The sequence below is a fragment of the Rhizobium sp. NPDC092011 genome (genome assembly GCF_044756305.1).
GTDB lineage: Bacteria > Pseudomonadota > Alphaproteobacteria > Rhizobiales > Rhizobiaceae > Rhizobium.
In genome coordinates this window covers 57,672-114,308 of the sequence record NZ_JBIVSO010000014.1, presented here as the reverse complement: position 1 = coordinate 114,308, position 56,637 = coordinate 57,672, and the positions used below count along the sequence as shown (strand labels likewise).

Annotated in this window: 53 protein-coding genes (2 of these 53 running past the window's edge); 21 read left to right on the top strand and 32 right to left on the bottom strand. The window is 59.5% G+C overall.

Going from position 1 to position 56,637, the window contains the following annotated elements:
- The 3 genes from aat to ACIQJ2_RS32185 form a co-directional block, all read left to right on the top strand.
- Window positions 1-582: the 3' portion of a leucyl/phenylalanyl-tRNA--protein transferase gene (aat, locus tag ACIQJ2_RS32195; protein WP_400675142.1), read on the top strand. Its footprint begins 42 nt before the window's first position; 582 of the gene's 624 nt are visible here — the last part of the coding sequence; its start codon lies off the left edge, out of view; the stop codon is at window positions 580-582.
- 70 nt (window positions 583-652) lie between these two features.
- Window positions 653-1,624 (top strand): DUF2167 domain-containing protein, encoded by a 972-nt coding sequence (locus tag ACIQJ2_RS32190; protein ID WP_400675140.1) that lies wholly within the window; start codon window positions 653-655, stop codon window positions 1,622-1,624.
- 428 nt (window positions 1,625-2,052) lie between these two features.
- Window positions 2,053-2,688 (top strand): DUF1062 domain-containing protein, encoded by a 636-nt coding sequence (locus ACIQJ2_RS32185; protein WP_400675138.1) that lies wholly within the window; start codon window positions 2,053-2,055, stop codon window positions 2,686-2,688.
- 64 nt (window positions 2,689-2,752) lie between these two features.
- Here ACIQJ2_RS32185 and ACIQJ2_RS32180 read toward each other — a convergent pair whose 3' ends face one another.
- The 6 genes from ACIQJ2_RS32180 to ACIQJ2_RS32155 form a co-directional block, all read right to left on the bottom strand.
- On the bottom strand, window positions 2,753-3,193 hold the full coding sequence (locus ACIQJ2_RS32180) for a DUF2155 domain-containing protein (RefSeq protein ID WP_199144697.1): 441 nt from the start codon (window positions 3,191-3,193) through the stop codon (window positions 2,753-2,755).
- 123 nt (window positions 3,194-3,316) lie between these two features.
- Window positions 3,317-3,715 (bottom strand): NADH:ubiquinone oxidoreductase subunit NDUFA12, encoded by a 399-nt coding sequence (locus ACIQJ2_RS32175; RefSeq protein WP_199144699.1) that lies wholly within the window; start codon window positions 3,713-3,715, stop codon window positions 3,317-3,319.
- 106 nt (window positions 3,716-3,821) lie between these two features.
- A complete protein-coding gene (locus ACIQJ2_RS32170) occupies window positions 3,822-4,289 on the bottom strand; it encodes a GNAT family N-acetyltransferase (RefSeq protein WP_400675136.1) in 468 nt (155 codons plus the stop codon).
- A gap of 20 nt (window positions 4,290-4,309) precedes the next feature.
- The gene (locus ACIQJ2_RS32165; RefSeq protein WP_400675134.1) at window positions 4,310-4,813 is read right to left on the bottom strand and encodes a GNAT family N-acetyltransferase; all 504 of its coding nucleotides are present in this window, start codon (window positions 4,811-4,813) and stop codon (window positions 4,310-4,312) included.
- A gap of 3 nt (window positions 4,814-4,816) precedes the next feature.
- Complete coding sequence (gatB, locus tag ACIQJ2_RS32160; protein WP_400675132.1) at window positions 4,817-6,322, bottom strand: Asp-tRNA(Asn)/Glu-tRNA(Gln) amidotransferase subunit GatB; 1,506 nt, start codon at window positions 6,320-6,322, stop codon at window positions 4,817-4,819.
- Window positions 6,323-6,409: 87 nt separating this feature from the next.
- Window positions 6,410-6,919: a GNAT family N-acetyltransferase gene (locus ACIQJ2_RS32155; protein WP_199144707.1), complete on the bottom strand. Its 510-nt coding sequence runs from the start codon at window positions 6,917-6,919 to the stop codon at window positions 6,410-6,412.
- 303 nt (window positions 6,920-7,222) lie between these two features.
- On the opposite strand from ACIQJ2_RS32155, the gene ACIQJ2_RS32150 reads away from it, so the two are divergent.
- A complete protein-coding gene (locus tag ACIQJ2_RS32150; RefSeq protein WP_199144709.1) occupies window positions 7,223-7,480 on the top strand; it encodes a YjhX family toxin in 258 nt (85 codons plus the stop codon).
- A 72-nt stretch (window positions 7,481-7,552) separates the two neighbouring features.
- Here ACIQJ2_RS32150 and ACIQJ2_RS32145 read toward each other — a convergent pair whose 3' ends face one another.
- From ACIQJ2_RS32145 to ACIQJ2_RS32130, 4 genes are all read right to left on the bottom strand, one after another.
- Entirely contained in the window at window positions 7,553-9,562 is a 2,010-nt protein-coding gene (locus tag ACIQJ2_RS32145) for a DUF4139 domain-containing protein (protein WP_400675128.1), read from the bottom strand.
- Window positions 9,563-9,784: 222 nt separating this feature from the next.
- On the bottom strand, window positions 9,785-11,266 hold the full coding sequence (gatA, locus tag ACIQJ2_RS32140) for an Asp-tRNA(Asn)/Glu-tRNA(Gln) amidotransferase subunit GatA (RefSeq protein WP_400675125.1): 1,482 nt from the start codon (window positions 11,264-11,266) through the stop codon (window positions 9,785-9,787).
- A 59-nt stretch (window positions 11,267-11,325) separates the two neighbouring features.
- Window positions 11,326-11,613 (bottom strand): Asp-tRNA(Asn)/Glu-tRNA(Gln) amidotransferase subunit GatC, encoded by a 288-nt coding sequence (gene gatC, locus ACIQJ2_RS32135; RefSeq protein ID WP_015339557.1) that lies wholly within the window; start codon window positions 11,611-11,613, stop codon window positions 11,326-11,328.
- A 68-nt stretch (window positions 11,614-11,681) separates the two neighbouring features.
- Complete coding sequence (locus ACIQJ2_RS32130; protein WP_400675122.1) at window positions 11,682-12,392, bottom strand: metal-dependent hydrolase; 711 nt, start codon at window positions 12,390-12,392, stop codon at window positions 11,682-11,684.
- 205 nt (window positions 12,393-12,597) lie between these two features.
- Between ACIQJ2_RS32130 and ruvX the strand changes: the two genes are divergently transcribed.
- Entirely contained in the window at window positions 12,598-13,095 is a 498-nt protein-coding gene (gene ruvX / locus ACIQJ2_RS32125; protein ID WP_199144717.1) for a Holliday junction resolvase RuvX, read from the top strand.
- On the opposite strand, the gene ACIQJ2_RS32120 is transcribed toward ruvX, so the two are convergent.
- The 4 genes from ACIQJ2_RS32120 to ACIQJ2_RS32105 form a co-directional block, all read right to left on the bottom strand.
- On the bottom strand, window positions 13,029-13,364 hold the full coding sequence (locus ACIQJ2_RS32120) for a DUF6105 family protein (protein WP_199144720.1): 336 nt from the start codon (window positions 13,362-13,364) through the stop codon (window positions 13,029-13,031). The genes ruvX and ACIQJ2_RS32120 overlap by 67 nt on opposite strands.
- A gap of 300 nt (window positions 13,365-13,664) precedes the next feature.
- Window positions 13,665-14,321 (bottom strand): TetR/AcrR family transcriptional regulator, encoded by a 657-nt coding sequence (locus ACIQJ2_RS32115; protein ID WP_400675118.1) that lies wholly within the window; start codon window positions 14,319-14,321, stop codon window positions 13,665-13,667.
- A 103-nt stretch (window positions 14,322-14,424) separates the two neighbouring features.
- Window positions 14,425-15,042, bottom strand: a complete 618-nt coding sequence (locus ACIQJ2_RS32110; protein WP_400675115.1) for a GNAT family N-acetyltransferase — start codon at window positions 15,040-15,042, stop codon at window positions 14,425-14,427.
- A gap of 2 nt (window positions 15,043-15,044) precedes the next feature.
- Window positions 15,045-16,703, bottom strand: coding sequence for an acyl-CoA dehydrogenase family protein (locus ACIQJ2_RS32105; RefSeq protein WP_199144726.1), 1,659 nt, complete (start codon window positions 16,701-16,703; stop codon window positions 15,045-15,047).
- A gap of 185 nt (window positions 16,704-16,888) precedes the next feature.
- Here ACIQJ2_RS32105 and ACIQJ2_RS32100 point away from each other — a divergent pair, with 185 nt between their 5' ends.
- From ACIQJ2_RS32100 to rpmG, 9 genes are all read left to right on the top strand, one after another.
- Complete coding sequence (locus tag ACIQJ2_RS32100) at window positions 16,889-17,845, top strand: aspartate carbamoyltransferase catalytic subunit (RefSeq protein WP_400675113.1); 957 nt, start codon at window positions 16,889-16,891, stop codon at window positions 17,843-17,845.
- Window positions 17,842-19,131 carry a dihydroorotase gene (locus tag ACIQJ2_RS32095; protein ID WP_400675111.1) on the top strand — a complete coding sequence of 430 codons (1,290 nt, stop codon included), beginning with the start codon at window positions 17,842-17,844 and terminating at the stop codon, window positions 19,129-19,131. Before ACIQJ2_RS32100 ends, ACIQJ2_RS32095 begins: the two co-directional genes overlap by 4 nt.
- A 33-nt stretch (window positions 19,132-19,164) precedes the next feature.
- Window positions 19,165-19,782 (top strand): glycerol-3-phosphate 1-O-acyltransferase PlsY, encoded by a 618-nt coding sequence (gene plsY, locus ACIQJ2_RS32090; protein ID WP_210344966.1) that lies wholly within the window; start codon window positions 19,165-19,167, stop codon window positions 19,780-19,782.
- Window positions 19,782-20,930, top strand: coding sequence for a DNA-processing protein DprA (dprA, locus tag ACIQJ2_RS32085; RefSeq protein WP_400675109.1), 1,149 nt, complete (start codon window positions 19,782-19,784; stop codon window positions 20,928-20,930). Before plsY ends, dprA begins: the two co-directional genes overlap by 1 nt.
- 175 nt (window positions 20,931-21,105) lie before the next feature.
- Window positions 21,106-23,778, top strand: coding sequence for a type I DNA topoisomerase (gene topA, locus ACIQJ2_RS32080; protein WP_400675182.1), 2,673 nt, complete (start codon window positions 21,106-21,108; stop codon window positions 23,776-23,778).
- A complete protein-coding gene (gene rnr / locus ACIQJ2_RS32075; protein WP_400675106.1) occupies window positions 23,775-26,153 on the top strand; it encodes a ribonuclease R in 2,379 nt (792 codons plus the stop codon). The genes topA and rnr overlap by 4 nt, the downstream gene beginning before the upstream one ends.
- A gap of 32 nt (window positions 26,154-26,185) precedes the next feature.
- Window positions 26,186-26,641 (top strand): DUF983 domain-containing protein, encoded by a 456-nt coding sequence (locus ACIQJ2_RS32070; protein WP_400675103.1) that lies wholly within the window; start codon window positions 26,186-26,188, stop codon window positions 26,639-26,641.
- Between the two features lie 418 nt (window positions 26,642-27,059).
- The gene (locus ACIQJ2_RS32065) at window positions 27,060-28,244 is read left to right on the top strand and encodes an MFS transporter (RefSeq protein ID WP_199144742.1); all 1,185 of its coding nucleotides are present in this window, start codon (window positions 27,060-27,062) and stop codon (window positions 28,242-28,244) included.
- Window positions 28,245-28,340: 96 nt separating this feature from the next.
- Window positions 28,341-28,508: a 50S ribosomal protein L33 gene (gene rpmG, locus ACIQJ2_RS32060; RefSeq protein WP_400746684.1), complete on the top strand. Its 168-nt coding sequence runs from the start codon at window positions 28,341-28,343 to the stop codon at window positions 28,506-28,508.
- 815 nt (window positions 28,509-29,323) lie between these two features.
- Here the strand turns inward: rpmG and ACIQJ2_RS32055 are convergent.
- On the bottom strand, window positions 29,324-30,697 hold the full coding sequence (locus tag ACIQJ2_RS32055) for a PleD family two-component system response regulator (RefSeq protein ID WP_400675099.1): 1,374 nt from the start codon (window positions 30,695-30,697) through the stop codon (window positions 29,324-29,326).
- Window positions 30,698-30,713: 16 nt separating this feature from the next.
- Window positions 30,714-31,085: a response regulator gene (locus tag ACIQJ2_RS32050; RefSeq protein ID WP_028754034.1), complete on the bottom strand. Its 372-nt coding sequence runs from the start codon at window positions 31,083-31,085 to the stop codon at window positions 30,714-30,716.
- Between the two features lie 131 nt (window positions 31,086-31,216).
- Between ACIQJ2_RS32050 and ACIQJ2_RS32045 the strand changes: the two genes are divergently transcribed.
- Both ACIQJ2_RS32045 and ACIQJ2_RS32040 read left to right on the top strand, forming a co-directional pair.
- Window positions 31,217-31,525: a DUF3572 domain-containing protein gene (locus ACIQJ2_RS32045; protein ID WP_400675097.1), complete on the top strand. Its 309-nt coding sequence runs from the start codon at window positions 31,217-31,219 to the stop codon at window positions 31,523-31,525.
- Window positions 31,526-31,527: 2 nt separating this feature from the next.
- Complete coding sequence (locus ACIQJ2_RS32040) at window positions 31,528-32,175, top strand: hypothetical protein (RefSeq protein WP_400675095.1); 648 nt, start codon at window positions 31,528-31,530, stop codon at window positions 32,173-32,175.
- A gap of 14 nt (window positions 32,176-32,189) precedes the next feature.
- Here ACIQJ2_RS32040 and ACIQJ2_RS32035 read toward each other — a convergent pair whose 3' ends face one another.
- Window positions 32,190-32,768, bottom strand: coding sequence for a GNAT family N-acetyltransferase (locus ACIQJ2_RS32035; RefSeq protein WP_400675094.1), 579 nt, complete (start codon window positions 32,766-32,768; stop codon window positions 32,190-32,192).
- 83 nt (window positions 32,769-32,851) lie between these two features.
- On the opposite strand from ACIQJ2_RS32035, the gene ACIQJ2_RS32030 reads away from it, so the two are divergent.
- From ACIQJ2_RS32030 to ACIQJ2_RS32020, 3 genes are all read left to right on the top strand, one after another.
- Window positions 32,852-34,141 carry a DNA polymerase IV gene (locus ACIQJ2_RS32030; protein WP_400675091.1) on the top strand — a complete coding sequence of 430 codons (1,290 nt, stop codon included), beginning with the start codon at window positions 32,852-32,854 and terminating at the stop codon, window positions 34,139-34,141.
- Between the two features lie 190 nt (window positions 34,142-34,331).
- The gene (locus ACIQJ2_RS32025; protein WP_400675088.1) at window positions 34,332-35,372 is read left to right on the top strand and encodes a GH25 family lysozyme; all 1,041 of its coding nucleotides are present in this window, start codon (window positions 34,332-34,334) and stop codon (window positions 35,370-35,372) included.
- A 194-nt stretch (window positions 35,373-35,566) separates the two neighbouring features.
- Window positions 35,567-36,838 carry a L,D-transpeptidase family protein gene (locus ACIQJ2_RS32020; RefSeq protein ID WP_400675086.1) on the top strand — a complete coding sequence of 424 codons (1,272 nt, stop codon included), beginning with the start codon at window positions 35,567-35,569 and terminating at the stop codon, window positions 36,836-36,838.
- A gap of 21 nt (window positions 36,839-36,859) precedes the next feature.
- On the opposite strand, the gene dnaE is transcribed toward ACIQJ2_RS32020, so the two are convergent.
- The gene (gene dnaE, locus ACIQJ2_RS32015) at window positions 36,860-40,357 is read right to left on the bottom strand and encodes a DNA polymerase III subunit alpha (RefSeq protein ID WP_199144758.1); all 3,498 of its coding nucleotides are present in this window, start codon (window positions 40,355-40,357) and stop codon (window positions 36,860-36,862) included.
- 354 nt (window positions 40,358-40,711) lie between these two features.
- Here dnaE and ACIQJ2_RS32010 point away from each other — a divergent pair, with 354 nt between their 5' ends.
- Together ACIQJ2_RS32010 and ACIQJ2_RS32005 are read left to right on the top strand one after the other, a co-directional pair.
- Entirely contained in the window at window positions 40,712-41,305 is a 594-nt protein-coding gene (locus ACIQJ2_RS32010) for a hypothetical protein (protein WP_400675083.1), read from the top strand.
- 79 nt (window positions 41,306-41,384) lie between these two features.
- Window positions 41,385-41,852, top strand: coding sequence for a DUF5680 domain-containing protein (locus tag ACIQJ2_RS32005; protein ID WP_400675080.1), 468 nt, complete (start codon window positions 41,385-41,387; stop codon window positions 41,850-41,852).
- Between the two features lie 7 nt (window positions 41,853-41,859).
- Here the strand turns inward: ACIQJ2_RS32005 and ACIQJ2_RS32000 are convergent, their stop codons facing one another.
- From ACIQJ2_RS32000 to nuoH, 14 genes are all read right to left on the bottom strand, one after another.
- Window positions 41,860-42,543, bottom strand: a complete 684-nt coding sequence (locus tag ACIQJ2_RS32000; RefSeq protein WP_199094617.1) for an ABC transporter ATP-binding protein — start codon at window positions 42,541-42,543, stop codon at window positions 41,860-41,862.
- Window positions 42,544-42,557: 14 nt separating this feature from the next.
- Window positions 42,558-43,868, bottom strand: a complete 1,311-nt coding sequence (locus ACIQJ2_RS31995; RefSeq protein ID WP_199144763.1) for a lipoprotein-releasing ABC transporter permease subunit — start codon at window positions 43,866-43,868, stop codon at window positions 42,558-42,560.
- A 26-nt stretch (window positions 43,869-43,894) separates the two neighbouring features.
- A complete protein-coding gene (gene proS, locus ACIQJ2_RS31990; protein WP_199144765.1) occupies window positions 43,895-45,217 on the bottom strand; it encodes a proline--tRNA ligase in 1,323 nt (440 codons plus the stop codon).
- 623 nt (window positions 45,218-45,840) lie between these two features.
- Window positions 45,841-46,119, bottom strand: coding sequence for a DUF1467 family protein (locus ACIQJ2_RS31985; protein WP_400675076.1), 279 nt, complete (start codon window positions 46,117-46,119; stop codon window positions 45,841-45,843).
- Window positions 46,120-46,321: 202 nt separating this feature from the next.
- Window positions 46,322-46,726 carry a methylmalonyl-CoA epimerase gene (gene mce, locus ACIQJ2_RS31980; RefSeq protein WP_400675073.1) on the bottom strand — a complete coding sequence of 135 codons (405 nt, stop codon included), beginning with the start codon at window positions 46,724-46,726 and terminating at the stop codon, window positions 46,322-46,324.
- A gap of 31 nt (window positions 46,727-46,757) precedes the next feature.
- Complete coding sequence (locus tag ACIQJ2_RS31975) at window positions 46,758-48,431, bottom strand: ribonuclease J (RefSeq protein WP_199144771.1); 1,674 nt, start codon at window positions 48,429-48,431, stop codon at window positions 46,758-46,760.
- Between the two features lie 14 nt (window positions 48,432-48,445).
- Window positions 48,446-49,210, bottom strand: a complete 765-nt coding sequence (locus ACIQJ2_RS31970) for a biotin--[acetyl-CoA-carboxylase] ligase (RefSeq protein ID WP_400675070.1) — start codon at window positions 49,208-49,210, stop codon at window positions 48,446-48,448.
- Window positions 49,210-50,652, bottom strand: a complete 1,443-nt coding sequence (nuoN, locus tag ACIQJ2_RS31965; protein WP_199144775.1) for an NADH-quinone oxidoreductase subunit NuoN — start codon at window positions 50,650-50,652, stop codon at window positions 49,210-49,212. Before nuoN ends, ACIQJ2_RS31970 begins: the two co-directional genes overlap by 1 nt.
- Window positions 50,653-50,670: 18 nt before the next feature.
- Window positions 50,671-52,182: an NADH-quinone oxidoreductase subunit M gene (locus ACIQJ2_RS31960; RefSeq protein WP_199144777.1), complete on the bottom strand. Its 1,512-nt coding sequence runs from the start codon at window positions 52,180-52,182 to the stop codon at window positions 50,671-50,673.
- Complete coding sequence (nuoL, locus tag ACIQJ2_RS31955; RefSeq protein ID WP_199144779.1) at window positions 52,182-54,176, bottom strand: NADH-quinone oxidoreductase subunit L; 1,995 nt, start codon at window positions 54,174-54,176, stop codon at window positions 52,182-52,184. The genes ACIQJ2_RS31960 and nuoL overlap by 1 nt, the downstream gene beginning before the upstream one ends.
- A 7-nt stretch (window positions 54,177-54,183) precedes the next feature.
- Entirely contained in the window at window positions 54,184-54,492 is a 309-nt protein-coding gene (gene nuoK / locus ACIQJ2_RS31950; RefSeq protein WP_007689961.1) for an NADH-quinone oxidoreductase subunit NuoK, read from the bottom strand.
- Window positions 54,493-54,523: 31 nt separating this feature from the next.
- Entirely contained in the window at window positions 54,524-55,138 is a 615-nt protein-coding gene (locus tag ACIQJ2_RS31945; RefSeq protein ID WP_199144781.1) for an NADH-quinone oxidoreductase subunit J, read from the bottom strand.
- A gap of 150 nt (window positions 55,139-55,288) precedes the next feature.
- Window positions 55,289-55,780: an NADH-quinone oxidoreductase subunit NuoI gene (gene nuoI, locus ACIQJ2_RS31940; RefSeq protein ID WP_199094601.1), complete on the bottom strand. Its 492-nt coding sequence runs from the start codon at window positions 55,778-55,780 to the stop codon at window positions 55,289-55,291.
- Window positions 55,781-55,820: 40 nt separating this feature from the next.
- Window positions 55,821-56,637, bottom strand: the 3' portion of a protein-coding gene (gene nuoH, locus ACIQJ2_RS31935; protein ID WP_034507519.1) for an NADH-quinone oxidoreductase subunit NuoH. The gene runs 227 nt beyond the window's last position; the window shows 817 of its 1,044 coding nt (coding positions 228-1,044); its start codon lies beyond the right edge, outside the window — the gene reads right to left on this strand; it ends in the stop codon at window positions 55,821-55,823.

The following is a 56,637-nucleotide window of genomic DNA, read 5'->3' as shown; positions in this document are numbered from 1 at the left end:
ATATTGCTGCGCGCCTATTCCATCGGGCTTTTCCCGATGGCGGAATCAGCTGACGACCCCGAGATTTTCTGGGTCGAGCCGGAGCTGCGGGGGATCATCCCGCTCGATACGTTCCACATATCCAAAAGCCTGGCAAAGAAGATCCGTCAGAAGCCCTTCGATATCCGCTTCAATACGGACTTCGAGGGCGTGATAGCGGCATGTGCCGAACAGACGAGCGGTCGACCGAGCACCTGGATCAACGACACCATCCGCTCGCTTTACGGCGTCCTCCATCATCTCGGTCATGCGCATTCCGTCGAGGCATGGGAAGGCGACACGCTGGTTGGTGGTCTTTATGGCGTATCACTGGGTTCGGCCTTCTTCGGCGAGAGCATGTTCTCCCGCCGCACGGACGCTTCCAAGATCTGCCTCGTCTACCTGGTCGAGCGCCTGCGGCAACGCGGCTTTACGCTTCTGGACACCCAGTTCACCACCGAACACCTGAAGACGTTCGGCGCGATCGACATGCCGAAAGACGACTACGCAAGGATACTCGAAAAAGCGATGGAATCGCCCAATCTGAGCTTTTTTAGCGGTTGATATTCTCTTTAGGCGAATTGATTCCGATCAAGATCGCCCTAAGTTCGCCTCGACATCCGGAGGTAGAATATTGAAGAACCATCTTGCAATCGTCGCTCTCGCAGCTTGGGCCTTAGCAACGCAGGCTGATGCCAAATCCTTTCACGACATGTTCGGGGTCGAGCCGCCGGCCGGGCCGCAAGGCGCGGTGCTGAAGCAGCTGAACTTCCAGCAAGGCGCGATCAAGCTTTCCTCGGCAAATGCAACGCTGAATGTTTCGGATCAATTCTACTATCTCAATCCGAATGACGCGCGAAAGGTGCTGGTGCAGCTCTGGGGCAATCCCGAGAATGCCGCAAGCTCCACGCTCGGCATGATCTTTCCGGCAAAATATTCGCCGATCGATCAGCAATCCTGGGGCGCGCTGATCGACTATGAAGACAGCGGCCATGTCTCAGACGACGATGCGGCCTCGACGGACTACAATGAACTGCTGAAGCAAATCCAGGATGCTATCAAGGAGGAAAATCCAGAGCGAGAGCAGCAAGGTTACGATCCGATCACCCTGGTCGGCTGGGCTGAACCACCGCATTACGACAAGGCAAGCCATGCCCTGCACTGGGCCCGCGACCTGATCTTCGGCAAGGATGCGAACGGCGAGCATACGCTGAACTACTCCGTCCGCGTTCTCGGGCGCGAGGGCGTCACTGAGCTTGAGTTCATTGCCGGGCTTAACCAGCTGCAGCAGATCAATGCCGCTATTCCGAACGTCATCAACACAGTGCAATACGACAGTGGCAAACGCTATGCCGACTTTGTCAACGGCGACAAGATCGCGGCCTACAGCATGGCGGGCATGATCGCAGCCGGCGCCGGCGTAAAGATCGCAGCGAAGCTCGGATTCCTTGCCATCGTTCTCGGCTTCTTTAAGAGTTTTGGCGTAGCCCTCCTCGCGTTGAAGAAGGGCCTGATCGTCGTTCTGGCGGGTGTGGTCGCCGCCGGCCGCAAGATTCTCGGCCTGTTTCGTCGCAAGGAGAAGACGGACAGCGAAAACAATACCTGACGGACGCTTTGGAGCGTCCCAGCAAACGCGCGCGGCGGTTTTGCGTCCGGAATTACCGTGGAAACAAAGAGATAGAGCATTTTCACGGCTCTATTCAAAGCGGAAGCGCTCCAGAGGCTTCAAACTGCGGTTGTTATTTGCTATCGCTCGACGCGAAGAGCATTTGCGCGTCGAGGTTTCACTTTGCCTTTGTAACTACCGGTCTCATCCAGTTTCACCCAATGCGTCGGGGCGACAAGCCGTCGTCCGATGCGTATTCATGTCCATCGGGTGGTGGCCTGAGACCGGTTTGGCATTGTTCCAACGCGCCCTGCACAGCCATTGCTGTCTCAGCTCTTCAGCCGTCCCGCATACATCGCCATGCCGTGCCCTGACGGGCTAGTCTTATCGCCAGCTTGGTGGACTTCCAAACGGAAGACCAAGACGGTATGTGCAATATTCTTCGGGTCCGATGGACCATTTGTCCCCAGACTGCGCCGCAGCCATGGATCGCCTGCAGCACCTGCGGATGCTTCAAACCCTTCAAATCGAGCGGCAAGGTCAGGCTCAATGCCAATGGCCGAAAACTCGATGCCTGGCTGATCTACAAATGCTTACATTGCGATAAGACATGGAACAGAACGCTCTTCGAGCGCCGAAACCTTCGCGATCTCTCCCCCGCCACGCTGGAGGCACTGCAGCGCAGTGATCCGAATTGGGTTCGCAAACAGGAATTCGATGTCGAGGCCCTGAAACGGAAGACAAAGCGCATCGAGGAGCCGCCAGATGCGGTCGTTTCAAAAGAATGGATCAGTGAGGCGAGCACTTGGACAGCCCTCGAAATCGAGGTGGTGGCTGAATTTTCCGCCAACCTTCGCCTCGACCGCTTGCTAGCGTCGGAACTGTCGATCTCACGCTCGAGGCTTCAGGCTCTCCACGAAGGAGGCAAGCTGAAGGCTCATCCGAATCACGAGATCGTTCTGCGCAACAGGCCTAAGGACGGCACAAGGATCATTCTCGACCTATCGGATGCCGTCGATCGCCACGCGATCGGAAGTGCCGCGATCCATCGGGAAGGGTTGTAAAAATTTCGCCCGCGGGAGCAAGGCTTCCGCGGGCGGTCACTTCACGTTAAAATCTTGAAATCGATCACTTCGCGCCGGCAGTATCCGGCGCGGGGACGTCGGACTTCTGTTTGCACTCCTTCAGCCAGACGTCATAGATCGGATGCTCTACGGCGTTGAGGCCAGGGCTATCTGCAAACATCCAACCGGTGAAGATGCGGCGGATGCGGCGATCAAGGGTGATCTCATCGACCTCGACGAAGCCATCAACCTTCTGCTGTTCGGTGTCGTCTCGCGAGTAGCAAGCGCGCGGCGTTACCTGCAACGCGCCGAATTGCACGGTTTCGTTGACATACACATCGAAGGTGGTGATGCGGCCGGTGATCTTGTCGAGGCCGGAAAATACAGCAACGGGATTGGCGATACGGGCCGCCTCGGCTGAAGGGGCCAACATGATGCCGACAAGGAGAGCGACGCCTGCTCCCGATATTGCACGCAAAGAAGCGCTCCGCGTGAAAACCGTCATATCCGCCAATCTCCGCTTAGTCTCGGTCAAAGCGCCGAGCAAGAGCCGGCTTATGTCGCGCCTAAAGCCAAATTGTGGCCAAAGGACGAGCCGGGCCTTCTTGCTCAGTTACAATGGGCGTGCTCAGTTACCGGGGGTCCAGGCGTCGTAGTCGCCGGTCACGCGCGGACGCTCGCCGGCAACGGCCAGTGAGCCCGGCGGACGGTAAGCCTGCGGCGTGCCAGTCTGGTTGGCGCGATGATCCTTCTGCCATTCCTTGGCGACGTACTTGTCCTTGCTCGGCGGAACGTCGGTGCGGTGATGCATCCAGCCGTGCCAGCCCGGAGGAATAGACGAGGCTTCGGCATAACCCTTGTAGATCACCCAACGCTTGGGGAGACCGTAGGAGGACATGCCGCCTTCGTAATAGACGTTGCCAAGCTCATCCTCGCCGACACGCTTGCCAAACCGCCAGGTCGCAAAGCGCGTCCCCATGGTCTGACCATTCCACCAGGTGAAGGTTTGTACGATGAGATTCCACATGTCTTTTCCTCGATACCCGCTGAAAGGCGAGCGATACCAGAATTCAGTCGTTTGCTTATGCCGCCACCGGACCGGCTTGTCCAGTGATTCCAGCAGGCAAACTGGTTCATTTCAATGTCATCTTGAAGCCGAGATGGGTCGGCTTGAAACCCAGTCTCTCATAGAAGCGGTGTGCGTCCTTACGTACCGCATTCGAGGTTAGCTGTACCATCTTCATGCCGCGGCCTTTTGCCTCGTCGATGCAGAAATTGATCATCGCGGCGCCGATCCCCTGCCCGCGCAGTTCCGTCCGTGTTTGTACGGACTCGATTATCATGGCGGAAGATCCTCTAGCGTGCAGCGAGGTCACAACGATCGTCTGGAACGTGCCGACAATCTCACCACCAAGTTCGGCAGCATAGAGCGTCTGGTCGGAAGATGCGGCAATAGTGCGAAACGCACGCAGATAGTCGTCGTAAGCAGAGGGGTCAGTCGTGTCGCCATGGCCGCCCATGGCGTCGGCAGCAAAAAGGTCGATCAGGGAGGGAAGATCGGATTCTTTCGCTTCGCGGATTGCTAACCGGGCATCTTCCATGAATGATCTCGTCTATTCTTTCAGTGCCCTGCCAACGGCTTCTCGAATATCAGCGTCGGCAAACCCGATTGCCCCTGCCCGCTATTGTCCGAACGGCCTACTTCGACAAAGCCATGCGCCTTGTAGAAGGCGATTGCAGGCTCGTTTTGCAGGTCGACCTCGAGGCGCATGATTTCAGCGTCCGGAAAGCATGTTTCCAGTTCGGCGAAGATATCGCGACCGATACCCTGGCGCTGATGGCGGGGGCTGACATAGAGCATGTGGAGCATGACCGTCTTGGTCATCTCCTTGGACATGGCGGCATAGCCCATGCCGCCGATCGCCCGGCCGTCATCGGCAACCAGGAATTCGGAATTCTTGTTCGCCAGCCGGGCCTTCAGCGCTGCTGGCGAGTGCCAGGAAGCGTGCAGTTCGCTGACTTTCGCCGCCCCATAGATATGGTCGTAGGTCGCATGCCAGGTCTCGCCCAGCAGAGCACGGACCTTTTCCAGGTCCTGCTCGCCGGCGGTGCGCACGAAGAACACCGATTATTCCTCTTCGATGCCGAGCTTGGCCTTGACCAGCGCCTGTACGGCTTGCGGGTTGGCCTTGCCGCCTGTCGACTTCATCACCTGGCCGACGAACCAGCCGGCAAGGGTCGGCTTTGCCTTGACCTTGGCAACCTGGTCCGGGTTAGCGGCGATGATTTCGTCGACGGCCTTTTCGATGGCGCCGGTGTCGGTCACCTGCTTCATGCCGCGGGTCTCGACAATCTCGGCGGGATTGCCGCCTTCGGTCAGCACGATTTCAAACAGATCCTTGGCGATCTTGCCGGAGATGGTTTCAGCCTTGATGAGATCGATGATCGCACCGAGCTGGGCGGGAGAAACCGGAGTCTCTTCAATATCTTTGCCTGATTTGTTCAAGGCGCCAAGCAAGTCGTTGATGACCCAGTTGGCAGCCATCTTGCCATCACGGCCGGCGGCGACGGCTTCGAAATAGTCGGCAATCGCCTTTTCCGAGACCAGAACGGAAGCATCGTAGATCGAGAGGCCGAGCTCGCGGACGAACCGCTCCTTCTTGTCGTCGGGCAGCTCCGGCAGGTGCGCGGCAAGTTCCTTGACGAAAGCATCGTCGAATTCAAGCGGAAGCAGATCCGGATCGGGGAAATAGCGATAGTCATGCGCATCTTCCTTGGTGCGCAGAGAACGCGTCTCGCCCTTGTTCGGATCGAACAGGCGGGTTTCCTGATCGATCTTGCCGCCATCCTCCAGAATGCCGATCTGGCGGCGTGCTTCGTATTCGATCGCCTGACCGATGAAACGGATGGAGTTGACGTTCTTGATTTCGCAACGCGTGCCGAACTCGCCGCCCGGACGGCGCACGGAGACGTTGACGTCGGCGCGCATCGAGCCTTCGTCCATGTTGCCGTCGCAAGTGCCGAGATAGCGCACGATCGAGCGCAGCTTGGTCATATAGGCTTTCGCCTCGTCAGCCGAGCGGATGTCCGGCTTGGAGACGATTTCCATCAGCGCGACGCCGGAGCGGTTGAGATCGACATAGGACATCGTCGCATGCTGGTCATGCAAAGACTTGCCCGCATCCTGTTCCAGATGCAGACGCTCGATGCCGATCTCGATATCTTCGAACTGACCCTGACGATCCGGCCCCAGCGAGATGACGATCTTGCCTTCGCCTACAATCGGATCCTTGAACTGCGAGATCTGATAGCCCTGTGGCAGGTCGGGATAGAAATAGTTCTTGCGGTCGAAGATCGAACGATTGTTGATCTGTGCCTTCAGGCCGAGACCCGTGCGCACGGCCTGCTTGACGCATTCCTCGTTGATGACGGGCAGCATGCCGGGCATGGCGGCATCGACGAGTGAGACGTTGGAATTCTGCGGCTTGCCGAACTCGGTCGAGGCACCGGAGAAGAGCTTGGAATTGCTCAGCACCTGGGCATGGACTTCCATGCCGATAACGATTTCCCAATCGCCGGTGGCACCGGGAATGAAGCGTTTCGGATCTGGCGTACGGACGTCGACAAGGGTCATTGGAAGCTCTTGAAATGCTGTTCTTCTGAACTTTGTGAGGTAGAGCAATTGGCGTGATGGCGCAAGGCTTTCGGCGTCACTGGCACGCTATATGCCCGGTCCGTAAGCGCCGTCGCTCTCCTCGACCAGCCATTTCGAAAGTCCGACAGTCGGGACATCGCTGTCAAGCTTCGGCGAGTAGACGATCGACAACCAGTGGATCCCATAGCCACGCGCCTTGAAGAAGGCGATGGCATCGGTGTTTCCGGCATGGCTCTGCAGCGAAATTTTTTCCAGCCCCTGCTCGCGCACATCCTGCTCGATCCGCGCCAGAAGCGCGGACCCAAGGCCGCGCCTTTCAAAATCAGGGTCGATCCAGAAATCCGAGATCGCCTCGTCGAGCGCCTCGCGCGCGGCCCATCCCACCGCTTCGCCATTCAGCTCGATGACCGTGATCGTCAGCCAGAGATTGCGGGTGAAATTCGAAAAGGCCTCGCTTGCGCCTTCCAGCAGCTCGCCGGTGCCACCAATCGCGCCCATGGCCTTCTGCCAGGAGCGCAGACCTATACTCGCCAACACCTCGGTTTCACCCTCATGAGCATTGCGAATGTGGATCATCTAGCCCCCGCTATTTCAGCTAGTAAAGCACCTGGACACCGCTTTTTCCAGCGGCGAGATTCAGAGACAGGCCTCGCAGCGCCGACGATCGATGCGGTTGAAGCTTGACTGCCGAGCGCAACCTGTTTTACACACGGCGTCTCAACGGAGTTTTTATGTCCACCTTTTGTCTGTCCCGGTAAAGGCCTCGCCCGCAAGTCTCCTTGCGTGCCGGGCCTGAAAAACGAAGCCCCGACTTCCCCTAAGGGAAGCTTCGGATCGTTTTTATGCGTCCTCTCGGGCGCTTGACGGATTCAGACAACAATGGACATTTCCCGCGCTGAACAGCGCATCCTGCACTTGCTCGCTCAAGGCGGGCGCATCGAAATCGAACGCACCGAAAACAAGAAGATCGAAACCGTCTTTTGCTACACGCGCGACGGCTGGGTCTATCCCGGTTTCGACATTGAGCTTTTTCGAAGGCTGAAACGCCTCAAGGCTATCAAATCCACCGACGGCCATCCCTACCGCATCAGCGACAAGGGATTGCGGCTGGTGCGATCACAGCTGGACAACAGGTAGAAAAAGCGTGAGAGCCGCCCAATGGGCGGCTCTCACCGATTTATGTTGCTCACATGAGAAAGCGACTGGCGTTCAGAATGTCCTGATGATCTCCGTGACCCGATCGCCCCTGCGATCGCTTTCCTGTTGCACCGTATCGCGCCTTTCGTTCATCGAGGCGATCTGATCCTCACTATCCGCCAGAGCTTTCAAATAGCGCTTCTGTAGATCGCTTTTGTCCGGTACGGCGCCGAGATTGCGTCTTATCCGCTCCTGCTCATTGACGGTTTTCTCGATTTCGCTATCGAGGCTCGCCAATTCGTTCTGGACGGCGACCTGCCTTTTGCGCGCGTCGGCAAGCTCTTTCAGCTTATCCGTGAGCGCCTTGTCATTGGTCGAGGCCGACCAGCCGAGCAACATGTCCGGCTCGACATCGACAAGCGCATAGCTGTTGCTCTGAAGCTGTTCGTCGACCGCCGTCAGCACCTTTTCCGCGCCTGCCGGCACGACCGCCTTGAGCCGCTGATGCGTTGCCGTCTTGCCGAAGCTTTCAGCCGAGGAGAACGACCAGCCCTCTCTAATCGGATGCTCGATGATGACCGTCCTTTCGCCGTCAAGCGCGCCCGATACGGTGTATGTCGTCGTCTGGCGATATTTGACGGTGGCGTTCATGACGCCGTCGGCAACCTTCAGGGAGGCGATTTCCTCCTTTGGGGTCTGCTGTTCGCTGATCGAAACCTTGCGATCGGTCGCGAAACTGGCGAGGCGCGTATCGTCCTTCGGCAGCGCCGAGAGTTGGGAGTCGCCGATATAGCCGGCCTTGCTGTCGTACAATGTCAGAATTCCCGCCGGCATGCTGACGCCGGTGGTGTTCTTCAGCATGACAGCGGCGATGGGATTGCGCAGGCTGCTGCCGGCCCGATACATGTCTACCATGTCGGCTTCCACATCCGCATCCATGATCGGCACCGACAAAGTGTCGCCATTGGCGAGATCGTAAGTTCCCGGAAGTTCGAAAGTAGCCGAGATATCGCTTTCCGTCGCAGCAGCTGGATTTCCCGAGGCAATTTGCATTGCCTCTCCCGCCCCCGCCAATTCGTCGGTCGCATAGGCCGGGGCGTCCGCCATCTTTCCGTCTATACTCTTCATCGCCCGTCGCGGAGCGGGCATTGCCGGCGCCTCTATACTCGAGGCCAGACGCCGTCTGTTGGACAGATCGCCACTATCGGGACCGAGGACATCATTGGACGCCGTGTTGACAGGCACCTCCTGCCTCTCCCTCCAATAGAGCTGATGCAGCCCCTGCCTCAACGTCACCGGCTCGGCCGAGGTCAGCGTCAGCTTGATGCCTTTCCAATCCTCGCCGCTGGCATTTTCCAGCACCGTCCATGCCTGTAGGCGCGCCTTGTCTTTTCCGTCGATGACAACCTTATAGGCCGTCTTCCAGATGGGAGACGGCACGACATAGGTGAGGCCTATATCGCCGCTGCTCTTCGCACCATTCACCCTGATATCGATGGCGCGGGTACGGTCGTTCTTGCCTCGGGCGATAGCTGCCGTCGCCTTTGCGAGCTTTGCTCTTGTGTCTGGGTCATCAAACCGGACTGACGCGTCCTCGCCGAGCGTCAGCGTCTCCACGGCGCCATCCTTGTCGATGACGGTCAGCAGATAAGCCGTTGCCTTCTCGTCCGCCTTCCTCGCCTCTATGCCGAGAATGCTGCCTTCAACGGTCTTGCCACCGCTGGTGACCGCCACCTTGGCGCCCTGCATTGACGTCAGTAGCGACGGCACGGAGGAGAGCGCTTCCAGACTGAATGGCAGGCCCTTGAAGGTTTCCTGCAAGGGGTGCGGACCCGCCAGCGCCATGCCGGCCACCGAACCCGCAGCCCCATTGACCACAAGGCTCTTCAGGATGTCGTCGACCTGATCGAGCGGCACCTCGATCCGGATCACGCCGTCGCTATTGACATCGGCCGATCGCGAAACCTGGGCCAGACCGCCCGAAGACAGGGTTATGGATCGAATAGCCCCATTGTCAGCCGCCAGCGAAATCGCTGGAAAAGACGCGCCAAGGAGCAGGATCGCCGTGACTTGCTTGAGCATGAAGAGACCTTCCGATTCGGTTGCAGAGAACGAGACCAAGCGGCCCGCTGCAATTTATGATCGTATTTCGGTCTAAAGTGTGATGGCGTTCGGGCGGAATATTGACACCTGCAAAAAGGGCCGCTCGGATTTCCGGGCGGCCCTTCCAATAGTTGGTGTCAAACGCGGCGAAGCAGGAAGAGGTCGTTCATCAAGCCGCTCGTGCCGCCGCGGATGGTGAGCTTACCACCACTTCGCTGGCGTGAACTTGCCGGCGGCCTGTTCGATGACGTGGGCGGTCTTGAAGAGGGTTTCTTCTTCGAACGGCTTGCCGATGAGCTGCAGGCCGAGCGGCAGCCCTTTCGAGTCGAGGCCGGCGGGGACGGCGATGCCGGGCAGACCGGCCATGTTGACCGTCACCGTGAAGATGTCGTTGAGGTACATCTTCACCGGATCGGACGCGAGGTCCTCGTCGGCGATACCGAAGGCAGAAGACGGCGTGGCGGGCGTCAGGATCGCATCGACGCCGGCATTGAAGGCAAGTTCGAAATCGCGCTTGATCAGCGTGCGGACCTTCTGGGCGCGCAGGTAGTATGCGTCGTAATAGCCGGCCGACAGAACATAGGTGCCGATCATGATGCGGCGCTTTACTTCCTGGCCAAAGCCGGCAGCGCGAGTCTTTTCATACATGTCGACGATATTGTTGCCATCGACGCGCAGGCCGTAGCGAACGCCGTCATAGCGGGCAAGGTTCGAAGAGGCCTCGGCGGGCGCGACGATATAATAGGCCGGCAGCGCGTACTTCGTGTGCGGCAGAGAGATGTTGACGATCTCGGCACCGGCATCCTTCAGCCAGGCGATGCCCTGCTGCCAGAGCGTCTCGATCTCTTCCGGCATGCCGTCGACGCGATATTCGTTCGGGATGCCGATCTTCATGCCCTTCAGCGACTGGCCGAGCGAGGCTTCGTAATCCGGCACCGGCAGGTCGACAGAGGTGGTATCCTTGGCATCGACGCTTGCCATCGACTTCAGGAGGATGGCGGCGTCGCGTACGTCGCGGGCGATCGGGCCGGCCTGGTCGAGAGACGAGGCGAAGGCAACGATGCCCCAGCGCGAGCAGCGTCCATAGGTCGGCTTGATACCAACGGTGCCGGTGAAGGCGGCCGGCTGGCGGATGGAGCCGCCGGTGTCGGTGGCGGTGGCGCCAGCGCAGAGATGGGCTGCAACGGCAGCGGCCGAACCGCCCGACGAGCCGCCCGGAACGAGCTGCTGGTTGGTGCCTTCGGCGCGCCAGGGGTTGATGACCGGGCCGTAGTACGAGCTCTCGTTGGAGGAGCCCATGGCGAACTCGTCCATGTTGAGCTTGCCCAGCATGACGGCGCCGTCGTTCCAGAGGTTCTGCGTAACGGTCGATTCATAGCGCGGCTTGAAGCCATCGAGAATGTGGCTGCAGGCCTGGGTATGGATGCCTTCGGTGCCGAACAGGTCCTTGATCCCGAGCGGGATGCCTTCGAGCGCACCGGCATTGCCAGCGGCGAGGCGCGCATCCGAGGCCTTGGCCATTTCGCGCGCCTTGTCGGGCGTGACAGCGATATAGGCGTTGATCCGACCGTTGGCGGCATCGATCGCCGAGATATAGGCCTCGGCCAGTTCGGTGGCGGTGATCTGCTTGGCGCGCAGCTTGTCGCGGGCTTCGGCAATGGTCAGGCTGGTCAGTTCGCTCATTTTGTTTCGCTTCAGATCTGGAATTGGGCAACGGGTCGGAAAGGGTTCAGCAGGAACCGTTATTCGACGACTTTGGGCACCAGGAAGAAATTCTGATCGGTATTCGGCGCATTCGCGACGATGTCGGCGGCCTTGTTGCCGTCGGTCACCTCGTCAGTGCGCTTCTTCATCGCCATCGGCGTGACCGAGGTCATGGCTTCGACGCCATCGACATTCACTTCGGAGAGCTGCTCGACGAAGCCCAGAATGCCGTTCAGCTCACCCATCATCCGCTGCGCTTCGTCTTCATTGACGGCGATGCGGGCAAGATGGGCGACGCGTTTGACAGTGGCGAGATCGACGGACATGGCATTCTCCGGATAGGATTTTTCTCACTCGCTATAAAGACCATGTCCGCCATACGCAACGGGTATCGTTAGGCAGAAACGCTCTCGCCAACCTTCGGCGCGGCAACTGCGGTCTTGGAGCCTTCCATGCCGGCGATGAACTTTTCCGGGGTCGCATCGATGATCGGGAAAGTGCCGTAGTGGCAGGGAATGGCGGTCTTGAAGTTAAAGAAGCGCTGGCAGGCGAGCGCGGCTACGGCACCGCCCATGGTGAAGCGGTCTCCAACAGGCAGGATGCCGATATCGGGCTGATGCAGTTCATTGATGAGAGCCATATCCGAGAAGATGTCGGTATCGCCCATATGAAACAGCGTCGGCTCGTCGTCGAAATGCAGCATCAGGCCGTTCGGGTTGCCGAGCGCATGGGAAACGCCGTCCTCGGTGATCTGGGCTGAGGAGTGCAGCGCATTGGTAAAGGTTGCCGAGAAACTGCCGAGACCGACGGTGCCGCCTGTATTGCCCATTTCCAGCTTTTCGACGCCCTTGGTGCTGAGCCAGGAGGCAAGATCGGCATTGGCGAGAACCACCGCACCCGTATCCTTAGCGATCTGAACCGTGTCGCCGACATGGTCGGCATGGCCATGCGTCAGCAGGATATGCGTCACGCCTTCGGCTGCATCCTTGATGTTGAGGCCGGCAGCGGCAAAGGAAGAATTGTAAGTCAGGAAAGGATCGATCAATATTTTTGCCTTGGCCGTTTCGATACGAAAAGCGGCGTGGCCGAGCCAGGTGATCTTCATTGGATTGCTCCTTAGCACTTGTTTTGAAATGGAATGCCGGTGTCCGAAGCATTTCCGGTGGAAACACTCCTTCGATTTGCTCTTCCGCATTTCCGCACGCAAAACCGCTGTGTGCTTCTGCTGGAAATGTTCTAGGAGATATCCGAAACCATCGCAAAGAAAAGCGGCTTTGGCTTCAATTTGTTTTGACAGGAGCGAGACCCCGATGACGACGCTGACCATCGAAGACCTAGCCGTGATGCTCCTGCCCGGTCAGGCCGTTGCCGGGCTCGATCTCGGCACCAAGACGATCGGCCTTGCCATGTCCGACCTCGGCCGGCGCTTTGCGACGCCGCGCCCCGTCATCAAGCGGGTAAAGTTCACGCAGGACGCCGAAACATTGCTTGCCTTCGCCGAGAAGGAAAAGGTCGCGGCCTTCGTCATAGGGCTTCCGATCAATATGGATGGCTCAGCCGGGCCGCGCGTGCAGGCAACGCGCGCCTTCGTGCGCAGCATGTCGGAAAAGACCGCCCTGCCCTTCGTTTTCTGGGACGAGCGGCTTTCAACGGTCGCGGCCGAACGGGCGCTTCTGGAAATGGACGTTTCGCGTGCCAAGCGTGCCGAGCGCATCGACTCGGCAGCGGCGAGCTTCATTCTTCAGGGAGCGTTGGACAGGCTGTCGGCGCTCGGCAGGGCTACCTTGACGGATCCCGACGCCTCCTGACGGCGCTTCCACCACCCAATAATGGCGGCGCGGCGTCGAAAGCCGAAGATCGCGAACACAAGCAGACTATCGAAGGCGATGGCGCGGGCAACGAGCGGCGGGATGGTCTCAGGTGGAATGCCGAGGATCTTGCCGTAGATGTCGAAGACCAGATCGTGCCCCTGCCGCGTCAGCATGAATATGCCGAAGCTCATGTCGTAGTACGACAGATAATACCATGCCCCGAGGAAAGAGACCGGGGCGGCCCAGCAAATCAACAACCACTTCATGCGGTACCTCTTCGACGCTGAAATTGCGTCGTGCCAGTCGAAAGGACGAGCCAGTTCGACAGCGCCATGGCGCTCAACACCATTGCGGGCAGCGTTATATCTAGTGCGAGCACGGCGAAGAACATCATCGCCGTAACCAGAAACACTAATTTTGCGGGTTTCGACCCCATGGCTGCACGCTTGATGGTTAACTAATCGTCTCCTCACACTGACGAGTTAACCACTGAGGCGCAACGTAAACCATTTGTTAAGGTTAACGGCCGAGCGGGCTTGTGGATATCTTTCCCCTGGTAAGCGGCATCAGCCGTAGACGCCGCGCACGATCCGCTTCAGGGCGATTGCCGCCTTCTCCCAGTCCTTGCCGGTCTTCAAGGGAAGACCGGCGCATTGGTCGCTGACCGCCGAGGCAAGCACGATATGCTGGATGGCCGCAAAGATCATGGCGTTGACGGCCTGGGCATCGACGCCCTTCGGTGGCACCAGCGAGCCGCGCATGCGCTCGATCCAGCCGGCTAGCGCCTTCGAGCGCGCTTCCGAAAGGCGACGGACCTGCTCGCTGCTTTCGGACACTTCCCAGGCAACGATGCGGCGCATCAGCGGGTCGGCGCGCAAGGCATCGAGAAACAGCATCGAGAGCCGCTCCATAAGGTCGCCGTAGGTCAGCAGGAACATGCCGCCGGTATCGTCGGGAATGCGATCCTTGACCCAGCCTCCGAGATCCGTACCGATGGCTTCCACAAGGCCGTTGAGACCGCCGTAATAGCGATAGATCAGCTGCTTGTCGCAGCCGGCGCCGCGCGCCACGGCGTTGATACCGAAATTCTGGAACCCCTCCTCCGCCAGCAAGCGCTTGGCGGCATCAAGAATCACCTGCTCGGTTGCGGCGCGGTTGCGCACCCGTTTTTCCGGAGCAGGTGCCTCAAACGGGATTTTAACGGCTGCATTTGCAACGGCCATCGACTCGCCTCCAATCTGTCACCGATCGGTGATTAGCAAGTAGAGCCCGCCTGAACAACAACGCGAAGGGTGGCGATATCGCCCAAGCCGGCGAATCCACAGATTAGAGAAACTGACCAAACCATACGGTCGTTTCGGACGCCACGCTTGGCGGCAGCTCGACGGGCACGAAACCGCGCGACGACCAGAAGCGAATGCCGCCGTGATTGCCGGAGTTGGCGCCGAGATGAACGCCCTTGATGCCGTTGGCCCGGGCATTCTCGAGCCAGCGATCCAGCAATGCCGTGCCCACGCCTTTGCCCTGGGCGCGCGGCAGCAGATTCATATGAATATGCGCCGGGAACCGCTCGACGAGGATCGCGGGCGCATGCTTGGGATGATGGATTGCCGATATCCGCTGCTGATCCGCATCCCATAGCGACGGATCGCCTGCCGGATCGGCATAGCGCGGGCGCAATGCCGGCCACCATTCGCGCTCAAGCCGTTCATCGAAGCCGATCGTGTCGAAGGCACCGGCAATATAGCCGAAAACACCCTGCTCATCCTCGGCGACGAAAACCTGTTCGGGAAGAAGTACGGCGTAGGGTGCGGAATAAATGTGCCCGATCAGGCGACCATCGCGGTGGAGCGGCGTCGCATCCTTGCCGGCGTCGCCCGTCGAGAGCGAGATGGCGTAGAGCTGATCGATATCCTCGGATCGAACGTTTCGAATGGAAGCCATGGTTACGTCGCCGGCGGATATAGGAGATCGACGATGTAGCTGGCGTCGAAGCGGGCATCGAGCATGCCGTAGGTCGCACGCCAGCCACCTGCCAGTCGGGTTTCAATGAAAGCATCGGCGATCTTGCCTGCACCAAGGCGATAAAGCTCGGCGGCACCGGCTGCGAGCGCCATCTGCTCGACCAGCAAGCGGGCAGCGCCCTCATCCTGCTCGCAAAGCGCCATGGCTGCGCGCAGGACTTCGATGGTCTTCTTGCCGGCAGGTCCGAGATCGCGGGCAAGGCCGGCGAACACGGTTTCGAACAGGTCCTTGCCACGGTTCAGCACGCGCAGAACGTCGAGCGCCATGACATTGCCGGAACCTTCCCAAATCGCGTTGACGGGAGCCTCACGATAATGACGGGCGATCGGACGCTCCTCGATGTAGCCGCTGCCGCCGATGCACTCCATGGCCTCATAGATCAGAGCCGGTGCGATCTTGCAGCACCAGTATTTGGCAACCGGCGTCATGACGCGGGCATAGGCGGCGTCTTCGCTGCTGCCGCTTGCCTTGTCGAAGGCTTCCGCCAGGCGGAAGGCAAGTGCAGTCGCGGCGGCGACGTCGAGCGCCATGTCGGCGAGCACGCGCGTCATGATCGGCTGCTGAACCAGCATCTTGCCGAAGACGCTGCGGCCGCGTGCATGATGCACGGCTTCGGCGAGCGACGCTCGCATGATGCCGGCGGAGGCCAGCGCGCAATCGAGCCGCGTCAGCGTCACCATATCGAGGATCGTGCGGATACCGCCATCGGGCGCCCCGAGCAGGAAACCGAACGTATCGGTGAACTCGACTTCCGAGGAAGCGTTCGACCGGTTGCCGAGCTTGTCCTTCAGCCTCTGGAAATGCAGGCCGTTGGCGGAACCATCCTCGAGCAGCCGCGGCACGAGGAAGCAGCCCATGCCGTCCTTGGTCTGGGCAAGCATGATGAAGGCATCGCTCATCGGCGCCGACATGAACCATTTATGGCCCGAGAGCCGGTAGATTCCGTCGCTCACCTTTTCGGCGCTCGTTTTATTGGCGCGCACATCGGTGCCGCCCTGCTTCTCCGTCATGCCCATGCCGATGGTAACGGCAGTCTTCTGCATGGCGGGCTTGTTGGACGAATCATATTTGCGCGAGAGAACCTTCGGCGCCCAATCCTTCTGAACGGCCGGAGAGGCCATCATGGCTGCCACGGAGGCGCTGGTCATCGTCAGCGGGCAGAGATGGCCGCATTCGAGCTGTGCCGTCAGATAGAAGCGCGCGGCGCGTACCTTGTGTGACTGCCCCTTGGCTTCCGGATCGGCTTGCGCATCCCAGATCGAGGAGTGCAGGCCTGATGCCATGGAGCGGCGCATCAGCGCGTGCCAGGCCGGATGGAATTCGACCACATCGAGACGTTCGCCACGCGGGCCGTGCGTGCGCAATTGCGGCGTGCCCTGGTTCGCCATGCGTGCCAGTTCCTGCGCCTCGTGCGAAGTGACGAAACGGCCGAGCTGCTCCAGATCTTCGCGAATCGAGCGCGGCAGGCCGGAGGTCAGATCGACAATCAACGGATCGGAACGATAGGCATTGATGCCGGACCAGAGGCTCGGCTGGTTCAGATCGGCAAATGGGTCGTCAGTCCGGGTCGGTTGGGTCATATTTCGCTTTTAGAGCAAGAGGGTTGCAAAAGGAAACCGGAAGTTTTGTCTCCTAACAGCATAGGTGCTGTAGCGGGATTCGGGCGAATTTGCATGGGGAACAAGCAGGCTCTTCGCATGCGCGCGCTTGCCCCTTTCGCGCTCCCTCTCTATAGACGCCCTGACGACATTCAGAGGGCAGGTCCATGGTCTTCTTTCCCCACCGCCACCTCATCGGCATCAAAGGCCTCACCGAGCAGGATATAAACTATCTTCTCGACAAGGCGGACGAAGCGGTCAAGATAAGCCGCCAGCGCGAGAAGAAGACGTCGACGCTTCGTGGCCTCACGCAAATCAATCTCTTCTTCGAAGCATCGACACGCACCCAAGCGTCCTTCGAGCTGGCAGGCAAAAGGCTCGGCGCCGATGTGATGAACATGTCGGTCGGCAACTCCTCCGTCAAAAAGGGCGAGACGCTGATCGATACCGCGATGACGCTGAACGCAATGCGGCCGGATGTGCTCGTTATTCGCCATTCGAGCGCCGGCGCTGCCGCGCTGCTGGCCCAGAAGGTCTCCTGCTCCGTGGTCAATGCCGGCGACGGCCAGCACGAGCATCCGACCCAGGCTCTGCTCGATGCGCTGACGATCCGCCGCGCCAAGGGCAAGCTTTCGCGCATCATCGTCGCGATCTGCGGCGACGTGCTGCATTCGCGCGTGGCTCGCTCCAACATCCTGCTCTTGAACGCCATGGGCGCGCGCGTCCGCGTCGTCGCGCCTGCGACGCTTCTGCCAGCCGGCATTGCCGATATGGGCGTCGAAGTCTTCCATTCGATGAAGGAAGGACTGAAGGATGCGGATGTCGTGATGATGCTGCGGCTGCAGCGTGAACGCATGTCCGGCGCCTTCGTGCCTTCGGTGCGGGAATACTATCACTTCTACGGACTCGACGCCGAGACCCTCAAGGTCGCCAAGGAGGATGCGCTCGTCATGCATCCCGGTCCGATGAACCGCGGCGTGGAAATCGCTTCGGAGGTTGCCGACGGTCCGCAGAGCGTCATCGCCGAACAGGTGGAGATGGGCGTCGCCGTGCGCATGGCCGTCATGGAGACACTGCTTGTTTCACAAAACCAAGGACCTCGCAGCGAGGGAGCCGGCGCATGAGCAACTCGATCGTCCTCCAGAATGTCCGCATCATCGACCCCTCGCGTAATCTCGACGAAGTCGGCACGATCGTTGTCGAAGACGGCGTGATCGTTGCCTCCGGCAAGGATGCAAAGAACCACGGAGTTCCCAAGGGTGCCACCGTTCGCGATTGCAACGGCCTCGTCGCCATTCCCGGATTGGTCGATGCCCGCGTGCATGTCGGTGAGCCTGGCGGTGAACATCGTGAAACCATCGCTTCCGCCAGTCGCGCGGCAGCGGCAGGCGGCGTGACCTCCTTCATTATGATGCCGGACACGGATCCGGTCATCGACGATATTGCGCTTGTCGAGTTCGTCCGGAAGACCGCGCGCGATACGGCCGTCGTCAATGTTTATCCGGCTGCGGCCCTCACCAAGGGTCTCGCCGGCGAGGAAATGACGGAGATCGGTCTGCTGCGGGAAGCCGGCGCCGTTGTTTTCACCGACGCTCATTCCAGCGTCCACGACAGCCAGGTTCTGCGCCGTCTGATGACCTATGCGCGCGAATTCGGGGCAGTCATCTCCTGCGAGACGCGCGACAAATATCTCGGCGCAAACGGCGTCATGCATGAAGGCTTGCTGGCGAGCTGGCTCGGCCTCTCGGGCATTCCGAAGGAAGCGGAATTGATCCCGCTGGAGCGCGACCTGCGCATCGCGGCGCTGACGCGCAGCCATTATCACGCAGCCATGATCTCCGTGCCGGAATCGGCCGAGGCCATCCGCCTCGCCCGCGCACGCGGCGCCAAGGTTACCTGCGGCATTTCGATCAACAATCTCGCGCTCAACGAGAACGACATCGGCGAGTATCGGACCTTCTTCAAACTCTATCCGCCGCTGCGCTCCGAAGACGACCGCACCGGTATGATCGAAGCTCTGGCTGATGGCACGATCGACATCATCGTCTCCTCGCATGATCCGCAGGACGTCGATACCAAGCGGCTGCCTTTCGGCGAAGCGGAAGACGGTGCCGTTGGGCTGGAAACGTTGCTTCCGGCAGCGCTGCGGCTTTATCACAGCGGACAGGTCAGTCTGATGCGTCTCGTCGATGCGCTCTCAACGCGGCCGGCACAGATCTTCGGGCTCGCTGCGGGCACGCTGAAGCCCGGCGCCAAGGCCGATATTGCACTTGTCGATCTCGACGAGCCTTGGCTTGTCGCAAAAGACATGCTTCTGTCGCGCTCGAAGAATACACCCTTTGAGGATGCGAGAATGAGCGGCCGCGCTGTTGCAACCTATGTTGCCGGCAAGCTGGTTCATAGCCTCTAGGACAGGCCCGGAGTTTACGGAGAACAAGACGTGATGGCGGACTTCTGGACTTGGCAGCTTTCCCCGCAAACCGCGCTGGCCGCCCTCGTCATCGGCTACCTGCTCGGCTCCATTCCCTTCGGCCTGTTGTTGACGCGCATGGCCGGGCTCGGAGATGTGCGCAATATTGGCTCCGGCAATATTGGCGCGACCAATGTTCTGCGTACAGGCAACAAGGGGCTCGCTGCAGCGACCCTTCTGCTCGACGCCTTCAAGGGAACGGCCGCAGTCCTGATCGTCGCACACTTCTTTGGCGAGGATGCCGGCGTGCTGGCCGGCTTTGCCGCCTTCATCGGCCATATCTTCCCGGTCTGGATCGGCTTCAAGGGTGGCAAGGGTGTGGCGACCTATCTCGGCATCCTGCTTGGCCTGGCGCCGCTGATGGCTCTGATCTTCGCCATCATCTGGCTGGTCATCGCCTTCACCACCCGCTACTCCTCACTTTCCGCGCTGGTTGCAACCCTTGTCATTCCGGTTGTATTGTGGATATTGGGCGTCGATAAGATCGCCGCCGCCATGGCGTTGATGACCATTATTTCCTGGTACAAGCACAGGGCCAACATTGCCCGCCTCACCACCGGGACGGAAAGCAAGATCGGAGCAAAGGGGTAATGGACGCAGGCAGCGCAAGACGAACCGGAGTTGCGCTGACCGAAAAACAAAGGATCGCCTGGCTCAGGCTCATCCGTTCCGACAATGTCGGCCCGTCCACCTTCCGCGACCTCATCAATCACTACGGCTCCGCCGAGGCGGCGCTTGCCATGCTGCCGGAGCTTTCGCAGCGTGGCGGCTCGACGCGCGCCGTCCGTATCGCCGACGAGCGCGACGCCGTGCGGGAGCTTGAGGCGGTGCATCGCTTCGGCGCACGCTTTATCGGTATAGGGGAACCGGACTATCCTCCCGCCCTTCGCGAAATCGACGGAGCGCCGCCGCTTCTTGCGGTCAAGGGCAACATAACAACAGCGACGCGGCCGGCGATCGGCGTGGTCGGTTCAAGAAACTCTTCAATCAGCGGCGCCAAATTCACTGCCATGATTGCGCGTACCTGCGGTGAAGCCGGATATGCCGTGGTCTCCGGCCTGGCACGCGGCATCGATACGGCAGCGCATCGCGCCAGCCTCGCGACCGGCACCATGGCCGCTATGGCGGGCGGATTGGACCAGCCCTACCCGCCCGAGAATATCGGCCTGCTCAACGAGATCTGGGACGGCAACGGCCTTGCCGTCAGCGAAATGCCGTTCGGTTGGGAGCCGCGCGCTCGTGATTTCCCGCGCCGCAATCGTCTCATTGCCGGCATCTCGCTCGGCATCGTTGTCGTCGAAGCGGCAACGCGTTCCGGTTCGCTGATCACAGCGCGGCTCGCCGGAGAATTCGGCAGGCTTGTCTTTGCCGTTCCCGGCTCACCGCTCGATCCGCGCTGCGAAGGGACGAACGGATTGCTCAAGGACGGCGCGATGATCGTGACGAAGCCGGACGATATCGTCGAAGCGCTACGACCGATGGCAGAGCCCGATCTCTTTCATCCCCGCCCACCGGAAGCGCCGGTCGAGCGAAGGAAACCGATCTCCGTGCCGCCAGACGATGCCGAGCGCGATCACATCGTCGAGGCGCTCGGTCCGACACCGGTCGAGATTGACGATATCGTCCGCCACACCGGCCTGCCGATATCGGCCGTTCACTCTGTTCTGCTCGAACTGGACATGGCCGGCCGGCTGCATCGCCATCCCGGCGGGATGGTGTCGATCTCCATGCTGGATTGAAAACTGTGACACGCATACCAATTCTAAGCTTCGCATCGCCGCGTCGATGGCAAAAATTGCCTTCGCCTCTTGACCGCGACGAATTCCCTGTCCATGTCGGAGAGCCGAGAAGACGGAAAAACCCGGTTTCTTCCGCGCCTTGCTTAGGCGCGACCTCTTATTCAGAGACTTAATGATGAATGTTGTAGTGGTGGAATCGCCTGCCAAGGCCAAGACAATCAACAAATATCTGGGACCCGGATATAAGGTTCTTGCTTCCTTCGGCCATGTGCGTGACCTGCCCGCCAAAGACGGTTCGGTGCTGCCGGATCAGGATTTCGAAATGCTTTGGGAAGTCGATGGCGCTTCGCAAAAGCGCATGAAGGACATCGCCGATGCGGTGAAATCGTCCGACGCCCTGTTCCTCGCGACCGACCCGGATCGCGAAGGTGAAGCGATCTCCTGGCATGTGCTCGACCTCCTCAACAAGAAGCGTGTCATCAACGGCAAGCCGGTGAAGCGCGTCGTCTTCAATGCCATTACTAAGAAGGCCGTGCTCGACGCGATGGCCGATCCGCGCGATATCGATGTGCCGCTGGTCGATGCCTACCTCGCCCGCCGCGCCCTCGACTATCTCGTCGGCTTCAATCTTTCACCGGTCCTGTGGCGCAAGCTGCCGGGCGCCCGTTCGGCCGGTCGCGTGCAATCCGTCGCACTTCGCCTCGTCTGCGACCGCGAATCCGAGATCGAGCGCTTCATTTCTGAAGAATATTGGAACCTTTCGGCGATTCTGAAGACGCCGCGCGGCGATGAATTCGAGGCACGCCTCGTTGCTGCCGACGGCAAGCGCCTGCAGCCGCGCGCAATCGGCAACGGCGAAGAAGCCGGCAAGCTGAAGGCACTCCTCGAAGGCGCCGCCTATGTCGTCGACAGCGTCGAGGCAAAGCCGGTCAAGCGTAACCCGGCACCGCCCTTCACGACATCTACGCTGCAGCAGGCCGCCTCCTCGAAGCTCGGCTTCTCGGCCTCGCGCACGATGCAGGTCGCGCAGAAGCTTTATGAAGGCGTCGATATCGGCGGCGAAACGGTCGGTCTCATTACTTATATGCGTACCGACGGCGTTCAGATGGCGCCGGAAGCGATCGAGGCGGCACGGCACGCCATCGCCGATCAATTCGGCAACCGCTACCTGCCGGAGAAGGCACGCTTCTACTCGACCAAGGCGAAGAACGCCCAGGAAGCGCACGAAGCCATTCGCCCGACCGATTTCGACCGCACGCCGGACCGCGTCCGCAAGTTTCTCGATGCCGACCAACTGCGGCTCTACGACCTGATCTGGAAGCGCGGCATCGCCAGCCAGATGGCATCGGCCGAGATCGAGCGCACCACCGTCGAAATCCTCGCCGACAATGCCGGCAAGAAGGCCGGTCTGCGCGCGGTCGGCTCGGTAATCCGTTTCGACGGCTTCATCGCAGCCTACACCGACCAGAAGGAAGACGGCGAGCAGAGCGACGATGCCGAAGACGAAGATGGTCGTCTGCCGGAGATCAATGCACGCGAGAATCTCGCCAAGCAGAAGATCAACTCGACACAGCATTTCACCGAGCCGCCGCCGCGCTACTCGGAAGCCTCGCTGATCAAGAAAATGGAAGAGCTCGGCATCGGCCGTCCGTCGACCTATGCCGCGACGCTCGCGACGCTGCGTGACCGCGACTATGTGACGATCGACAAGCGCAAGCTGCTGCCGCAGGCCAAGGGGCGGTTGGTAACGGCCTTCCTCGAAAGCTTCTTCACCAAATACGTCGAATACGATTTCACTGCCGAACTCGAAGAGAAGCTCGACCGCATTTCCGCCGGCGAATTGAATTGGAAGGACGTGCTCCGCGACTTCTGGAGCAATTTCTTCGCGCAGATCGAGGATACCAAGGAACTGCGCGTCACCAACGTGCTCGACGCGCTGAACGAGGCGCTGGCGCCGCTGGTCTTCCCCAAGCGCGAAGACGGCAGCGATCCGCGCATCTGCCAGGTCTGCGGCACCGGCAATCTCTCGCTGAAGCTCGGCAAATACGGCGCCTTCGTCGGCTGCTCGAATTATCCGGAGTGCAACTACACCCGCCAGCTTTCTTCCGAAGGCGGCGCGGAAGCCGAATCCAACGGCTTGAACGAGCCGAAGGCGCTCGGTCAGGATCCGGTTACCGGCGAAGAGCTGACGCTGCGGTCTGGCCGTTTCGGACCCTATATCCAGCGCGGCGACGGCAAGGATGCAAAGCGCGCTTCACTGCCGAAGGGCTGGAAGCCCGAAGAGATCGACTATGAAAAGGCGATGGCTTTGATCTCGCTGCCACGCGATATCGGCAAGCACCCGGAAAGCGGCAAGATGATCTCGTCCGGCATCGGACGCTATGGCCCCTTCCTGCTGCATGACGGCAGCTACGCCAATCTCGAAAGCGTGGAAGACGTTTTCACCGTAGGCTTGAACCGCGCCGTGACGCTGATTGCCGAAAAGCAGAGCAAGGCGGGCGGCGGCAGGGCACGCGGCACGCCGGCAGCGCTGAAGGATCTCGGCGAACATCCGGACGGCGGCGGCTCGATCACGGTCCGCGACGGCAAGTATGGCCCCTATGTCAACTGGGGCAAGGTCAACGCTACCCTGCCGAAAGGCACGGACCCGCAGGCGATCACGGTTGAGGAAGCCCTGGTTCTGATCGCCGCGAAGGCCGGTAAGAGTGGCGGCACCACCAAGAAGGCGCCGGCCAAGGCGAAGACCGCGGCCGCCGGCGCAAAAGCGACGAAAACGACCGCCAAGCCGAAGGCTGCTGCGAAGAAGCCTGCGGCCAAAACGGCAGCGAAAAAGAAGAGTGCAGAGTGAGCAGAGAACCGCGCGGCAGGAACCCATCGTCGGAACGACGCACCGGCAAACCCGGTCGCGCCGGTAAGGCAAGCGGTGACGCCGAGCCGATGATGGCAATCATCCACGGCACGTTGCCGCCCCGCGAGGTCATTCTACGCTTCATCGCCGACCATCCGGAACAGGCTTCCAAGCGCGAGCTTGCCAGAGCCTTCGGGCTGAAGGGCGAAAGCCGCGTCGCGCTGAAGAACCTTCTGCGTGAGCTCGAAGAAGAAGGCATGGTGCAGAAGAGCCGCAAGTCGCTCATCCGCCCCGGCGCGCTGCCGCCGATCGCCGTTCTCGATATCACCACGCGCGACAAGGATGGCATGCTGATCGGGCGTCCTGCCGAATGGGCCGACGAAAACGGCGTCGCTCCGGCTGTCATGATCAAGCAATCCTCCTCGCCGGCAGGCCGCAACGGCAAGGGCAAGGCGCCCGTCGCCGGCATGGGCGACCGCATTCTCGCGAAGATTTTCGCGGCAACGGATCGCGGCGGCCCGGCCTATACGGCCCGCATCATCAAGGTTCTGGACAAGCGGCAGGGCGCCTCCATGGGCGTTTTCCGCGAAACGCCCGGCGGCGGTGGCCGGCTGATGCCGATCGAGCGGCGCGGGGAAGAAATGGTGATCGACCCCGATTATACCGGCGGCGCCAAGGACGGCGATCTGGTCGAGGTCGAAGTGGCCCGTCTTGGTCGTTTCGGCCTGCCCCGGGCGAAGGTGCTGTCGGTCGTCGGTTCCGTCGCCTCGGAGAAGGCAATCTCGATGATCGCCATCCATGCGCATGGCATCCCGCATGTCTTTCCGCCTCCCGTCATTGCGGAGGCCGATGCGGCCAAGCCCGCGACGATGTCCCATCGCGAGGACTGGCGCAGTCTGCCGCTGATAACAATCGATCCGGCCGATGCCAAGGACCATGACGACGCCGTCTATGCCGAAATGGACCCCTCGCCCGACAATCCCGACGGCGTGATCGTCACCGTCGCCATCGCCGACGTCTCCTGGTATGTGCGCCCGAATTCGCCGCTCGACCGTGAAGCCTTGAAGCGCGGCAACTCGGTCTATTTCCCCGACCGCGTCGTGCCGATGCTGCCCGAGCGCATCTCCAACGACCTCTGCTCGCTCAAGGAAGGTGTCGACCGCCCTGCTCTTGCCGTGCGGATGATCTTCTCCAGGGAAGGTCGCAAGGCCGGCCATACCTTCCATCGCATCATGATGAAGAGCGCCGCCAAACTCTCCTACCAGCAGGCGCAGGCAGCAATCGACGGCCAGCCCGACGACAAGACCGGACCGATGCTGGAGCCGATCCTCAAGCCGCTCTGGCACGCCTATAACATCATGAAGAAGGGCCGCGACCGGCGTCAGCCGCTCGAGCTCGACATGCCCGAACGCAAGATTCTGCTGAAGCCCGACGGCACGGTCGATCGCGTCTTCGTGCCGCCGCGCCTCGATGCGCACAAGCTCATCGAAGAGATGATGATCCAGGCCAACGTCGCGGCGGCCGAGACGCTCGAAAAGCGGAAGCAGGCGCTGATCTACCGCATCCACGATGGCCCGACACTCGCCAAACAGGAGATCCTGCGCGAATTCCTGGCGACGCTCGGCATATCGCTTGCCAAGGGTGGTAATGTGCGAGCCAACAGCTTCAACGGCATTCTCGAAAAGGCTGAGGGCACGCCGCATCAGACCATGGTCAACGAGATGGTGCTGCGCTCACAGAGCCAGGCGATCTACAGCCCGGACAATATCGGGCATTTCGGCCTGAACCTGATGAAATACGCCCACTTCACCTCGCCGATCCGCCGCTATGCGGATCTGATCGTGCATCGCGCACTGGTCGGCTCGCTCAGCCTCGGCGAAGGTGGTATCACGCCGGACGAGGAGGCATCGCTCGACGATATCGCCGCCGAGATCTCCACATTCGAGCGCCGCGCCATGGCCGCCGAACGCGAAACGGTGGACCGGTTGATCGCCCATCACCTGGCCGGCAAGGTCGGCGCGGAATTCGAGGCCCGCGTTGGCGGCGTCACCAAATCGGGACTTTTTGTCACCCTGCCCGACTATGGCGCCGACGGCTTCATCCCTATATCTACGCTCGGCACCGATTACTTCATCTACGACGAAGCGCATCAGGCGCTGACCGGAGAGAAGACCGGGCTCGGCTTCCGTCTTGGCGACGACGTGACCGTAAGGCTGGCAGAAGCCGTGCCGCTGGCCGGAGCGCTGCGCTTCGAAATGCTGAGCGACGGGCGGCCGATGCCGACGGCGGTACGCTCCTTCCACAAGGCGACCCGCCGCAACAAGGGCCAGGCGCGCAAGACGCCCGGGACCAGACCGCCGCGCGGCCGCCGATAGAGGAAGGTCGCCGGCAAGAAGGAAGAGCATTCATGACGGGCAGTCCATCCGATTCTCCCATCCGCTACGGCGGCACTGATCAAAGCGAGCGCCCGCTCGGTCGATCGATTGTCCGCGGCATGCTCAATCGCTGCCCGCGTTGCGGCACGGGTAAGCTCTTCGGTGCCTTCCTGAAACCGGTCGAAAGTTGCGCCGTGTGCGGCGAAGAGATCTTCCATCAGCGGGCAGACGACCTGCCGCCCTATATCGTGATCTTCGTTCTCGGCCATATTGTCGTTGGCGGCTACATGATGACGGACATGGCCTTCAAGCTGCCTATGTGGGTGCACCTGGCCATATGGGGGCCGATTACCGTCATTGCGGCGCTCGCGATCATACAGCCCATCAAAGGCGGCGTCATCGGCCTGCAATGGGCGCTGCGCATGCATGGCTTCGGCGGCTATGACGACAGTCCGGACGAATGGGACCAGGGAAACGGCCGATCGTGAGCATGCCGGTCAGCCTATGTCCCATGCCCGCGAAAGAAATCGCGGCCTCTCCGTATTGCTGCGCCCACCCATCCGAAACCGCTAGAGCCGGATGATTTTAGGTCTGATCGACCTAAAATCTGAATCCGCTCTAGGAACCAAGAAGTAGAGCATGATGTCGTCCGAAAACCGCATACACTTTTCGGGATCATGCTCTATCGATTTGCCGCATATTCGTGATTCGCAGGAATTGCTTTACCGGCAACGGCTTGACACGAGCGGCATTTCTTGTCTGAACATGCCGGGCGTCGAATGGATCATTCTGGGGGAATAACCGATCTCATGAAAGCCGACCCGTCACCTGAAATTGGCCGAGCCGTGGCTTTCTGTGTTCCACGTTTCGATCGATTCGCCCGCCATGTGCCCCAAGGATCCGTTTATGCTTGAACCGACGAACGGCAAGGCCGGCCATGTCGAAGAAATTCACTGGCCCTCGCTCGTCGCCGCCATCGCGTCCGTATCGGCCGTGGGTATTGCCATTGGGTTGGGCCTACCGCTTCTCAGCATCATTCTGGAGAAGCGCGGCGTTTCCTCGAGCCTGATCGGCCTCAACACGGCTATGATGGGCGTAGCGGCCATGCTCGCCGCCGTCATAACCACCAAACTCGCGCATCGCTTCGGCGTCATACAGACCATGATCTGGGCAGTCGTGCTCTCCGCATTGAGCTCGCTGGGCTTCTACTACGCGGAGAACCTGCTTCTGTGGTTCCCACTGCGTATCATTTTCCACGGATCGACGACGACGCTCTTCATCCTGTCGGAATTCTGGATCAACGCCGCCTCACCTCCGTCCAAACGCGGCTTTGTGCTCGGCCTTTACTCTACCGTATTCTCGCTTGGCTTTGCCGCAGGTCCCCTGCTCTTCTCGCTCGTCGGCAGCGAAGGGATCATGCCCTTCATCATCGGCGCCTGCATCATCCTGGCTGCTGCCATTCCGATCTTCATCGCGCGCAACGAAAGCCCGCCCGTCGACGAGAAGCCTGAACTGCATTTCGTACGCTATATCTTCCTGGTGCCGACCGCGACTGCGGCAGTATTCGTCTTCGGCGCAGTTACCGTCGGCGGCGGCTCGCTGTTTACCAGCTATGCGACGCGGCTGGGTTTCAACGAATCACAGGCGGCGCTGCTCCTGACCGTCATGGGCGTCGGCAACTTCGTGTTTCAGATCCCACTGGGACTGCTCGCCGACCGGATGCGCGACAAACGGCCCCTGCTCTCGATCATGGCCACCATCGGCCTTGTCGGCGCGCTTCTGCTGCCGCTGCTGGCCTCCAACTGGATCCTTCTCGCCATCATCCTGCTCTTCTGGGGCGGCTGCGTTTCAGGCATGTACACGGTCGGCCTCAGCCATCTCGGCACGCGGCTCACCGGCGTCGATCTCGTCGCGGCCAATGCTGCCTTCGTTTTCTGTTATGCGATCGGCATGGTTCTCGGGCCACCGGCGATCGGCACGGCGATGGATCTGGCCAATCCGAGCGGCTTTGCCTGGGCTGTGGCGTTTTTCTTCGGTCTTTATGTCCTGCTTTCGGGGATACGACTGCTTTTCATGGGCAACAGAGGTTGACTTTTCAGGCGCGATTTGTATTTTCGCGCCAGAATTCGCCGTGGACCACCGCACTGGCCGTCCACGGCGTTCATTTTTATTAAAGGCAGGACGACCATGGCCAAGGCTACCACTATCAAGATCACGCTGCTGTCGACGGCCGACACCGGTTTCTTCTACGTCACGACGAAGAACAGCCGTACGATGACGGACAAGATGACGAAGACCAAGTACGACCCGGTTGCTAAGAAGCACGTCGAGTTCAAGGAAACGAAGATCAAGTAAGTTTCCTAAACCTAGGGTTTCAAGAAGGCGCAGCCTGCTGGCTAGCGCCTTTTTTGTTTTGCGCTGCTTTCATCAAAGCAGCCCAATGGTCTTCACCATTCAAGATATGCCGGAACGCCGGCCGCATTGCCTGACCAAAAGAAAAACGCCGCCTTCGAAAACCGAAGAGCGGCGTTTTGAATTTGGGGGCCGGCTAGCATGCAAAACGGCACGAGGAACCGTTATCTTTTGCCTGCCAGCCGACCGACCCCACGACCCAGGAGATGCGGCGGACCTGAGCATCATGGGGTATCTCGAAGCCCTGAGGGCCTGTCTCTGTACGGGACTAAATTCGCGCGAAATCGAAAGAAAATCAACTAATTCTTAATGATGAAAAATACCTGTCTGTTCGGATGGTTAAAATTCAAGTCTTAAATGACATGATGTTCTTACAGAATTAACAAACCAAACTTGAATCTCAACCAAGAATAAAAACTTATCCCCGGCATCTTTGGCAAATCATAAATACTTATATTTAAGAAAATGTGCACAGACAAATAAGAATTCACTTACGGGAAGCCTATCTTCTGCGTCGAAATTAAAAAATCTCAAATATAACGATTTTATATAATGGAATATTCGACCTAAACCGAGGTCACTCTCGCAAAACCAGCAAGCGGTTCCAACAATCAATAAAACTGAGAAGTTTATCTCTTTGCCGCGCCGAAGCACCTATAGGCGATGCACAAGGTTCGGAACCGCATCAGGGCTGTTCAAAACTTGGGAATTCCCCTCAATACTCATTGGGAAATTCACCTATTTTGGCCCATTATCGGTCAGGCAGCCGAAGCGACCACTCTGTTGCGTCCGGCTCTTTTCGCCTCATAGAGAGCGAGATCGGCCTGCTTCATCAGTTGCTCCGGTGTCTCAACAGTCGTCAAACGAGACGATATTCCGAAGGAGGCCGTGATGTTAAGCGCCACGCCGGTATCCCGCAGCCGCACCGGCATGTTTTCTACCGCTGCGCGCAGTCGCTCGGCGACGACGGCGGCGATGTCTGCAGGCGTATCCGGCATCACAACCACAAATTCCTCGCCACCATAACGACAGGCGAGATCGGCGCCCCGCACGGTGGACCGGATGCGTGTGGCGAATTCCTTCAGCACCTCGTCGCCGGCATCATGACCGTAGGTGTCGTTAACCAGCTTAAAGCGATCGATATCGGCGATCAGGACGGAGAGCGGCCGCGCCCGCGCCAGCGACCGGTCGAAAAGAACCTTTAGATGATTGTCCAGATATCGCCTGTTGTTCAGGCCCGTAAGTCCATCGGTGACGGCCAGCTCGATGGTGTGCTGCACGCTGGCGCGCAAGCGATCATTGTAGCGCTTCCGCCTTATCTGCGTCAGGCAGCGCGCCACCAGCTCGTTCGGATCGATCGGCCGCACAATGTAGTCGTTGACGCCGAGATCGAGTGCACGGACGATCATGTCGTCAGCCCCCTGCTCCGTGACGAGCAGAACCGGAAGGAAGCGCGTGCGCTCCAGCGAACGAAGCTGCGAGCAGAGCCTTAGCGGATCGTAGTCATCGAAATTCGAATTGACGATAACGAGCTCGAACGGGCGCTCGGCCGCCTCGAACAGGGCTGCCTGCGGGTCGGACATAGCCGTCACCTGCGCGATCGGCTTCAACGCTCGTATGATGCGCTCCTGCGAATTGGCGCGACTATCGACAAGCAGGACATGCCCGAGGTCGTCAGCGCGGCCTTCACCGGCGCGAAGCAGGTCATCGATGCCGAAGTTGCGCGCGGTCTCGTTGCGCATGTGCAACTCGTCGCTCAGCGTTTTCAGGCGAAGCAGGCTCTTGACGCGCGAAATCAGCTGCAGATCGTTGACCGGCTTGGTCAGGAAGTCGTCAGCCCCGGCCTTCAGGCCGCGCACACGGTCAGCCGGCTGATCGAGCGCGGTGACCATCACGACGGGGATATGAGCGGTGCGCGGATCGGACTTCAGCCGCTCGCAGACCTCGAAGCCGTCCATGCCAGGCATCATGATGTCGAGCAGGATGAGGTCGACCTGGGTGCCCGCGCAGATGGCAAGCGCCTTCAAACCGTCCTCGGCCGTCAACACCTCGAAATACTCGGCCAGCAGCCGCGCTTCCAAAAGTTTTACGTTGGCGGGGATATCATCGACTACCAGAATGCGTGCGGTCATCAGCTCTTCCCCATGCTCAGGCGTCGCCGAGATAGGTTTTGATCGTCTCAATAAATTTCGGCACCGAAATCGGCTTGGAAACATAGGCTTCGCATCCGCCCTGGCGAATGCGCTCTTCGTCGCCCTTCATGGCAAAGGCCGTGACGGCGATCACGGGGATGACGTGAAGATCATCGTCTTCCTTCAGCCATTTCGTAACCTCCAGCCCGGAAACCTCCGGAAGCTGAATATCCATGAGGATAAGGTCGGGGCGATGCTTGCGTGCGAGATCGAGCGCCTCCATACCGTTGCGGGTCTGGATCGTCGTATAGCCGGACGCCTCGATCAGATCGCGAAAGAGCTTCATATTCAGCTCATTGTCTTCTACAATCATTACCTGCTTAGGCATGGAAAACTGTCCCTGCATCCGGTATTGCATCCATTCTCTCGAAATATAGGGTCGCGAGGAACCGATTCCACAAATACTTGAATCGCACATTACCGAGATTTGGTTGAAAAATAGGTAAATCACCCTTCAAAATGCAAAGTAACTTCAAGAGCCCGAAGAAGAATGCGGCGGACCCGCAAGAGACAGCCATTGCGGTACTCGGCTGGCTGGCCAACGAGCCCGACATGTTCGGCCGCTTTCTGGCCCTGACGGGCGTTGCGCCCGCACAAGTGCGCGACGCAATCAGCGAGCCTGCGTTTCTCTCAGGCATGCTCGACTTCCTGATGAACCATGAGCCGACGCTGCTGGCCTTCTGCGAGGCGAGCGGCATTTCGCCCGAAGCCGTTGCGGCTGCCTCCACGCACTTCTCGCCGCCAGGCCTCGCCTCCGGAGAATATTGACTATGGACGCCCCGCTTGAATTCGACGTATCGCATATCCGGCTGCACGACCGGCCATTGGTCGTTTGCGATGTCGATGATGTCGTTCTGCATTTCTTTGCGCCTTTCCTGACATTCCTCGATGAAGAGGGCCATGAATTCCTGCCGCGCTCCTTCCGGCTGACGGGCAACATCGTCTCCAAAGCCAACGGAGCGGCACTCGAGGAAAAGGACGTACATCGGCTCATCGATTCCTTCTTCGAGGCGCAAGAGCGGTGGCAGACCCCTCTCGATCTCGCAGTCGACACGCTCGGCGACGTTTCGAAGGATGCCGACGTCGTTTTCCTCACCGCCATGCCGCCCCAGTTCTGGGCTCAGCGGCGGCGCCTGCTCGACCGTCTCGGGCTTGCCCAACCGCTGCTTGCGTCGCTGCAGCCGAAGGGACCGATCGTACGGTCGCTTCATGCAAACCGCGCCTTGCCGGTCGCCTTCATCGACGACATGGCGCACAATCTGCATTCGGTCAGCGAGCATGTTCCGGATTGCCTCCTGATCAATCTCAAGCCGGATTCCATCGTTCACCGCATGGCGCCAGCCGCACCGGCGGGGATCCCCGAGGCAAACGAATGGAGCCAGGCTGCGGCCCTGCTTCGGGCTCATATCGTCAGCTGAAGCCAGCACCCGTATCAGAGGACGAGGCGCATCAGCGGGCGCCCGTCCTTGCGTTTGGCGACCTCTGAAAACCCGGCGGCCTCGAAGATGCGCAGCGAACCGACATAGAGGCCGACGGACTTCGACTGTTTGGTGCGTTCGATCGGACAGCCCTCCAACAGGCGCGCGCCGGAAGCCTTGGCGAAATTCACGGCTTCCGACAGCAGCCGATGGCTGTATCCCTTGCCGCGATCTCTGGAATTCATGAAAAAGCAGCTTACGGCCCAGACGGAGCTATCTTCGGCATCGGCCGGATCGAGCGGGCTCGATACCGTTTTCTGAGAGTTCCATTGCGGCAGTTCGGCGCGTGGGCCCACCTGCACCCAGGCAACAGGACGCTCATCAAGATAACCGAGAAGGCCGGGAGGCGGTCCCGCGGCAATGCGCTCCTGCATGAACTGCTTCTTCGCATCGCCGTCCATCGTCTTGCGTTGCGATGTCGGAATACGGAAGTGCGTGCACCAGCAGCCGTAGCACGCACCACTCGGGCCGAAGAGCGTCTCGAAATCGCCCCAGCGATCCTTTGTCAACGGCCGCACATTTAAGTTCTCCACACCTTCCTCCTCCCATATTTTCCCGCTTGAGACTCGCAAAGTTAGACCATAAAGTGGCGATGTTCAATTTTTGTTCTCATTACATGACCAGTGTGCCCGACAAGATTTCCGGTTTCTGTCGCGATTGCTTGAGCGAGCAATCGGCCGTGCGGACGCGTTGTCGAGCCTGCGGCAGCCCCCGCCTTGTCTACCATCGCGAGCTCCATGCATTGACGCTGGCGCATATCGATTGTGACGCGTTTTACGCCTCGATAGAAAAACGGGATAATCCGGAACTGGCGGACAAGCCGGTTATCGTCGGCGGCGGCAAACGCGGCGTCGTCTCCACCGCCTGCTATATCGCCCGCATTCATGGCGTTCGGTCGGCGATGCCGATGTTCAAGGCTCTGGAGGCCTGTCCTCAGGCGGTCGTCATCAGGCCAAACATGGAGAAATATGTCCGCATCGGTCGGGAAATCCGAGGCATGATGCAGGATCTGACGCCCCTCGTGCAGCCGCTTTCGATCGACGAAGCCTTTCTTGAGCTAGACGGCACCCAGCGGCTCCACCACGATCCTCCGGCTCGCACCCTTGCGAAATTCGCAAAGCGTGTGGAACAGGAGATCGGCATCACCATTTCCGTCGGTCTTTCCTACTGCAAGTTCCTCGCCAAAGTGGCTTCCGATCTGCAGAAGCCGCGCGGTTTCTCGGTCATCGGCCGGGAAGAAGCGCTCTCCTTTCTCGAGCCACGGTCGGTCACCACGATATGGGGGGTCGGCAAGGCCTTTGCCGCAACGCTCGAAAGCGACGGTATTCGCACGATCGGCCAGCTTCAGGGCATGGAGGAAGGCGACCTCATGCGTCGCTATGGCGCCATCGGGCAGCGGCTTTTCCGCCTCTCGCGCGGCATCGACGACCGTACTGTTCATCCGAACGAAGCGGCCAAGAGCGTAACGTCAGAAACGACTTTTTTCGAAGACATTTCAAAGTATGACGATCTCGTGCCCATCCTGCGCGATCTCGCGGAGAAGGTCTCGCGCCGACTGAAGCGCAGCGGCATTGCCGGCCAGACGGTGGTGCTGAAATTGAAGACCGCCGACTTCAAGATCCGAACGCGCAATCGCCGGCTCGAAGATCCGACGCAGCTGGCAGACCGAATCTTCCGCACCGGCCTGCGGCTGCTGGAGCCTGAAACCGATGGCACGAAGTTCCGCCTCATCGGCATTGGAGTTTCCGATCTGGGCGATGCCGGACGCGCCGATCCGCCGGATTTGATCGACGAACACGCCACCCGGCGTGCGGCGGCCGAAGCAGCAATGGACAAGCTTCGAGAAAAATTCGGAAACAAGACGGTTGAGACCGGCTACACATTCGGCGATAAACGCCATAAATAACAACGGCTTAATTTTAAATCACCGATCAGAGACATTTGGTCCGCCCAAAAATCGTCGCGTGACGCGCGCGATTCTTTAGCTCGAAAAGCTCGGATTCAAACTTTCTTGGTAAATTTCTATTAGGACTCAAATTCTGTAACTTCCGAACGGCGCGGATTCGCCGTCGATTGTGTTTTGCGTACGGGTTCCTATGCGTCTATCGGCTGTATCGACCATTCTTCTTGCCTGCCTGACGATATCAGGCTGTGCCGCCCGAGGTGAGCGCGAAGCCGCGCGAGCCACTCCTCCTTCGAATGAATTGACCAGCTCCATCGCTAAGACCGGCCGGCCGGTGCCGTCGGTCGAGATCGGCGAAACGGTTTCGCGCGTCGAACGCCAACAGGCGCTCGCGGTGGCGATGCCGACCAATCTGCGTCCCGAAGGGCTGACGTCGTCAGACCAGAGCGACGCCGACGCTCCCGTGCCGCTACAGCGGCCGCTCGCCATGCTCTCACCGTCCAACCCGGTGCCCCGCTCCTTGCGGCAGCAGCCGATGCAGATCTACAGCCATCGCTTCCGCGATGCCAAGCCGATCAACTTCGGCACCTCCACTTCACCGCGGAAACTGGCCGTTCATGGCGTCGACGTTTCACGCTGGCAGGGTGATATCGATTGGAACACGCTGCGAACCCAGGGCGCCAACTTCGTCTACATCAAAGCGACCGACGGCGGCGACCATCTGGACCCGATGTTCAAGAAGAACTGGCGGGCCGCCCAGCAGGCCGGCCTGAAGCACGGCGCCTATCACTTCTTCTACTGGTGCCGGACCGCCGGAGAGCAGGCCGACTGGTTCATTCGCAATGTTCCGCGTGAAGCCGGTGCCCTGCCGCCCGTCATCGACGTCGAATGGAATGGCGAGTCGAGCTGCAAGCGCCGCCCCTCGCGCGAGCAAGTACTGGCCAAGATGCAGGTGTTCATGGACAAGCTGGAAAAGCATTATGGCCAGCGTCCGATCGTCTACACCGCGCCGGATTTCTATCGCGACAATCTCACTGGCGAGCTGCTCAACTACCCATTCTGGCTGCGCGCTGTCGCGCAGCATCCGTCCAAGGTCTATCCCGGCCGCAAGTGGGTGTTCTGGCAGTATTCCGGCTCCGGCGTCTCCCATGGCGTCGACGGCAGGATCGATCTCAATGCCTTCCACGGCAGCGAGCAGGACTGGCATAATTGGGTAGCATCCAGCGTCCATTGATCTCCGCATCTTCCTTGATAAATGAGCGCCGAGGCAGGGTTGCCAACCTTGCTTCGGCGTTGTCGTATCCGGCTCATCGATAGGTAAACCTCAAGCTTTGGCCCGAAGAGCCAAAGCACTTCTTTTCAGAAAGTCTTCCTTAAACTTCGAAGTCTAACCTTGGTCATTACGAGTATTGCGTTTTGGTTGTGTCTATGAAGCCATTTTTCTTGATTGGGCTTGCGCTGCTTTCAGCCACCGCCCTCTCGCAGCCGAGTTTTGCTGCGTCGGATGCCCGCACCCTGCAGATCGTCGTCTCCAAGGACAGGCAATCGCTTGCCGTCTATGACGGCGACCAGGTGGTGGCGACATCGAAGGTCTCGACGGGCAAGCGCGGTCATACGACCCCAAGCGGGATCTTCTCCATTCTGGAAAAAAAGGTCTATCACGAGTCAAACCTCTATTCCGCTTCCCCTATGCCGTTCATGCAAAGGCTCACCTGGTCCGGGATTGCGCTGCACGAATCCAATTCGGTCCCGAACTATCCGGCCTCACACGGCTGCGTGCGTATGCCGAAAGCCTTTGCAAAGACGCTCTACCAGATGACCGAGCGCGGCGTGCATGTTGTCATTGCCGACCAGCCGCTGGTGCCGCAGCCGTTCGAGAATTCGATGCTCTTCCAGCCGCAGGCCGCGCCGCCGCCGGCGTTGTTTTCAGAGATCGAGTTGCGCCCCACGACAGCAAGCTTCATGCCGCAGGCTCAATCGCTGCAGGTGGCGACAAACGACGTCACTTCGATCAAGATCCCACCAGCGAAGGCAATCGTCGCCCCGCCTGCCGACCTTGCTCCGCTTAGCATCCTGATCACTCGGCGTGGCCTGCGAGAGAATGTCCGAGACCTGCAGGGATTGCTGAACGACATGGGCTTCATAACCGGCACGCCGGACGGCATGCTCGGGCCTTCCACAGTGCAGGCCATCGAGGACTTCCGGAAGGCGCACGATATCAAGGCGACGGGCGGCCTCGTCAGTCCTGCGCTGATGAAGGCGGTCTATGCCGCGGCCGGCAAGGGCGAGCCGCCGAACGGCGCGATCATGGTCCGCCAGAACTTCAAGCCTCTCTTCGAGGGGCCGGCCATCATTGCCGAGCCGCAAGAAGCACTCGGCGTGCATTTCTTCACCGCCAATGCCATCGATCGCATCAACGGCAAGGCCGATTGGTTCGGCATGACGCTGGAAGAGGATTTGAGCAACAAGGCAAAGAAGCGGTACGGCATCACCAGCGAGGAGCAATCACAATCGCTCGATGCCGCCGGACAGGCGCTTGGCCGCATCACCATTCCCGACGATATCAGGCACCGCATCGAAGATCTACTGACACCAGGCTCGTCGCTAACGATCTCGGACACTGGCGTCGGCCCTGAAACCGGCAACGAAACCGATTTCATCACCATCACCAATAGCGGCGCACTCGGCAAGAAGGGCTAAAGCCCTTCCGGCAGAGCCACTCTAGACAAGCTCGACATCGATGACACCAGGCGCCGTGCGCAATGCGGCGGCGATTTCCGGCGTGATGCGGTACTTCTCCGGAAGCGCGACCTCGACCTCACGCGAACCTTCCTCCTTGATAACGATGAAGGAGACCAGGCCATCGCCCTTGGCGTTCAGATGAGCGGCGACCGCCTTTAGCGGCCCTGCATCGCGGATGTAGACGCGCAGCGCCTTCTGCATCTGCAGCGATTTCTCCTCCAAAGACTGTGCCGTCTGCAGACGCAGGCTGATGCCTTCCGGCCGCTCGTCCGCCTGAGCGGTGATCACGAAGGATTTGCCGACTTCCAGGACGTCGCGATACTGATTGAGCACTTCGGAGAAGAGCACGGCTTCGAACTGGCCGGAAGCGTCCGAGAAGACAAAGATGCCCATCTTGTTGCCGGTGCGGGTCTTGCGCTCCTGCTTGGAGATCACCGTGCCGGCCAAGCGGCCGTTGCCGGCGCCGCGCTTCACCGCCGCCGAGAAATCGGCAAAGGGCTGCACGCGCATCTTGTCGAGCACGCTCTTGTATGTGTCGAGCGGATGGGCGGTCAGATAAAAGCCGAGCACCTGGAATTCGCGCAGCAGGCGCTCCGAGGCGAGCCATGGGGTATAGGGAGGGAACGAGATCTTCTCAGGCCCGGAGGCAGCGCTTCCGAACATATCGTGCTGGCCGCTGCGCTTGTTTTCCTGCGCCACCTGCGCATAGCCCATGATGCGATCCAAGCCGGCGATCAGTTGGGCGCGGTCGATCTCGAAGCAATCGAAGGCGCCGGCGCAGATCAGGCTTTCGAGAACGCGGCGATTGATCTGCTTTGGATCGATGCGCAGGCAGAAATCCTCGATGCCGGCAAACGGCTGATCGCCCCGCACTTCGACGATGTGTTCGACCGCGGATTCGCCGACACCCTTGATGGCGGCCAGTGCGTAATAAATGCGGTTTTCACCGGTCTGGAAATGACGGAACGACGTCTGGACCGAAGGTGCGATGACCTCGATTCCGAGGCGCTTGGCATCCTGGCGGAAATCGTTGACCTTTTCGGTGTTCGCCATATCGAGCGTCATCGACGCTGCCAGGAACTCCACCGGGAAATGCGCCTTCATATAGGCGGTCTGGTAGGAGACGATGGCGTAGGCCGCCGCGTGCGACTTGTTGAAGCCGTAGTTGGCGAACTTGGCGAGCAGATCGAAGATAACGTCGGACTGCCCCTTTGACACGCCGTTCTTGACGGCGCCATCGACGAAGCGCTCGCGCTGCTGGTCCATCTCCGCCTTGATCTTCTTACCCATGGCGCGGCGTAGAAGGTCGGCTTCGCCGAGCGAATAACCCGAGAGAACCTGGGCGACCTGCATCACCTGTTCCTGGTAGACGATAACGCCCTGCGTCTCTTTCAGCAGGTAGTCGATCTTCGGGTGGATCGATTCGATCTCCTCCTCGCCATGCTTGCGGGCATTGTAGACCGGGATGTTTTCCATCGGACCGGGACGATAGAGCGCCACGAGCGCGATGATGTCCTCGATGCAGTCGGGGCGCATACCGATGAGTGCCTTGCGCATGCCGGCACTTTCCACCTGGAACACGCCGACCGTTTCGCCGCGCGAAAGCATCTCATAACTCGGCGTGTCGTCGAGCGGGATGCTGGCGAGATCGATCGAGATGCCACGCTTGGCGACGAAATCGACGGCCGTTTTCAACACCGTCAGCGTCTTCAGGCCGAGGAAGTCGAACTTCACGAGGCCGGCCTGCTCCACCCATTTCATGTTGAATTGGGTGACCGGCATGTCGGAGCGCGGATCGCGATACATCGGCACCAGCTTCGACAGCGGACGATCGCCGATAACGATACCGGCCGCGTGCGTCGAGGCGTGGCGGTAGAGACCCTCGATCTTCTGAGCGATATCGAGAAGGCGGGCGACTACCGGCTCCTTGTCCGCCTCCTCCTGCAGACGCGGTTCCTCCTCGATCGCCTTGCTGAGCGGCGTCGGATTGGCGGGATTGTTCGGCACCAGCTTGCAGATCTTGTCGACCTGGCCGTAGGGCATTTCCAGCACGCGGCCAACGTCGCGAAGAGCGGCGCGCGCCTGAAGCGAACCGAAAGTGATGATCTGGGCGACCTGCTCGCGGCCATATTTGGCCTGCACGTATCGGATCACCTCTTCGCGGCGATCCTGACAGAAGTCGATGTCGAAGTCCGGCATCGAGACGCGCTCCGGATTGAGGAAGCGCTCGAACAGCAGCGAGAAACGCAGAGGATCGACATCGGTGATCGTCAAAGCATAGGCGACCAGCGAGCCCGCACCCGAGCCGCGGCCCGGGCCGACCGGGATATCATGTCGTTTCGCCCACTTGATGAAGTCGGCAACGATCAGGAAGTAGCCGGGGAATTTCATGCGCTCGATGACGCTGAGTTCGAATTCCAGCCGGTCGCGATATTCCTTTTCCTCGTAACCAGGCGCCATGCCGAGCGAAGCCAGGCGTTGGTCCAGACCTTCAACCGCCTGAGCACGCAGTTCCGCCGACTCGGCGCGTTCCGCCTCCTCGGCATCATCCGTCGCGCCGGTGAAGCGCGGCAGGATCGGCTTGCGGGTCTTCAGAACGAAGGAGCAGCGCCGGGCGATCTCGACGGAGTTTTCCAGCGCTTCAGGTAGATTGGCAAAGAGCTTGGCCATATCGGCCCTGCTCTTGAGGTAGTGATCGGGTGTCAGGCGGAAACGCGTGTCGTCGGAGACGATGGCGTTATGGGCGACCGCCATCAGCGCATCATGTGCATCATAGTCGTCGCGCGTCGGGAAAAAGGCTTCGTTGGTGGCGACCAGCGGAAGCTCATGCTCATAAGCCAGGTTAAGCATCTTGTGTTCGTGGCGCCGGTCATAGGTGCCATGGCGCTGCAATTCGACATAGAGCCTGTCGCCGAACAGTCGCTTGAGCGTCAGAAGCCTGGAGAGCGCTTGCGGGGCATGCCCGTCTTTCAAAGCCATATCGACCGGTCCGCCCAGGGAGCCGGTAAGAGCGATCATGCCCTCTGTACCGATCTCTTCCAGCCAGGACGTCGTGACGTGAACGGCACTATTGCCTTCGCCGCCTAGATAGGCGCGACTGACCAGATCGACGAGGCGTTCATAACCCTGTTCGGTTGCGGCGAGCAGGACGATGGAAGGAAGCTTGGCAAGAGCCTGCTGCGGCCCACGCTTCTCGCCCTCGCCACCATCCTCCATGTCGATCGACACCTGGCAGCCGATGATCGGCTGCAAACCCTCGTCCATCGCCTTCTGCGAGAATTCCAGGGCGACAAACAGATTGTTGGTATCGGTAATGGCGATCGCGGGCTGCTTGTCGGCGGCCGCCTTTGCCAACACCTTCTTGAGCGGCAGGGCGCCTTCCAGCAAAGAATAGGCCGAATGAACACGAAGGTGGACGAATTCCGGCAGGCCATCGATCGGCGCAACCTCTACACCGCTGCTACCCGTATCCGCCATTTCGTACCCTTCCGCATGCTAAGATGAATCGGCGGTATTTTCGACATTGCGGAAGACAAAGTCCAGAAGTTGCTCCCGCTAAATACGGAAGCAGCATGTGCATACAGAGATAAAACTCACATCGCCATCATGATGAGAGAAAAGCTGGCAACGAACATCACGATGGAGGTGAATGCTGCAACGTCTCGAATGATATCGGTCATTTACGCGCTCCTTACTCGTTATGTTTCTTATTTGTTCTATTTTTGTTCGAGAGTCAATAGATGCATCAATAAATTTCATTCTCCGCTTTTCCGCCCGCCGATAGACGCCTCAACAACCCGGCTTTATGCAGGGACAAACGGAGAGAACACGATGAAGTCACTTGCCTGCGCGCTCATTCTTCTTACGGCTGCAAGTACTGCTCATGCGGAGGACGCCAGCCCGCCGGGCCGCATCATCGATGCGGCGATCGGCGACTGGAACAAGGACGGCAAGCCGGATCTCGCGCTTCTGACGGCCCCACCTGCGGGCGATGACGCCGACAACCCGATCGGCATCTATATCTATCTGCGCGATGACGAACACTCGTTGCTAAAACTGGTCGCAAGCGTACCGCACAAGATATGGGGCAGCGTGGAGCCCGGCGGCATCGTCGGACAGGAACCGTCGATCTCGGCATTGCCGAATGGTTCCATCTCCATCGTCTCACAGAACGACAGTATCGGGCGCGATCGCTGGACGCAGACATTAACGCTCGCCTATCGCAATAACAGCTTCGTTGTCGCAGGCTATACCTACGAATCCCATGACACGCTCAATCCCGAGGAAAGCCACAGCTGCGACTATAACGTGCTGACCGGCAAGGTGACGAAAGACGGCAAGAACCGGAAGGCGGAAGCCCGGAACGTCACCATCCAGGACTGGCAGGACGATTTCGGTCAGAACGCGTGCGATAACGGCAAGTAATCGCTTATGTTCTCTTTTTGTTCTTTACAAATCTAACGACCGGTGGCATCTTGACCACTCACCAAAATTGGAGAGGGTCATGCCGGATCTTGCCGAGCTGAACGATTTCATTGTGACCGCCAAGGCCGAGACCTATGTCGGCGATGGGGAGAGGCTGCCGTCCTGCCGAAGCGGCTCGCATGATATCGGCTATGCAAGCGGTCGGTGGCGCTATCTCGACAGCTATTTCGGCGGTACGGATTTTTGCGGACAAGAGGTGGTCTGGCATGACGACGAACCGATTTGGGCCATGAACTATTTCGGCCATATTGTGGAACCGGGCCTCATCGATGGGCATAGAGCCGGCATGGTCATCAAGGCAGCCTTGCTACGGCTTTATCTCGATGAAAAGCGTTTCCTCGGCGATTACCAATTCGAGCATTCCTTTGGCCGTTACGTCGATCGCAGTAGCGGCGGATGCGACCACTTTATCGGCCACGAGGCCATCATGGTGGATGGGTGTAAAGCGTATGAGCTTGACTATCGCGGCGGCCTGATAGTTCCGTAGCGGACGATCAAACTTCCACCACCTTGCCTTCACTCAGCGTCACGCGGCGATCCATACGAGCAGCAAGCTCGTGGTTGTGCGTGGCGATCAGCGCAGCGAGGCCGGACTGGCGCACCAGGGCTTCGAGTGCATCGAAGACGTAATGAGCCGTCGCAGGATCGAGATTGCCCGTCGGCTCGTCGGCCAGCAGCACCAGAGGCGCATTGGCAACGGCGCGGGCAATCGCAACGCGTTGCTGTTCGCCGCCGGAGAGTTCGGCGGGGCGATGGTCACCGCGATGGCCGATGCGCATGTAATCGAGGAGCTGGGCAGCACGAACACTCGCATCCTTGCGCGAGAGGCCGGAGATCAGTTGCGGCATCATGATGTTTTCGAGGGCCGAGAATTCGGGCAACAGATGATGGAACTGATACACGAAACCGATTTCGCTGCGACGAACTGCCGTACGCTTGTCATCGGACAGGCTTTCACATGCCTGACCGTTGATCAGCACTTCGCCACCATCCGGATGTTCCAGCAAACCGGCCACATGCAGAAGTGTCGACTTGCCCGTACCTGATGGAGCGACCAGAGCCACCATCTCGCCGCTATGCAGGGCAAAATTGGCATTCTTCAGGATCGACAGCTGCGTATCGCCCTGCCCGTAATGACGCTCCACGCCAGAGAGCTGGAGAACGACGTTGCGTTTGATCAAATGTGGATTCCTTATTCGTAGCGCAACGCCTGCACCGGATCGAGCCGCGAGGCACGCCAGGCCGGAAAGATCGTGGCAAGGAAAGACAGGGTCAGAGCCATCACGACGACGGAGATGGTTTCACTCATATTCATCTTGGCCGGCAGCTTGCTGAGGAAATAGACCTCCGGATTGAATATCACCGTGCCCGAAATCCAGGAAAAGAACTGGCGGATGGATTCGATGTTAAGGCAGACGAGAACACCCAGCAGGACGCCGGCAAGAGTTCCGACCACGCCGATGGCGGCTCCCGTCATGAAGAAGATGCGCATGATCGAACCCGACGTCGCGCCCATCGTGCGAAGGATGGCGATATCGCTACCCTTATCCTTCACCAGCATGATCAGACCGGAGATGATGTTCAGCGCCGCCACCAGAACGATCAGCGTCAGGATCATGAACATCGTATTGCGCTCAACCTGCAATGCCGAGAAGAAGGTCTCGTTCACCTGCCGCCAGTCCGTAAGGAATATCTGCCGGCCGGCGGCAGCCTCGATCTTCGGCCGGAGATCATCGACGTCATCGGGGTTGCTGACGAAAAGCTCGATCTTCGCGACGACGCCCTGAGCGTTGAAAAAGAGCTGGGCTTCCTCGAGGGGCATGAAGACGACGGAAGAATCATATTCCGACATGCCGACTTCGAAGAGACCGGAAATCGTGTAGGCTTTCACGCGCGGATTGACACCGAAGGGCGTGACGTCGCCGTCGGGCGCCGTCAACGTGATCTGGTCGCCAACCGTCAGGCCCAGCTGGCGCGCAAGCCGGCTGCCGACCATTACGCCCTGCCCCGATGCAAAGCCGACCATGTCGCCGGCAACGATGTGATCGGAAACCGTTTTCAACTTGGTCAGATCTTCGGCACGGATGCCGCGCACCAAGGCACCGGTGCCGGAACCGCCGCGCCCGGACGCGAGCGTTTCACCCTCGACCAGCGGCAGAACCATGGTGACGCCGGGAACTGCGGCAAACTTCTTAGCCAGCTCGGCATAATCGTTCAGCGGCGAATCGATCGGCTGCACGACGACATGCCCGTTGAAGCCCAGGATCTGCTTGAAGAGTTCAGCACGAAAACCGTTCATGACGGCCATGACGATGATCAGCGCCGCAACGCCGAGCATGATGCCGACCAGCGAGAAGCCGGCGATGACCGAAATCGACGCTTCCTTGCGCCTGGAGCGCAGATAACGCCAGGCCACAAGTCGTTCGAAACCGGAAAACGGGCGAGACGATGGGCTGGCCTTGAACGAATTTTCCTGCTGTTCCACTGCCGCGCTCACCGCCATTCGCCTTCCATCCTATCTACAGGCTATCAGCCTGCCAACCGCTTGATTGCCGCTTCGACCGTCATCGTTTCGCGAGCGCCGGTCTTGCGGTCCTTCAGTTCCACTTCGCCGCCTGCGATCGAACGCGGGCCGACGATGATCTGCACGGGAACGCCGATCAGATCAGCCGTGGCGAATTTCGTTCCGGCGCGCTCGTCACGATCGTCGAACAATACGTCCTTGCCGGCTTTCGACAGCGCGGCATAGATCGTTTCGCAAGCATCGTCACAAGCCTGATCGCCGGCCTTCATGTTGATCACCACGACATCGAACGGCGCGACCGAATCCGGCCAGATGATTCCGTTCTCGTCATGCGATGCTTCGATGATGGCGGGAACAAGGCGGGTCGGACCGATACCGTAAGATCCCATGTGGACAGCATGCTCCTTGCCGTCGGGCCCCTGCACTTTCGCGCCCATAGGCTCGGAGTATTTCGTGCCGAAATAGAAGATGTGGCCAACCTCGATACCACGAGCGGACAGGCGCTCGCCTTCCGGAATGGCATTGAAAGCGGCTTCGTCATGCATTTCCGAAGTAGCGGCATAGACAGACGTCCACTTGTCGAAGATGCCCTTCAGACCCGCAACGTCATCGAAATTCGTGTCTTCGCCCGGAATGTCGAAATTGACGAAATCCTTGTGGCAGAAAACTTCGGACTCGCCGGTATCGGCGAGAATGATGAATTCGTGGCTCAGATTGCCGCCGATCGGGCCGGTATCGGCGCGCATCGGGATGGCCCTCAGGCCGAGACGGTTGAAGGTGCGCAGATAGGCCGCAAACATCTTGTTATAGGAATGAACGGCGTCTTCCTGCGTGAGATCGAAGGAATAAGCATCCTTCATCATGAACTCGCGCGAGCGCATGGTGCCGAAGCGCGGACGAATCTCGTCACGGAACTTCAGCTGAATATGATAGAGGTTCAGCGGCAAGTCCTTGTAGGACTTGACGTAGGACCGAAAGATGTCGGTGACCATTTCTTCGTTGGTCGGGCCGTAGAGCATGGGCCGGTCCTGCCGGTCCTTGATGCGCAGCATTTCCTTGCCGTAGGCATCGTAACGGCCGCTTTCCTGCCAGAGCTCGGCCGACTGCAAGGTCGGCATCAGCAGCTCGATGGCGCCCGAACGGTTCTGCTCCTCGCGGATGATCTTGTTGACCTTGTCGAGCACGCGTTTGCCGAGTGGCAACCAGGAATAGATGCCCTGCGACTGCTGGCGGATCATGCCTGTACGAAGCATAAGCCGATGAGAAACGATTTCAGCCTCTTTAGGATTTTCCTTCAGAATGGGCATGAAGTAACGAGACAGACGCATGACGCTTGTTCCACATGGTTTGGCGATCCGCTCTTTGCGGAATCGTTAGCAATTTATGTACTTAAGGCAGTTCATAACTGCTTCGGCGCAGGAAGGAAACCCGCATTCTCTATGAGGGGATTTGGGCGAACGCCCCGGAATGCGGGCGATGCGGCCCATTTTTACAATTTCGAAAAAACGCGCATTTATAAGGATTTAAGACGAGAAGCTGTCAACAGAAAAATTCTGCGCGACTGTAGCAAAAAAGCAAAAAAACAGATGACAAAGCTCAATGTTTGAGCTAATTTTAGCTCACAAAAGAGGCAGGAAGGTTAAATTCTTGCCGTTTCGCGGTCAAGTCTTGGGAGGATCAGATCTTAGGCGCGCTCGCTCGCTGCCCCGGTAACGGATAAGGATCACGCGATACTTTAAAACAAGGCTTATAGCCTTGTTTTTTTTTGCTTTTACTCTGGCGAACTCTACCCGGCTGCTTGTTCGGGAAGCATTGGAAATTTCCGCCGCCCGCGCCTCACAATCACGATCTGCTGCCTCTTTGCTTCACGCGGATGACAGGCGTGTGACAAATTGAAGGCGATTGCGCGGCGATTGGAATTCGCGCGCTGCGACAGGCGGTTCCGATCCCGCTACTTGTCGAAAGTGGGAACGATTTTCGGAATGGAGTCGATGCTCAAGCCGAAATAATGCGAGGCGATGTACCAGGCGCCATAGATGATGGCTGACACCAGCGTGGTGAAGAATATCACCCTTCCAGCGCGAAACTTCGTGGGGGCGCTTTCGACGGTTCCGAGAACCACGTTCTTGTCTTCCGCCTGTGTGCGCAAACCAAACGGCAGGACGGCAAAAAGCGTAATCCACCAGATGATGAAATAAACCGCGAAGCTTGCTGCAATCTGCTGGGCCATAGCACTCCCTCGGAACGGTCCAGTTCCCTCAAGGAAGCCCTGAACCGCTCGACCTCATTGTTTTGAGCAATTCCGAACAGAACGCCGCCGCGCACTCATTCTGGAGTTACCCTGGAGACGAGCCTGCTCGTCTTCTCCTCTTCCGAGCTGCTTATAGGGGCAAAGCAGTTGTCTTTCAAAGCGCCCGTGCAGCGCTTTAATGTCACACTTGCTCAAGCTCGATCAGAGTACCGAAGAAATCTTTCGGATGGAGGAAGAGCACCGGTTTGCCATGCGCGCCAATCTTCGGCTCGCCATTTCCAAGCACGCGGGCGCCCGCCGCCAATAAATGATCCCGTGCGGCAAGGATATCGGCAACCTCGTAGCAGATATGATGCATGCCGCCATCCGGGTTCTTCGCGAGGAAGGCCGCGATCGGCGAGGTCTCGCCGAGCGGCTCAAGCAGCTCGACCTTGCTGTTTGGCAACTCAACGAAAACGACCGTCACGCCATGCTCGGGCAATGCCTGCGGAGCCGACACCGCTCCGCCCAGCGTCTCACGATAGGCGCGACTGGCGGCGGCAATATCCGGAACGGCCAGCGCGACATGATTGATACGTCCAAGCACGGAACTCTCCTCCCCGTTCAAATGGCGAACGTCAGCCGCCGGTCCGCGTAACGAACACGGTCACGAGAGGCTTCTTTCCCCAGCCCTGATTGGCGGCGGCGCGCACGGCGCGGCGAGCCGCTTCCTGCAGCATGTCGAGATCCTTCCGACGAGCGCGAGGAATGCTCTCGATGGCGCTGACGACGGCGTCGAACAGCGTGTCTTCCATCTCGTCACCCTCGTCGTCATAGGCCGGCAGGCCGATCGGCACGACATCCGGATCGCCAACGATGTCATAGCGGGCATCGAGCACGACATTGACGGCGACGTGGCCGACGTAGGAAAGCTTCTTGCGCTCGCCGATCCCCATCTCGTCGAAATCGCCGATGAGAGTGCCATCCTTGAAAATGCGCCCATGCGGCGCTTCACCGATGACCTCAGCCGGCCCTGGTGCAAGGCGCAATATATCGCCATTGCGCACGCGCGGTACGCTGGAAATGCCGCTCTGTTCGGCAAGTTCCTTGTGGGCGGTCAGATGGGTCGCTTCGCCATGCACGGGAACGACGATCTTTGGCCGCGTCCACTCATACATCTTCTGCAGTTCGTTGCGGCGAGGATGCCCGGACACGTGCACAAGCGCCTCGGCATCCGTCACGATATGTATGCCCTGCTCGATCAGGCCGTTCTTGATATCCTGAATGGCCTTTTCGTTGCCTGGGATGGCGCGCGAGGAGAAGACGACGATATCGCCGGCGGCTAGCGCGACATTGCGCATTTCGTCGCGTGACAACTTCGCGAGCGCCGCACGCGGCTCGCCCTGGCTACCCGTGAGGATGACCACGACCTTGTCGCGCGGGATATAGCCGTACTCATCTTCGGCGATGAACGGCTTGATGCCTTCCATCAGGCCTACATCGCGAGCGACGTCGACGACGCGCTTCAGCGAACTGCCCAAGAGCAGCACTTCGCGACCGGCGGCTTCGGCGGCCTCAGCGACGGTCCTGATACGGCCGACATTCGACGAGAAGGTCGTGATGGCTACCCGCCCCTCGGCGTCCTCGATGATCTTGCGCAGGCTTTCGGAAACGTCCTTCTCCGAAGGCGAAACGCCATCACGAAGCGCATTGGTGGAATCGCACATCAGGGCCAGCACGCCCTCATCGCCGAGCTGACGGAAGCGGGTTTCGTCGGTCAACGGCCCGAGCGACGGCTCGTGATCGATCTTCCAGTCGCCGGTATGGATGACATTGCCGACCGGCGTGCGGATCATCAACGACATCGGTTCCGGGATCGAATGGTTGACGGCGACGCCTTCGATCTCGAAGGGACCGACATTGATGCGATCGCCGGCCTTGAACGGAGTGATCGGAATCTCACCCATGGTCTTTTCGTAGTCGCGTTTGGCTTCCAGCAAGCCGGCAGTAAAGCCTGACGCATAGACAGGGACGTTCAAACCCGGCCAAAGATCATTCAGTGCACCGTAATGATCCTCATGCGCGTGAGTGATGATGATGCCCTTGAGGCTCTTGCGCTCCTTGGCCAGGAAACGGATGTCAGGCAATACCAGATCGACGCCCGGCAGATCCGGCCCCGGAAATGTCACGCCGCAATCGACCATGATCCACTGGCGGTGCTCCGGCGGGCCATAGCCGTACAGAGCGAGATTCATACCGATTTCGCCGACGCCGCCGAGTGGCAGAAACACCAGTTCGTCTTGCTTCGCCATTTCGTTCCCAACCATTATCTAAGAAAAACATCGCCCGCCGCGATCGGCATAGTCCTGCCGTCCCCGGTTTCGAGCATCAACAAGCCATTATCATCGATTCCGACGAAATGGCCCAAAATCGACCGGTCAGGCAAATTCACGGTGATCTTCTCACCGATGCCGCAGGCCGATTCCCGCCAGCGGGCAGTGATTTCGCGCACGCCTTCGCCCTTGTTCCAGACCAGAAGCACGTCGGCCATCGCCCCATAGAGATGCGCAAACAGTTCTTCTGCCGAAACCATGGAACCTTGCTGGCGCAGGCTGGTCACCGGATACATAGGATTGTCCGGCATGGTCGTGACATTAATACCGATGCCGATGACCAGCGCATAGCGCCCATCGGGCAGCGCCTCGCCTTCGATCAGGATGCCGCAGGTCTTCTTGCGGCCGATCAATATGTCATTGGGCCATTTGATCTCGGCCGGCTCTGCTGCAAGCGGCAGCACGCTGCGCACGGCATGATGAACCGCAACTGCTACCGCCAGCGGCAGAGAGCCAAGACGATCCATCGGCGCGGGGTCGATCAGGAGAAGCGATGCGTAGAGATTGCCGGGCTCTGAGACCCATGGACGGCCGCGACGGCCACGTCCGCCGGTCTGGCGCTCGGCGGTCACCCAGAGGTTTCCGGCATCGCCAGAGCGTGCCCTTTCCAGGCACACGCTATTTGTAGAGGAAGTCTCTGAAAGGGCATCATGCCGGAAGTCGTCGAGCGACTTCCGGCTTTTCATATCAGACGCCATCAAAATAGCGTCGCGGCTGCCAGGTCGGCAGCACCACCGATTGCGCCGCCAAAGAAGACATAGGTGATGACGAACAGACCTGAGAGGCCGAAGACCAGGCGCAGCGAGCCAGCCGTGCGTGTGAATTCGTCCTTGGCTTCGTCAAACCACATCACCTTGATGACGCGCAGATAGTAGTAAGCACCGACGACCGAGGAGAGAACGCCGATGACGGCGAGCGCATAAAGATGCGCCTGGATGGCGGCGACGAAGACGAAGTACTTCCCGAAGAAGCCCGCCAGCGGCGGAATGCCGGCCAGCGAAAACATCAGCGCCGTCAGCACGACCGCCATGAAGGGATTGGTCGCGGAGAGACCGGCGAGGTCCTCGATCGTTTCAACCTGACGGCCGTCCTTGCGGCGCATCGCCATGATGATGGCGAAGACGCCGAGGGTCATGACCATGTAGATGACCATGTAGAGCATGACGCCGGAGACGCCCGTCTTGGTGCCGGCTGCAAGGCCGACCAGCGCGTAGCCCATATGGCCGATCGACGAATAGGCCATCAGTCGCTTGAAGTTGCGCTGACCGATCGCGGCGAAGGCGCCGAGCACCATCGAGGCGATCGAGATGAACACGATGATCTGCTGCCAGTCGGCCAGCACCGGGTGGAAGGCGGTGACGACGATACGGGTCAGGATCGCCATGGCGGCAACCTTCGGCGCACCCGCGAAGAAGGCGGTGACCGGGGTTGGAGCGCCCTCGTAAACGTCCGGCGTCCACATGTGGAACGGCACGGCAGAGATCTTGAAGGCAAGGCCTGCGAGAACGAAGACCAGACCGAAAACGAGGCCGAGCGAGCGGGTCTCGGCACTCAGCGCGGTTGCGATCGCGTCGAAGGTGGTGTGGCCGGTAAAGCCGTAGACCAGCGACATGCCGTAGAGCAGCATGCCGGAAGACAGCGCACCAAGGACGAAGTACTTCAGACCGGCCTCGGTCGACTTCAAGCTATCGCGGTTGATGGCGGCCACGACGTAGAGCGCCAGTGACTGCAATTCCAGCGACAGGTAGAGCGAAATGAGGTCATGCGCCGAGATCATCAGCAGGATGCCGAGGGTCGCCAGCAGCAGGAGCACAGGGAACTCGAAGCGATCGAGCTGTTGCTCGCGCGCCTGCCCCATGCTCATGAACATCGCAACGATCGAACCGACCAGCGCGACGATCTTCATGAAGCGAGAGAAGCCGTCGGCGAGATAGGCACCGCCATAGGCAAGGCCCTCGCCCGGAACGAAGATGATCCAGAGACCGGCCACTGCGAGAACCGCAATGGCAAGACCGGTGACCGTGGGTCCCGACCGCTCGCCCGAGAAGACGCCGATCATGAGCAACGCAAGTGCACCGACCGCGAGGATGAGCTCCGGAATGGAAAGATGCAGGCTTGCAAGAATTGTGTCAGCAGTCATGTCGAATAGGTCCCGTCATCAATTCATCGACAGCGCAACATTCTGCGCAGCGTGCAGGGCAGCGGTATAGTTATTTACCAGCAGATCCACCGAGGCGGCCGTGGCATCGAAGATCGGAGCCGGATAGACGCCGAAGAGGATCGTCAGGGCGATCAGCGGATAGAGGATCAGCTGTTCACGCGGCGACAGATCGAGAAGCTTCTTCAGGTTTTCCTTCTCCAGCGCGCCGAAAATGACGCGGCGGTAGAGCCAGAGCGCATAGGCGGCCGACAGAATGACGCCGGTGGCGGCAAAGAGCGCAACCCAGGTGTTGGCGCGGAAGACGCCAATCAGCGTCAGGAATTCGCCGATGAAGCCGGACGTGCCGGGAAGACCGACATTGGCCATCGTAAAGACCATCATCGCAACGGCGTATTTCGGCATGTTGTTGACCAGGCCGCCATAGGCCGCGATTTCGCGGGTATGGGTCCGGTCGTAGATCACGCCCACGCAGAGGAAGAGTGCGCCCGAGACGATGCCGTGCGACAGCATCTGGAAGATCGCGCCCTGAACGCCCTGCTGATTGGCCGCGAAGATACCCATCGTCACGTAGCCCATGTGAGCAACGGACGAGTAGGCGATCAGCTTCTTGATATCTTCCTGCATCAGCGCCACCAGCGAGGTGTAGATGATGGCGATCACGGACAACGCGAAGACGAGCGGCGCGAAATATTCCGACGCATTCGGGAACATGCCGAGCGAGAAACGGATGAGACCGTAACCGCCAAGCTTCAGAAGGACACCAGCCAGGATGACCGAGCCTGCCGTCGGCGCCTGAACGTGCGCGTCGGGAAGCCAGGTGTGAACCGGCCACATCGGCATCTTCACCGCGAAGGAGGCAAAGAAGGCGAGCCATAGCCAGGTCTGCATCTGCGGTGGGAACTTGTAGGCCAGAAGGGTCGTGATATCGGTCGAACCGGCCTGCCAATACATCGCCATGATGGCGAGCAGCATCAACACCGAGCCGAGCAGCGTGTAGAGGAAGAACTTGTAGCTGGCGTAGACGCGATCCTTGCCGCCCCAGACACCGATGATCAGGAACATCGGGATGAGGCCGGCTTCGAAGAAGACGTAGAAGAGCACGATATCCAGCGACACGAATACGCCGATCATCATCGTCTCGAGGACGAGGAAGGCGATCATGTAGTCCTTCAGCCGCTTTTCAACCGAGAGCCAGCTTGCCAGCACGCAGAAGGGCATCAGGAAGGTCGACAGGATGACGAACAGCATCGAGATGCCGTCGACGCCCATGTGATAGCTGATGCCGCTGGTCAGCCATTCATGTTTTTCGACCATCTGGAAGCCCGGATTCGCATTATCGAACCAGATCCAGACGAACAGCGACACGATGAAGGTGAAGACTGTCGTTGCCAGTGAAATGTTCAGGATGTTGCGCCGACCGTTGGGGCCATCGTCCCGCGTGAACAGCAGGAGAAGGACGCCCACCAGCGGCAGGAACGTGACCGTTGAAAGAATAGGCCAATCGGTCATCAGAGGGAACTCCCGAGCATCATCCAGGTAACGAGGGCTGCAATACCGAGCAGCATCGCGAAGGCATAGTGATAGAGGTAGCCGGTCTGCAAACGCACGACGCGGTTGGTGACATCGACGACGCGGGCGGCAATGCCGTTCGGGCCGATGGTGTCGATGACCCCGACGTCACCCTTCTTCCACAGGAAGCGGCCAAGAGCCTTGGCGGAGCGGACGAAGAGGAAGTCGTAGAGCTCGTCGAAGTACCACTTGTTCAGCAGGAATTCGTAGAGCGGACGCTGCTGCTGAGCAAGCCTGCGCGGCGTTTCCGGCGACTTGATGTAGAAATACCAAGCGGTGACGAAACCGACGATCATCGCGATGAACGGGCTGAGCTCGACCCAGTGCGGAGCATGTTCCATCTCCTCGAGGATCTTGTTGTCCGGCAGCGTGAACAGCGCGTGCTTCCAGAACTCTTCATAATCGTGACCGACGAAGTAGTCGTGGAAGTACCAGCCTGCGAACACGGCGCCGATTGCCAGCAGATAAAGCGGGATCAGCATGACGTTCGGCGATTCATGCACATGGTGCATGACTTCGTGAGAGGCGCGCGGCTTGCCGAAGAAGGTCATGAAGATCAGACGCCAGGAGTAGAAGCTGGTGAATAGCGCAGCAATGACCAGCAGCGTGAAGGCGAAGCCCGAGGCCGGGTTATGCGACGTATAGGAAGCCGCGATGATCGCATCCTTCGAGAAGAAACCGGCGAAACCGATCGGCGAGAACGGGATGCCGACGCCGGTGATGGCCAGCGTACCGATGATCATCATCCAGTAGGTCTTCTTGATGTGCGTACGCAGTCCACCCATATGGCGCATGTCCTGCTCGCCATCGACGGCGTGAATCACCGAGCCGGCGCAAAGGAAGAGCAGAGCCTTGAAGAAGGCGTGCGTGAACAGATGGAAGATAGCAGCGCCATAGGCGCCGACGCCGAGGGCCACGAACATGTAGCCGAGCTGCGAACAGGTCGAGTAAGCGATGACGCGCTTGATGTCGTTCTGCACGAGGCCGACGGTCGCCGCGAAGAAGGCGGTGATCGCGCCGATGATGGTGACGAAAGTCAGCGCATCCTGCGACAGTTCGAAAATCGGCGACATGCGGGCGACGAGAAATACGCCTGCGGTGACCATGGTTGCGGCATGGATGAGCGCCGAAACCGGGGTCGGGCCTTCCATGGCGTCCGGAAGCCAGGTGTGCAGCAGGAACTGTGCCGACTTACCCATCGCGCCCATGAAGAGCAGCAGGCAGACCGCTGTCAGCGCGTGACCACGATCAAGATGCATGCCGAGGAAGCTGAGGACGATATCGCCCGGCTGACCGCCCTGCCCTGCGGCAAAGCTCTGGGCGTTGCCGAAGATGACGTCGAAATTGATCGAGCCGAAGAGGACGAAGACACCGGCGATGCCGAGGACGAAGCCGAAGTCGCCGACGCGGTTGACGATGAAGGCCTTCATCGCAGCGGCCGACGCGGACGGCTTCTTGAACCAGAAGCCGATCAGCAGATAGGAGGCCAGACCGACGCCTTCCCAGCCGAAGAACATCTGGGCGAGGTTGTCGGAGGTCACCAGCATCAGCATGGCGAAGGTAAAGAGCGAGAGGTAGGCGAAGAAGCGCGGACGATGCGGATCGTGGTGCATGTATCCGACCGAGTAGACGTGAACGAGGGTCGAAACCGAGTTCACGACGATCAGCATCACGGAGGTCAGCGTGTCGACGCGCAGCGACCAGGAGACGTCGATGCCGCCGGACTGGATCCAGCGCAAGACTTCAACCTTGATCGGGCCGTCCGTATGGCCGAGCGCCACCGTGAAGAAAACGACCCACGACAGCACCGCGGCGATAATCATCAGGCCCGTGGTGACATATTCGGAAGCTTTGGCACCGATCGCCCGACCGAAAAGGCCGGCGATGATCGCGCCGATCAGGGGAAGAAAGACGATAGCCTTATATAAGAACATAGCTGTATCAGCCCTTCATCACGTTGACGTCTTCGACCGCGATGGAACCGCGGTTACGGTAGAAGACGACGAGAATTGCAAGACCGATCGCGGCTTCTGCCGCGGCGACGGTCAAAATGAACAGAGCGAAGACCTGGCCGACAATGTCGTTGAGGAACGACGAGAAGGCGACCATGTTGATGTTGACCGCGAGCAATATGAGTTCGACGGACATCAGGATGATGATGACGTTCTTTCGGTTGAGAAAAATACCGAAGACGCCGAGCACGAAGAGGATGGCGCTAACCGTCAGGTAGTGGGAAAGTCCGATGACCATGTTCTTGTTCCTTTGATCCTCGTGCCTCGCCTCAGACGCCCTGCCCCGGCTTGACCTTGACCACCTCGACGGCGGTCGCGGGCGTGCGGGCGACCTGTTGGGAAATATTCTGGCGCTTGATGTGCGTGCGATGTTTCAGCGTCAGCACAATTGCACCGATCATCGCGACCAGCAGAACGAGGCCGGCGATCTCGAAGAAGTAGACGTAGTTGGTATAGAGCACGTCGCCGAGGGCGGCGGTATTGGTGCGGGTCGTCACCGCCGGGATCGGCATGGCGACCGTCTTGGCGATCTCGGGAGAGATCACGCTGCCGCCGATGACAACGATGAGTTCGGCGGCGAGGATGACACCGATCAATGCGCCGATCGGTGCATATTCCAGAATGCCGGCCCTGAGCTCCGAGAAGTCGATATCGAGCATCATGACGACGAAAAGGAAGAGAACCGCCACGGCGCCGACATAAACGACCAGCAGGATCATCGCCAGGAATTCAGCCCCCATCAGCAGGAAGAGGCCGGCCGCGTTAAAGAAAACCAGGATGAGGAACAGGACCGAATGGACCGGATTCCTCGCCGAGATGACCATGAACGCCGACGCCACAGCGACAAAGGCGAAGATGTAGAAAAAAAGAGCCTGCAGACCCATGTTGGTGCCTTTTTCGTCTTCCCCCGGGCAGCGAGGTGTTTCCCCTGCCCGATGGAGCTCGGTCGGACCTATGTCCGACAAAGCCCCGGTCTAGATTCAACCGCGACGGCGACAATCGTGCCGCCCGTCACGGCATATTCAAAACTCCGCTCAGCGGTACGGCGAATCCAGCGCGATGTTGTGCGCGATTTCACGTTCCCAGCGGTCGCCATTGTCCAAAAGCCGCGCCTTGTCGAAGTAGAGTTCTTCGCGGGTTTCGGTGGCGAATTCGAAGTTCGGCCCTTCGACGATCGCGTCGACCGGGCAAGCCTCCTGGCAGAAGCCGCAATAAATGCACTTCACCATGTCGATATCGTAACGCACCGTACGGCGGGTGCCGTCATTGCGGCGCGGGCCGGCTTCGATGGTGATGGCCTGGGCAGGACAGATGGCTTCGCAGAGCTTGCAGGCGATGCAACGCTCTTCGCCGTTGGGATAACGGCGCAGCGCATGTTCGCCGCGGAAGCGCGGGCTGACCGGCCCCTTCTCGAAGGGGTAATTGATCGTTGCCTTCTGCTTGAAGAAGTAACGCATCGACAAAAAGAACGCGCCGACAAATTCCTTGAGGAACAGCGAGCTGACGGCGTTGGAAACTCCGGCCATCTTCAACCTCCAAATCTGCTTGAAGCGAGGATCGACATGATCATGCCCATCCCGTCAGCTTCAGCACGAATGCAACAATAACGACCATGGCGAGCGACAGCGGCAGGAAAACCTTCCAGCCAAGGCGCATGAGCTGGTCATAGCGGTAGCGCGGCACGAAAGCCTTGACCATCGCGAACATGAAGAACACCAGGCACGACTTCAGCAGGAACCAGATGATGCCGGGAACCCAGTTCAGGATCCAGATATCGACCGGAGGCAGCCAGCCGCCGAGGAAGAGGATTGTGGTGAGCGAGCACATCAGAACGACGGCCGCATATTCGCCGAGCATGAACATCATGTACGGCGAAGAACCGTATTCGACCATGAAGCCGGCAACCAGTTCCGATTCCGCTTCCGGAAGATCGAAAGGCGGGCGGTTGGTTTCAGCCAGTGCCGAAATGAAGAACACGATGAACATCGGGAACAGCGACAGCCAGTGCCAGTCGAGGAACGAAGCCGGCAGGCCGAGTTTGGTGCCGAGACCCGTCTGCTGCGAGAGCACGATGTCAGTCAGGTTCAGTGAACCGACGCAAAGCAGCACGGTGACGATGACGAGGCCGATCGAGACTTCGTAGGACACCATTTGCGCCGCCGAGCGGAGTGCGCCGAGGAACGGATACTTCGAGTTCGAAGCCCATCCGCCCATGATGATGCCGTACACTTCTAGCGACGAAATCGCCAGAATGTAGAGAATGCCGACGTTAATATCGGCGACAACCCAGTTCTGCGCCACTGGCACGACGGCCCAGGTGGACAGTGCGAGCACCACGGAAACCAGCGGCGCGAGCAGGAACACGGTCTTGTTGGCGCCGGCC

Excerpts from the sequence above, each read along its gene's own strand:
- dprA (WP_400675109.1), top strand. The coding sequence starts at position 19,782 with ATGGACGCAGGCAGCGCAAGACGAACCGGAGTTGCGCTGACCGAAAAA.
- ruvX (WP_199144717.1), top strand. The coding sequence starts at position 12,598 with ATGACGACGCTGACCATCGAAGACCTAGCCGTGATGCTCCTGCCCGGT.
- ACIQJ2_RS32170 (WP_400675136.1), bottom strand. The coding sequence starts at position 4,289 with ATGGAAGATGCCCGGTTAGCAATCCGCGAAGCGAAAGAATCCGATCTT.
- ACIQJ2_RS32065 (WP_199144742.1), top strand. The coding sequence starts at position 27,060 with ATGCTTGAACCGACGAACGGCAAGGCCGGCCATGTCGAAGAAATTCAC.
- ACIQJ2_RS32180 (WP_199144697.1), bottom strand. The coding sequence starts at position 3,193 with ATGACGGTTTTCACGCGGAGCGCTTCTTTGCGTGCAATATCGGGAGCA.
- ACIQJ2_RS32105 (WP_199144726.1), bottom strand. The coding sequence starts at position 16,703 with ATGACCCAACCGACCCGGACTGACGACCCATTTGCCGATCTGAACCAG.
- ACIQJ2_RS32030 (WP_400675091.1), top strand. The coding sequence starts at position 32,852 with ATGACCAGTGTGCCCGACAAGATTTCCGGTTTCTGTCGCGATTGCTTG.
- ACIQJ2_RS31945 (WP_199144781.1), bottom strand. The coding sequence starts at position 55,138 with ATGGGTCTGCAGGCTCTTTTTTTCTACATCTTCGCCTTTGTCGCTGTG.
- plsY (WP_210344966.1), top strand. The coding sequence starts at position 19,165 with ATGGCGGACTTCTGGACTTGGCAGCTTTCCCCGCAAACCGCGCTGGCC.
- ACIQJ2_RS32120 (WP_199144720.1), bottom strand. The coding sequence starts at position 13,364 with ATGAAGTGGTTGTTGATTTGCTGGGCCGCCCCGGTCTCTTTCCTCGGG.
- ACIQJ2_RS32115 (WP_400675118.1), bottom strand. The coding sequence starts at position 14,321 with ATGGCCGTTGCAAATGCAGCCGTTAAAATCCCGTTTGAGGCACCTGCT.
- nuoI (WP_199094601.1), bottom strand. The coding sequence starts at position 55,780 with ATGGCCGGAGTTTCCAACGCCGTCAGCTCGCTGTTCCTCAAGGAATTT.
- ACIQJ2_RS32150 (WP_199144709.1), top strand. The coding sequence starts at position 7,223 with ATGGACATTTCCCGCGCTGAACAGCGCATCCTGCACTTGCTCGCTCAA.
- nuoL (WP_199144779.1), bottom strand. The coding sequence starts at position 54,176 with ATGTTCTTATATAAGGCTATCGTCTTTCTTCCCCTGATCGGCGCGATC.
- gatA (WP_400675125.1), bottom strand. The coding sequence starts at position 11,266 with ATGAGCGAACTGACCAGCCTGACCATTGCCGAAGCCCGCGACAAGCTG.
- ACIQJ2_RS32100 (WP_400675113.1), top strand. The coding sequence starts at position 16,889 with ATGGTCTTCTTTCCCCACCGCCACCTCATCGGCATCAAAGGCCTCACC.
- ACIQJ2_RS31970 (WP_400675070.1), bottom strand. The coding sequence starts at position 49,210 with ATGGCGTCTGATATGAAAAGCCGGAAGTCGCTCGACGACTTCCGGCAT.
- gatC (WP_015339557.1), bottom strand. The coding sequence starts at position 11,613 with ATGTCCGTCGATCTCGCCACTGTCAAACGCGTCGCCCATCTTGCCCGC.
- ACIQJ2_RS32050 (WP_028754034.1), bottom strand. The coding sequence starts at position 31,085 with ATGCCTAAGCAGGTAATGATTGTAGAAGACAATGAGCTGAATATGAAG.
- ACIQJ2_RS32130 (WP_400675122.1), bottom strand. The coding sequence starts at position 12,392 with ATGAAGATCACCTGGCTCGGCCACGCCGCTTTTCGTATCGAAACGGCC.
- ACIQJ2_RS32025 (WP_400675088.1), top strand. The coding sequence starts at position 34,332 with ATGCGTCTATCGGCTGTATCGACCATTCTTCTTGCCTGCCTGACGATA.
- ACIQJ2_RS32175 (WP_199144699.1), bottom strand. The coding sequence starts at position 3,715 with ATGTGGAATCTCATCGTACAAACCTTCACCTGGTGGAATGGTCAGACC.
- rpmG (WP_400746684.1), top strand. The coding sequence starts at position 28,341 with ATGGCCAAGGCTACCACTATCAAGATCACGCTGCTGTCGACGGCCGAC.
- dnaE (WP_199144758.1), bottom strand. The coding sequence starts at position 40,357 with ATGGCGGATACGGGTAGCAGCGGTGTAGAGGTTGCGCCGATCGATGGC.
- ACIQJ2_RS31960 (WP_199144777.1), bottom strand. The coding sequence starts at position 52,182 with ATGACCGATTGGCCTATTCTTTCAACGGTCACGTTCCTGCCGCTGGTG.
- ACIQJ2_RS32055 (WP_400675099.1), bottom strand. The coding sequence starts at position 30,697 with ATGACCGCACGCATTCTGGTAGTCGATGATATCCCCGCCAACGTAAAA.
- gatB (WP_400675132.1), bottom strand. The coding sequence starts at position 6,322 with ATGACCCTTGTCGACGTCCGTACGCCAGATCCGAAACGCTTCATTCCC.
- ACIQJ2_RS32045 (WP_400675097.1), top strand. The coding sequence starts at position 31,217 with ATGCAAAGTAACTTCAAGAGCCCGAAGAAGAATGCGGCGGACCCGCAA.
- ACIQJ2_RS32040 (WP_400675095.1), top strand. The coding sequence starts at position 31,528 with ATGGACGCCCCGCTTGAATTCGACGTATCGCATATCCGGCTGCACGAC.
- nuoN (WP_199144775.1), bottom strand. The coding sequence starts at position 50,652 with ATGACTGCTGACACAATTCTTGCAAGCCTGCATCTTTCCATTCCGGAG.
- ACIQJ2_RS32110 (WP_400675115.1), bottom strand. The coding sequence starts at position 15,042 with ATGGCTTCCATTCGAAACGTTCGATCCGAGGATATCGATCAGCTCTAC.
- topA (WP_400675182.1), top strand. The coding sequence starts at position 21,106 with ATGAATGTTGTAGTGGTGGAATCGCCTGCCAAGGCCAAGACAATCAAC.
- ACIQJ2_RS32185 (WP_400675138.1), top strand. The coding sequence starts at position 2,053 with ATGTGCAATATTCTTCGGGTCCGATGGACCATTTGTCCCCAGACTGCG.
- ACIQJ2_RS32070 (WP_400675103.1), top strand. The coding sequence starts at position 26,186 with ATGACGGGCAGTCCATCCGATTCTCCCATCCGCTACGGCGGCACTGAT.
- nuoK (WP_007689961.1), bottom strand. The coding sequence starts at position 54,492 with ATGGTCATCGGACTTTCCCACTACCTGACGGTTAGCGCCATCCTCTTC.
- ACIQJ2_RS31985 (WP_400675076.1), bottom strand. The coding sequence starts at position 46,119 with ATGGCCCAGCAGATTGCAGCAAGCTTCGCGGTTTATTTCATCATCTGG.
- ACIQJ2_RS31995 (WP_199144763.1), bottom strand. The coding sequence starts at position 43,868 with ATGGCGGTGAGCGCGGCAGTGGAACAGCAGGAAAATTCGTTCAAGGCC.
- ACIQJ2_RS31975 (WP_199144771.1), bottom strand. The coding sequence starts at position 48,431 with ATGGCGAAGCAAGACGAACTGGTGTTTCTGCCACTCGGCGGCGTCGGC.
- ACIQJ2_RS32095 (WP_400675111.1), top strand. The coding sequence starts at position 17,842 with ATGAGCAACTCGATCGTCCTCCAGAATGTCCGCATCATCGACCCCTCG.
- ACIQJ2_RS32145 (WP_400675128.1), bottom strand. The coding sequence starts at position 9,562 with ATGCTCAAGCAAGTCACGGCGATCCTGCTCCTTGGCGCGTCTTTTCCA.
- ACIQJ2_RS32155 (WP_199144707.1), bottom strand. The coding sequence starts at position 6,919 with ATGATCCACATTCGCAATGCTCATGAGGGTGAAACCGAGGTGTTGGCG.
- ACIQJ2_RS32010 (WP_400675083.1), top strand. The coding sequence starts at position 40,712 with ATGAAGTCACTTGCCTGCGCGCTCATTCTTCTTACGGCTGCAAGTACT.
- ACIQJ2_RS32020 (WP_400675086.1), top strand. The coding sequence starts at position 35,567 with ATGAAGCCATTTTTCTTGATTGGGCTTGCGCTGCTTTCAGCCACCGCC.
- proS (WP_199144765.1), bottom strand. The coding sequence starts at position 45,217 with ATGCGTCTGTCTCGTTACTTCATGCCCATTCTGAAGGAAAATCCTAAA.
- ACIQJ2_RS32005 (WP_400675080.1), top strand. The coding sequence starts at position 41,385 with ATGCCGGATCTTGCCGAGCTGAACGATTTCATTGTGACCGCCAAGGCC.